At 72.8% G+C, this 45,912-nt stretch carries 46 protein-coding genes; 19 read left to right on the top strand and 27 right to left on the bottom strand.

The genetic code is table 11. The annotated features are described in order from the left end of the window. On the top strand, positions 1–1,181 hold a 1,181-nt coding region (locus AB0C76_RS34740), incomplete at its 5' end, for a cellulase family glycosylhydrolase (protein ID WP_359973358.1). Here the strand turns inward: AB0C76_RS34740 and AB0C76_RS34735 are convergent. Then, entirely contained in the window at positions 1,182–2,216 is a 1,035-nt protein-coding gene (locus AB0C76_RS34735) for a LacI family DNA-binding transcriptional regulator (RefSeq protein ID WP_359973355.1), read from the bottom strand. A 267-nt stretch (positions 2,217–2,483) separates the two neighbouring features. Between AB0C76_RS34735 and AB0C76_RS34730 the strand changes: the two genes are divergently transcribed. The 8 genes from AB0C76_RS34730 to AB0C76_RS34695 all read left to right on the top strand — a co-directional run bounded on the left by AB0C76_RS34730 (position 2,484) and on the right by AB0C76_RS34695 (position 10,954). Beyond that, positions 2,484–3,833, top strand: coding sequence for an ABC transporter substrate-binding protein (locus AB0C76_RS34730; RefSeq protein ID WP_359973352.1), 1,350 nt, complete (start codon positions 2,484–2,486; stop codon positions 3,831–3,833). 51 nt (positions 3,834–3,884) lie between these two features. Beyond that, complete coding sequence (locus AB0C76_RS34725; RefSeq protein WP_359973350.1) at positions 3,885–4,868, top strand: sugar ABC transporter permease; 984 nt, start codon at positions 3,885–3,887, stop codon at positions 4,866–4,868. 6 nt (positions 4,869–4,874) lie between these two features. Continuing rightward, complete coding sequence (locus tag AB0C76_RS34720; protein WP_359973348.1) at positions 4,875–5,732, top strand: carbohydrate ABC transporter permease; 858 nt, start codon at positions 4,875–4,877, stop codon at positions 5,730–5,732. Positions 5,733–5,773: 41 nt separating this feature from the next. After that, on the top strand, positions 5,774–7,237 hold the full coding sequence (locus AB0C76_RS34715; protein WP_359973346.1) for a beta-glucosidase: 1,464 nt from the start codon (positions 5,774–5,776) through the stop codon (positions 7,235–7,237). Positions 7,238–7,380: 143 nt separating this feature from the next. Continuing rightward, positions 7,381–8,388, top strand: coding sequence for a LacI family DNA-binding transcriptional regulator (locus AB0C76_RS34710; RefSeq protein ID WP_359973343.1), 1,008 nt, complete (start codon positions 7,381–7,383; stop codon positions 8,386–8,388). 102 nt (positions 8,389–8,490) lie between these two features. Continuing rightward, entirely contained in the window at positions 8,491–9,516 is a 1,026-nt protein-coding gene (locus tag AB0C76_RS34705; RefSeq protein ID WP_359973341.1) for an expansin EXLX1 family cellulose-binding protein, read from the top strand. 131 nt (positions 9,517–9,647) lie between these two features. After that, positions 9,648–10,178, top strand: a complete 531-nt coding sequence (locus AB0C76_RS34700) for a SigE family RNA polymerase sigma factor (RefSeq protein ID WP_359973338.1) — start codon at positions 9,648–9,650, stop codon at positions 10,176–10,178. Beyond that, a complete protein-coding gene (locus AB0C76_RS34695) occupies positions 10,175–10,954 on the top strand; it encodes a hypothetical protein (RefSeq protein ID WP_359973336.1) in 780 nt (259 codons plus the stop codon). The genes AB0C76_RS34700 and AB0C76_RS34695 overlap by 4 nt, the downstream gene beginning before the upstream one ends. Positions 10,955–11,194: 240 nt before the next feature. Here the strand turns inward: AB0C76_RS34695 and aspA are convergent, their stop codons facing one another. The 5 genes from aspA to AB0C76_RS34670 all read right to left on the bottom strand — a co-directional run bounded on the left by aspA (position 11,195) and on the right by AB0C76_RS34670 (position 16,757). Then, the gene (gene aspA, locus AB0C76_RS34690; RefSeq protein ID WP_359973334.1) at positions 11,195–12,604 is read right to left on the bottom strand and encodes an aspartate ammonia-lyase; all 1,410 of its coding nucleotides are present in this window, start codon (positions 12,602–12,604) and stop codon (positions 11,195–11,197) included. Positions 12,605–12,644: 40 nt separating this feature from the next. Beyond that, positions 12,645–13,661: an asparaginase gene (locus tag AB0C76_RS34685; protein WP_359973332.1), complete on the bottom strand. Its 1,017-nt coding sequence runs from the start codon at positions 13,659–13,661 to the stop codon at positions 12,645–12,647. A gap of 107 nt (positions 13,662–13,768) precedes the next feature. Continuing rightward, positions 13,769–15,208 (bottom strand): amino acid permease, encoded by a 1,440-nt coding sequence (locus AB0C76_RS34680; RefSeq protein ID WP_359973330.1) that lies wholly within the window; start codon positions 15,206–15,208, stop codon positions 13,769–13,771. Continuing rightward, entirely contained in the window at positions 15,205–15,882 is a 678-nt protein-coding gene (locus tag AB0C76_RS34675; RefSeq protein ID WP_359973360.1) for a FadR/GntR family transcriptional regulator, read from the bottom strand. The genes AB0C76_RS34680 and AB0C76_RS34675 overlap by 4 nt, the downstream gene beginning before the upstream one ends. Before the next feature lie 86 nt (positions 15,883–15,968). After that, complete coding sequence (locus tag AB0C76_RS34670) at positions 15,969–16,757, bottom strand: gamma-glutamyl-gamma-aminobutyrate hydrolase family protein (protein ID WP_359973327.1); 789 nt, start codon at positions 16,755–16,757, stop codon at positions 15,969–15,971. 265 nt (positions 16,758–17,022) lie between these two features. Here AB0C76_RS34670 and AB0C76_RS34665 point away from each other — a divergent pair, with 265 nt between their 5' ends. Then, the gene (locus AB0C76_RS34665; protein WP_359973325.1) at positions 17,023–17,946 is read left to right on the top strand and encodes a LysR substrate-binding domain-containing protein; all 924 of its coding nucleotides are present in this window, start codon (positions 17,023–17,025) and stop codon (positions 17,944–17,946) included. A gap of 52 nt (positions 17,947–17,998) precedes the next feature. Here the strand turns inward: AB0C76_RS34665 and AB0C76_RS34660 are convergent, their stop codons facing one another. The 6 genes from AB0C76_RS34660 to AB0C76_RS34635 form a co-directional block, all read right to left on the bottom strand. Beyond that, positions 17,999–19,261: a hypothetical protein gene (locus tag AB0C76_RS34660; protein ID WP_359973323.1), complete on the bottom strand. Its 1,263-nt coding sequence runs from the start codon at positions 19,259–19,261 to the stop codon at positions 17,999–18,001. A gap of 491 nt (positions 19,262–19,752) precedes the next feature. After that, complete coding sequence (locus AB0C76_RS34655) at positions 19,753–20,817, bottom strand: lactonase family protein (RefSeq protein WP_359973321.1); 1,065 nt, start codon at positions 20,815–20,817, stop codon at positions 19,753–19,755. A gap of 291 nt (positions 20,818–21,108) precedes the next feature. Next, a complete protein-coding gene (locus tag AB0C76_RS34650; RefSeq protein WP_359973319.1) occupies positions 21,109–21,939 on the bottom strand; it encodes a VWA domain-containing protein in 831 nt (276 codons plus the stop codon). Positions 21,940–22,159: 220 nt separating this feature from the next. After that, the gene (locus tag AB0C76_RS34645) at positions 22,160–22,564 is read right to left on the bottom strand and encodes a hypothetical protein (protein WP_359973317.1); all 405 of its coding nucleotides are present in this window, start codon (positions 22,562–22,564) and stop codon (positions 22,160–22,162) included. Between the two features lie 119 nt (positions 22,565–22,683). Beyond that, entirely contained in the window at positions 22,684–23,931 is a 1,248-nt protein-coding gene (locus AB0C76_RS34640; protein WP_359973315.1) for a DUF6596 domain-containing protein, read from the bottom strand. Positions 23,932–23,951: 20 nt separating this feature from the next. Beyond that, on the bottom strand, positions 23,952–24,323 hold the full coding sequence (locus AB0C76_RS34635) for a YciI family protein (protein WP_359973313.1): 372 nt from the start codon (positions 24,321–24,323) through the stop codon (positions 23,952–23,954). 216 nt (positions 24,324–24,539) lie between these two features. Here AB0C76_RS34635 and AB0C76_RS34630 point away from each other — a divergent pair, with 216 nt between their 5' ends. Beyond that, a complete protein-coding gene (locus tag AB0C76_RS34630; protein ID WP_359973311.1) occupies positions 24,540–26,033 on the top strand; it encodes an MFS transporter in 1,494 nt (497 codons plus the stop codon). Between the two features lie 64 nt (positions 26,034–26,097). Here AB0C76_RS34630 and AB0C76_RS34625 read toward each other — a convergent pair whose 3' ends face one another. From AB0C76_RS34625 to AB0C76_RS34600, 6 genes are all read right to left on the bottom strand, one after another. Continuing rightward, positions 26,098–28,122, bottom strand: coding sequence for a transglycosylase domain-containing protein (locus AB0C76_RS34625; RefSeq protein WP_359973308.1), 2,025 nt, complete (start codon positions 28,120–28,122; stop codon positions 26,098–26,100). A 197-nt stretch (positions 28,123–28,319) separates the two neighbouring features. Then, positions 28,320–28,988 carry a DUF4389 domain-containing protein gene (locus AB0C76_RS34620; RefSeq protein WP_359973306.1) on the bottom strand — a complete coding sequence of 223 codons (669 nt, stop codon included), beginning with the start codon at positions 28,986–28,988 and terminating at the stop codon, positions 28,320–28,322. Positions 28,989–29,089: 101 nt separating this feature from the next. Continuing rightward, positions 29,090–29,746 (bottom strand): hypothetical protein, encoded by a 657-nt coding sequence (locus tag AB0C76_RS34615; protein WP_359973304.1) that lies wholly within the window; start codon positions 29,744–29,746, stop codon positions 29,090–29,092. Beyond that, a complete protein-coding gene (locus AB0C76_RS34610; protein ID WP_359973302.1) occupies positions 29,746–30,441 on the bottom strand; it encodes a hypothetical protein in 696 nt (231 codons plus the stop codon). The genes AB0C76_RS34615 and AB0C76_RS34610 overlap by 1 nt, the downstream gene beginning before the upstream one ends. A gap of 124 nt (positions 30,442–30,565) precedes the next feature. Then, complete coding sequence (locus AB0C76_RS34605; RefSeq protein WP_359973300.1) at positions 30,566–31,594, bottom strand: glycosyltransferase; 1,029 nt, start codon at positions 31,592–31,594, stop codon at positions 30,566–30,568. A gap of 198 nt (positions 31,595–31,792) precedes the next feature. After that, on the bottom strand, positions 31,793–32,506 hold the full coding sequence (locus AB0C76_RS34600) for an SDR family oxidoreductase (RefSeq protein WP_359973297.1): 714 nt from the start codon (positions 32,504–32,506) through the stop codon (positions 31,793–31,795). A 102-nt stretch (positions 32,507–32,608) separates the two neighbouring features. Here AB0C76_RS34600 and AB0C76_RS34595 point away from each other — a divergent pair, with 102 nt between their 5' ends. Continuing rightward, the gene (locus AB0C76_RS34595; RefSeq protein WP_359973295.1) at positions 32,609–33,445 is read left to right on the top strand and encodes a LysR family transcriptional regulator; all 837 of its coding nucleotides are present in this window, start codon (positions 32,609–32,611) and stop codon (positions 33,443–33,445) included. A gap of 391 nt (positions 33,446–33,836) precedes the next feature. On the opposite strand, the gene AB0C76_RS34590 is transcribed toward AB0C76_RS34595, so the two are convergent. The 4 genes from AB0C76_RS34590 to AB0C76_RS34575 are packed head-to-tail and all read right to left on the bottom strand — an operon-like array spanning position 33,837 to position 37,032. Next, positions 33,837–34,721, bottom strand: coding sequence for a transporter substrate-binding domain-containing protein (locus AB0C76_RS34590; RefSeq protein WP_359973293.1), 885 nt, complete (start codon positions 34,719–34,721; stop codon positions 33,837–33,839). An 11-nt stretch (positions 34,722–34,732) separates the two neighbouring features. Further along, entirely contained in the window at positions 34,733–35,722 is a 990-nt protein-coding gene (locus AB0C76_RS34585) for a hypothetical protein (protein WP_359973290.1), read from the bottom strand. Continuing rightward, positions 35,709–36,638, bottom strand: coding sequence for a trypsin-like peptidase domain-containing protein (locus AB0C76_RS34580; RefSeq protein ID WP_359973288.1), 930 nt, complete (start codon positions 36,636–36,638; stop codon positions 35,709–35,711). Before AB0C76_RS34580 ends, AB0C76_RS34585 begins: the two co-directional genes overlap by 14 nt. Positions 36,639–36,648: 10 nt before the next feature. Beyond that, entirely contained in the window at positions 36,649–37,032 is a 384-nt protein-coding gene (locus tag AB0C76_RS34575; protein WP_359973286.1) for a CU044_2847 family protein, read from the bottom strand. Between the two features lie 692 nt (positions 37,033–37,724). Between AB0C76_RS34575 and AB0C76_RS34570 the strand changes: the two genes are divergently transcribed. Next, positions 37,725–38,249: a hypothetical protein gene (locus AB0C76_RS34570; protein ID WP_359973284.1), complete on the top strand. Its 525-nt coding sequence runs from the start codon at positions 37,725–37,727 to the stop codon at positions 38,247–38,249. Between the two features lie 73 nt (positions 38,250–38,322). Further along, positions 38,323–38,766: a hypothetical protein gene (locus AB0C76_RS34565; protein ID WP_359973282.1), complete on the top strand. Its 444-nt coding sequence runs from the start codon at positions 38,323–38,325 to the stop codon at positions 38,764–38,766. Between the two features lie 2 nt (positions 38,767–38,768). On the opposite strand, the gene AB0C76_RS34560 is transcribed toward AB0C76_RS34565, so the two are convergent. Next, complete coding sequence (locus AB0C76_RS34560) at positions 38,769–39,500, bottom strand: sulfite exporter TauE/SafE family protein (RefSeq protein ID WP_359973279.1); 732 nt, start codon at positions 39,498–39,500, stop codon at positions 38,769–38,771. Positions 39,501–39,715: 215 nt separating this feature from the next. Then, positions 39,716–40,165, bottom strand: coding sequence for a MerR family transcriptional regulator (locus AB0C76_RS34555; protein WP_359973276.1), 450 nt, complete (start codon positions 40,163–40,165; stop codon positions 39,716–39,718). Between the two features lie 81 nt (positions 40,166–40,246). Here AB0C76_RS34555 and AB0C76_RS34550 point away from each other — a divergent pair, with 81 nt between their 5' ends. Beyond that, positions 40,247–41,134 carry an NAD(P)-binding domain-containing protein gene (locus AB0C76_RS34550; protein WP_359973275.1) on the top strand — a complete coding sequence of 296 codons (888 nt, stop codon included), beginning with the start codon at positions 40,247–40,249 and terminating at the stop codon, positions 41,132–41,134. Between the two features lie 22 nt (positions 41,135–41,156). Here AB0C76_RS34550 and AB0C76_RS34545 read toward each other — a convergent pair whose 3' ends face one another. From AB0C76_RS34545 to AB0C76_RS34535, 3 genes are read right to left on the bottom strand one after another with little or no spacing between them, the layout of a single operon-like run. Next, complete coding sequence (locus tag AB0C76_RS34545) at positions 41,157–41,960, bottom strand: methyltransferase domain-containing protein (protein ID WP_359973272.1); 804 nt, start codon at positions 41,958–41,960, stop codon at positions 41,157–41,159. 23 nt (positions 41,961–41,983) lie between these two features. Then, a complete protein-coding gene (locus tag AB0C76_RS34540) occupies positions 41,984–42,280 on the bottom strand; it encodes a hypothetical protein (RefSeq protein ID WP_359973270.1) in 297 nt (98 codons plus the stop codon). A 23-nt stretch (positions 42,281–42,303) separates the two neighbouring features. Continuing rightward, the gene (locus AB0C76_RS34535; protein WP_359973267.1) at positions 42,304–43,023 is read right to left on the bottom strand and encodes a sigma 54 modulation/S30EA ribosomal C-terminal domain-containing protein; all 720 of its coding nucleotides are present in this window, start codon (positions 43,021–43,023) and stop codon (positions 42,304–42,306) included. 157 nt (positions 43,024–43,180) lie between these two features. Between AB0C76_RS34535 and AB0C76_RS34530 the strand changes: the two genes are divergently transcribed. The 4 genes from AB0C76_RS34530 to AB0C76_RS34515 all read left to right on the top strand — a co-directional run bounded on the left by AB0C76_RS34530 (position 43,181) and on the right by AB0C76_RS34515 (position 45,812). Next, positions 43,181–43,645 (top strand): hypothetical protein, encoded by a 465-nt coding sequence (locus AB0C76_RS34530; RefSeq protein ID WP_359973265.1) that lies wholly within the window; start codon positions 43,181–43,183, stop codon positions 43,643–43,645. 234 nt (positions 43,646–43,879) lie between these two features. Further along, the gene (locus tag AB0C76_RS34525) at positions 43,880–44,170 is read left to right on the top strand and encodes an alpha/beta hydrolase (protein ID WP_359973263.1); all 291 of its coding nucleotides are present in this window, start codon (positions 43,880–43,882) and stop codon (positions 44,168–44,170) included. Continuing rightward, positions 44,167–44,904, top strand: a complete 738-nt coding sequence (locus tag AB0C76_RS34520) for a helix-turn-helix domain-containing protein (RefSeq protein ID WP_359973261.1) — start codon at positions 44,167–44,169, stop codon at positions 44,902–44,904. The genes AB0C76_RS34525 and AB0C76_RS34520 overlap by 4 nt, the downstream gene beginning before the upstream one ends. After that, a complete protein-coding gene (locus tag AB0C76_RS34515; RefSeq protein ID WP_359973259.1) occupies positions 44,901–45,812 on the top strand; it encodes an SDR family oxidoreductase in 912 nt (303 codons plus the stop codon). The genes AB0C76_RS34520 and AB0C76_RS34515 overlap by 4 nt, the downstream gene beginning before the upstream one ends. Positions 45,813–45,912 lie beyond the last annotated feature (100 nt).

Genomic DNA, 45,912 nt, shown 5'->3' with positions numbered 1-45,912 from the left:
TCAACCCCGGCACCGCCTACACCACCAGCGCCAACTTCTCCTACAGCGGCACCAACACCGCCCCCACCACCTTCACCGTCAACGGCACCCCCTGCGGTCCGCAGTCGAGCCCGTCGCCGAGCCCAACCCCCGCACCGACCGGCACTCCGACCACCACTCCGCCACCGACCGGGCCGGCCCCGGCCGTCCACGTCTCGGGCAGCACGCTGGCCAAGGCCGACGGCACCCCGATCACCCTGCACGGGGTCAACCGCTCCGGGGCCGAGTTCATGTGCGTCCAGGGCCACGGCATCTTCGACGGCCCGGCCGACCAGGCGTCCGTCACCGCGATGAAGTCCTGGCGCGTCAACGCCGTCCGCGTTCCGCTCAACGAGGACTGCTGGCTGGGCCGCTCCAACGTCGACCCCGCCTACGCCGGCCCGGCCTACATCGGCGCGGTGCGAGGCTACGTCGACCTGCTGCACCGGAACGGCCTGGTGGCGATCCTGGACCTGCACTGGACCGACGGGGCGTACACCGGACCGTCCGCCGCCTGCCCCGACGCCAACGCCACCTGCCAGAAGCCCATGCCGGACGCCGCCGGTGCGCTCCCGTTCTGGACCTCGGTGGCACAGGCCTTCAAGGGCGACGACGCGACCGTCTTCGACCTGTTCAACGAGCCCTACCCGTCACGCGCCACCGGGAGCGAGGCCAGCGGCTGGGCCTGCTGGCGGGACGGCGGCAGCTGCCCGGGAATCGGCTTCCAGGTCGCCGGCATGCAGGCGATGGTCGACGCGGTGCGCTCGACCGGCGCGGACAACGTCCTGATGCTGGGCGGCCAGGAGTACGCCAACGACCTCACCCAGTGGGCCGCCCACCAGCCCACCGATCCCCTGCACAACCTGGCCGCGTCCTGGCACTCGTACAACTTCAACACCTGCAGCAGCGGTTCCTGCTGGGACGCGCAGATCGGCCCGCTGGCGGCCCGTGTACCCGTCGTGACCGGGGAGCTGGGCGAGAACGACTGCGCGCACGGATACCTGGACACCCTGCTGCCGTGGCTGGACCAGCACGGCGTCTCCTACCTCGCCTGGGCCTGGAACACCTGGGACTGCGGCAGCGGCCCGGCGCTGATCAGCTCCTACGACGGCACTCCGACGGCCTTCGGCGCCGGCTACCGCGCCCACCTGGCCGGCCCGTAGTCAGGCCGACTCCCGGACCACCAGTTCCGTCGGCAGGACCGTCTGCCGGCGGAACCGGCCCGGCTCGGCGATCTCCTTGAGCAGCAGCTGAACCATCAACCGTCCCATCTCCTCGGTCGGTTGACGAACGCTGGTGAGCGGCGGATCGGTGTGCCGGGCCACCACGGAGTCGTCGAACCCGACCACGGCGACGTCCTGCGGCACCCGCCGGCCCGCCTCGCGCAGCACCTGCAGGGCACCCGCCGCCATCAGGTCCGAGGCGCAGAACACCGCGTCCAGGCCGGGCCGACGGGCGAGCAGCTCCCGCATGCCCTCGCGTCCGCCGCGCTCGGTGAAGTCCCCGTGGGCGACGAGCCCCTCGTCGGCCGGCACGCCGGCCTCGGCGAGCGCCTGCCGGTAGCCGGCCAGGCGCGCCGCGGCGCCCTCCATGTCGAGCGGCCCCGTGACGGTCGCGATCGCCGTCCTGCCCCGGGACAGCAGGTGCCGGACGGCCGCTCGGGCGCCACCCGCGTTGTCGGCGTGCACGTAGCTCAGCGACTCCTCGGCCGAGCGGCGGCCGTTGAGCACGGCGGGCAGCTCCAGCCGCTCCAGCAACTCGGGGAGCGGATCGTCCTCGTGCACCGAGACCAGCAGGACGCCGTCCACCCGGCGGGCGGTGAGGTAGCGGGTCAGCCGTTCCCGCTCGTGTTCGTCGCGGACCAGCACCAGGAGCAACTGGAGGTCGGACTCGCCGAGTTCGGCGGAGACTCCGCTGATGATGTCGGAGAAGTAGGGTTCGGAGCTCAGTTTCGCCACGCTCTCGGGGATGACCAGCGCGACCGCGTCGGTCCGGGAGGTGACCAGCGAGCGCGCCGCCTGGTTGGGGACGTAGCCGAGTTCCGCGATGGCCTGCTCGACCGCCGCGCGGGCCTTGGCGCTCACCTTGGGCGAGCCGTTGACGACCCGGGACACCGTGCCCCGCCCCACGCCGGCCCGTGCTGCCACCGCTTCCAGGGTGGGGCGGGCAGCGGGTTGCTGCTGCGCGGCTCGGCTCATGATCGTTCTCCCCGACGGACGGCGGACGGCGGACGGCGGCGAGGGCCGTCGGACGACACGGTCCGGTAACGGAGCCGATGCACGCCCTTGACACGCCTCGCGCGGCGAAGCAATCTTCCCACATCGCAGTGGGAGCGCTCCCACCCAGCGTCCCACCCGGCGCTCGCACTCGGCGCCCGCACCCGGCGCTCGCACTCAGTTCCGAGCGCCTCCGGCCGCCACGTGCGCGGCGCAGCCATGGACCAGCCTGGACAAGGAGATTCGGCCATGCGGAACCCCAGCACCTTCCAAGGCGGCAGAGAAGTCGCCATCGCCCCCGTACGCAAGCCGCTGCCGATCGCCGCGACCGTGGCCCTGTGCGCCCTGCTGGTCGCCGGCTGCGACAGCGCGGGTTCCGGCTCGACCGGCACCGGGGCCTCCGGTGCCGAGATCACCCTGACCGTCGGCGACTACGGCACGTTCGGCTACAAGGAGGCCGGCCTGTTCGACGCGTACATGCGCGAGCATCCCGGCATCACCATCGTGGAGCACACCGTCGAGCAGGAGACCGACTACTACCCCGCCCTGCAGACCCACCTCGCCTCCGGCAGCGGCCTGGACGACATCCAGGCGGTGGAGGTCGGCCGGATCGCGCAGGTGGTGAAGAAGCAGGCGGACCGGTTCGTCGACCTCGGCAAGGCGGACGGCGTCGACAAGAACGCCTTCCTGCCCTGGAAGTCGCAGCAGGCCACCACGTCGGACGGCCGCACCATCGGTCTGGGCACCGACATCGGTCCGATGGCGATCTGCTACCGCAAGGACCTGTTCCAGCAGGCCGGGCTGCCCACCGACCGCGAACAGGTGGCCGGGCTCTGGCAGGGCGACTGGGCCAAGTTCGTCGAGACCGGCAAGCAGTACCAGGCCAAGGCACCCGCCGGCACCTTCTTCACCGACTCCGCCGGCGGTCTGTTCAACGCCGTGGTGTCCTCCAGCACCACGCAGTACGACGACGGCGGCGGCCGGCTCGACTACAAGAACAGTCCCGGCGTCAAGAGCGCCTGGGCCCTCGCCACCGGTGCGGTCCAGGCCGGGATCAGCGCCGGGCTCAAGCAGTTCGACACACCGTGGTACCAGGCCTTCGCCAACTCCAGGTTCGCCACGGTCGCCTGCCCTTCCTGGATGACGGCGATCGTCGCCGACAAGTCCGGGAGCGCCAACAAGGGCAAGTGGGACATCGCCGGCGCCCCGGCCCCCGGCAACTGGGGCGGCTCCTTCCTCACCGTGCCGAAGGCCGGGAAGCACCAGAAGGAGGCCGAGGCGCTCGCCGCCTGGCTCACCGCACCCGCGCAGCAGGCCAGGGTCTTCACGACGGTCGGCAACCTGCCCTCCACCTCCGGGGCGCTGAGCCGGCCGGAGGTGCAGAACGCCAGGCTCGACTTCTTCGGTGACACGCCCACCGGCCAGATCTACGCCGCCACCGCGCAGTCCATCCGGCCGACCGTGATCGGCGAATGGGACGGCCTGGTCAAGGACACCCTCACCAACGGCGCCCTGCTCAGCATCGAGCAGCACCAGAGCGACCCCGCCAAGGCGTGGAACAACGCGGTCAAGGAGATCGACGACAAGGTCGGCGACTGACGGCCGGCCTCCCGCCCTTCGCCCGGTCCGCTCCCCAGAGAGGTCACCACCATGCTCGACGAGGCCCTCCCCGCCACCTCCCGAGGCACGCCACGCCCCGCTCCCCCGCGGCCCCGCCCCTGGCGCGGCCGGCTCTACCGGTGGGACCTCAAGGCCTCGCCGTACCTGTACGTCGCGCCGTTCTTCGTCTGCTTCGTGGCGTTCGGCCTGTTCCCGCTGATCTACACGGGCTGGGTGTCGCTCCACAGCGTCGACCTCCAGACGCCCGACCAGATGCAGTGGCGCGGCTTCGGCAACTACACCCGGCTGCTCCACGACGACCTGTTCCGCAACGCCCTGCGCAACACCGTCACCATCGGCGTGCTCTCCACCGTGCCGCAGCTGCTGATGGCCCTCGGCCTGGCGCACCTCCTCAACTACCGCCTGCGCGGCCGGGGCTTCTTCCGGATCGCGATGCTCGCGCCCTACGCGACCTCGATCGCGGCGGCGACCCTGGTGTTCACGCTGCTGTTCGGGCGGGACTACGGGATGATCAACTGGCTGCTGGGCCACCTGGGCCTGGGGCACGTCGACTGGGAGGGCGGCACCTGGAGCTCCCAGGTCGCCGTGTCCACGATCGTCACCTGGCGCTGGACCGGCTACAACGCCCTGATCTACCTCGCGGCCATGCAGGCCGTCCCGCACGACCTGTACGAGGCGGCCGCGCTCGACGGCGCCGACCGGTGGCAGCAGTTCCGGCACGTCACGGTGCCGTCCATCCGGCCCACCATCCTGTTCACCGTGGTGGTCTCCGGCATCGGGGCCACCCAGCTCTTCGGCGAGCCGCTGCTGTTCGGCGGTGGGGCGACCGGCCACAGCGGCGGCTCGGCCCATCAGTACCAGACTCTCGGGCTGTACCTGTACGACCAGGGCTGGTACGCCTTCCACCTCGGCCGGGCCGCCGCCGTGGCCTGGACGATGCTGCTGATCCTGCTGGCCGTCGGCGCGCTCAACCTCGCCCTGGTCCGCATCCGCCGCGCCCGGAACGGGGGCTGAGCACCGATGGCCGTCAACCCGGGACGGCGTGCGGGAGCACGCGGCCTCACCGGAGCGGGACCGTTCACGTACGCGGCGCTGACCGTCGTCGCCGTCCTCTCCCTCTTCCCGCTGTACTGGACCCTGGTCGGTGCCTCGACCTCCGGCACCCGGATCGCGCAGACCCCGCCGCCGCTGCTGCCCGGCGGGAGCCTGTGGCACAACCTCGACATCGCGTGGAACCAGGTCCACATGGGTCGGGCACTGCTCAATTCGGTCGTGGTCGCGGGCTGCGTGAGCGCGAGCACGGTGCTGTTCGCGACGCTGGCCGGCTTCGCCTTCGCCAAGCTGCCGTTCCGGGGCCGCAGCGCCCTGCTGAGTCTGGTGGTGGCGACGATGACCGTGCCGGCCCAGCTGAGCGTCATCCCGCTGTACCAGATCATGGCGCGGCTGCACTGGACCGACCGGCTCCAGTCGGTGATCCTGCCCAATCTGGTGGCCGGGTTCGGTGTGTTCTTCATGCGGCAGTTCCTGGCGGAGGCGTTGCCGATCGATCTGGTCGAAGCCGCCCGGATGGACGGTGCGAGCAGCCTGCGCATCCTGTGGAGCGTGGTGCTGCCCATCGCCCGGCCCGGCATGGCCGTCCTCGGCATGCTGGTGTTCGTCCAGTCCTGGAACGACTTCTTCTGGCCGCTGATCGCGCTGAGCCAGAGCAATCCCACCGTCCAGGTCGCGCTGGCCGGGCTCGGCGGCGGCTCGTACGACTCCGACCAGGCCGTCATCCTCACCGGCTCGCTGCTCGGGACCGCACCGCTCCTGCTGGTGTTCGCCGTCCTGGGCAGGCAGGTCGTCGGCGGCATCACCGCCGGCGCGGTCAAGAACTGATGAACCGTCAATCCCGCTCACTGGCAATGGAGAAGACAACCATGACGCCCGTACGGACCGGATCGGCCCCGGCCGCGACCTCAGCTCCCGCCTTCCCCGCCGGTTTCCTCTGGGGAGCCGCGACGGCGGCGTACCAGATCGAGGGGGCCGTCGACGTGGACGGCCGGACACCCTCGATCTGGGACACCTTCAGCCGGACCCCGGGACGGACGGCCGGCGGTGACACCGGCGACCGCGCCACCGAGCACTACCACCGCTACCGGCAGGACGTCCGGCTGATGAGCGAACTGGGCCTGGGCGCCTACCGGTTCTCGGTGTCCTGGCCGCGGGTGCAGCCGACCGGGCGCGGTCCGGCCGTCGAACGGGGCCTGGACTTCTACCGGCGCCTGGTGGACGAGCTGCTGGAGCACGGCATCGAGCCGGCCGTCACGCTCTACCACTGGGACCTGCCGCAGGACCTGGAGGACGTCGGGGGCTGGCCCGCCCGCAGCACCGCCGGACGCTTCGCGGACTACGCCGCGCTGGTGGCGGACGCGCTCGGAGACCGGGTGAAGATCTGGACCACCCTCAACGAACCCTGGTGCTCGGCCTTCCTCGGTTACGGCTCCGGGGTGCACGCCCCGGGCCGCGCCGACTGGGCGGCCGCCCTGCGCGCGGCCCACCACCTCAACCTCGGCCACGGCCTCGCGGTCGAGGCGCTGCGCGCGGCGCTGCCCCGGGAGGCGCGGATCGCCGTGTCGCTCAACCTGCACGAGGTGCGGCCGCTCACGGAGTCCGCCGCGGACCGCGAGGCCGCCCGGCGGATCGACGCGGTGGGCAATCGCGTCTTCACCGGACCGATGCTGAAGGGCGGCTACCCCGAGGACCTGCTCGCCGACACGGGGCACCTGGTCGACTGGCCGGCGTTGGTCCACGACGGCGACCTGGCCACGATCGCCCGGCCGATCGATCTGCTGGGCGTCAACTACTACACCCCCACGGTGACTTCGGCCCTGTCCGACGGGAAGGCCCCGGGCTCCGAGGCGGCGAGCGACGCCGGCCACGGCGACGGCGCCCAGTCCCCCTTCGCCGGCTGTGCCGACGTGCTCTTCCACCGCGCGCCCGGCCGGCGCACCGCCATGGGCTGGCCGATCGACCCGACCGGCCTGTCCGACCTGCTGCTGCGCATCCACCGTGAACACCCCGGGCTGCCGTTGATGGTGACCGAGAACGGTGCGGCCTTCGACGACCGGCTGACACCGGAGGGCGCGGTGCACGACCCGCAGCGCATCGACTACCTGCGCGGCCACCTCGACGCCGTCCGGCGGGCGATCGCCGCCGGCGCGGACGTGCGGGGCTACTTCCTCTGGTCGCTGATGGACAACTTCGAGTGGGCGTACGGCTACGGCAAACGGTTCGGCCTGTACTACGTGGACTACGCCACCCAGGCCCGGATCGCCAAGGACAGTGCCCGGTGGTACGCGGAGGTGATCCGCCTGGGCGCGCTGCCCGACCCGCGCGCGTGAGGGTGTCGGATCCCTTGACGCTGGTCGTTCAACCGACCAAGCTGGCAGGGGTGGTGGCCCGGCGTGGGCGGCATGGCGGCCCGGCGTGGGCGGCAGGTCCGGGGGTGCAGTTCCCGTATCGAGGACCGAGCCAGGACGGCCCCATGCCCCAGCCCACTCACGACGACTCTCCCGCCCCGACGCTGGCCGAGGTCGCCCGTCGCGCCGGCGTCTCCACCGCCACCGCCTCCCGGGTGCTGAACCGTTCCGCCCGGGTCTCCACCGAGGTGGCGGCCCGGGTGGAACGCGCAGCGCGCGAGTTGGCGTACGTCCGCCGACGGGCGGCCAGGACCCGGGAGACCGGCGTGGTCGCCATCGTGGTGTTCGCGGATCCGTTGCAGTACCACGCGGACGCCTTCCCGGTTCGCCTGCTGGCCGGGTTGCGGCGCTGCGTGCCGGGCGCGGAGCGGGAGCTGGCCGTCTTCACCGTGCCCAGGCGCTCCCGGCGGCCGCCGCTGGTGCGCTACCTGTGCGGCGGCCACGTCGACGGCGTGTTGCTGGTCGGCCCCTGGGGGGACACCGGGCTCACCCGGCTGCTGCACGCGGCCAGGGTGCCCGTGGTGTCGCTGGGCAGGCCACCGGAGCCGGGCGCGGTGGCGTTCGTCGACGCGGACAACCTCGTCGGCGCGAGGAACGCGGTGCGGCGGTTGTGCGCGTCCGGTCGCCGCTCGGTGGCCACCATCGCCGGGCCACCGGACACCGCCGCCGGCGCGGACCGGCTGGCCGGCTACCACCAGGCGATGGCCGCGACGGCCGCCGCGGCACGGCCCGCCGTGGCGTACGGCGACTTCAGCAGCGCCTCCGGTGAGCACGCGATGCAGCGGCTGCTGGACCAGCGCCCCGAGCTGAACGCGGTGTTCGCCGCCTCCGACCAGATGGCCGCGGGAGCCCTCAGGACCTTGCGACGGCACGGCCTGCGGGTGCCCGAGGACGTGGCGCTGATCGGCTTCGACGACGCCCCCGTCGCGGCGCGGTGCCGGCCGGGGCTGACCACGGTCCGCCAGCCGGTGGAGGAACTCGGTTCCCGCGCCATGGAGTTGCTGCTACGGAACCCGGAACGCGGCGAGTCGGTGGTGCTCCCCACCCACCTGGTCGTCCGCGCATCGGGCTGAGCGTTCCCCGGGCCGAAAGAAATCACGCCCGCGCGGCAACCTTTCCGTCCCCGGCGCCCACTGGTGGGTGCGACACCGAGTCGATCTACCGAATGGACGGGAATGAAAGCGAAGAAGCACGCCGCCCTGCTGTCGAGCCGCAGTCGTGCGGTGGCCCTGGGCATACCGATGGCACTGATCGCGGTAGGTGCGCTGGTGTGCCTGGCCTTCGCACTCCTGCCGGACGGCGGGGGCGGCGTCGTCGACGCCGGGATGCCCGCCCCGGCGTCCGTCGCGGCCACCGAGCCGAGCGCCCCGCCCGGCACCCCGCCGGGCACCATCGTCCCGGCCGCCGCCACGCCCTCGACGACGCCGACGACCACCAGCCCCGCACCCTCGCCCTCGGCCACCGGCACCCCCTCGCCGTCGCCCACGGCCACCCCGCGGCCGTCGGCCACCGCGACCGCCCCCTCACCGTCCTCCGCGGCGGACACCAGCGGCACCCTCGCCGCGGCAGCCAGGGCGTCCCTGGCCGGACGGATCAAGCCCGGGGCGAGCTACCAGGGCGTCGCGACGTCCTACGACGCCGCCGACGGCAACGGCGCCTGCTCGTTCGGCCCGTCCGGCGACCTCATGATCGCGGCGATGAACCACACCGACTACGAGACGTCCAGCGCGTGCGGGGCGTACGTGCTCGTGCGCGCGGCCAACGGGACGAGCATCACGGTGCGGATCGTCAACGAGTGCCCCCTGCCCTGCGCACCCGGGCAGCTCGACCTGAGCCACGAGGCCTTCGCCAAGCTCGCGGACCTCTCGGTGGGCCGCCTCCCGATCACCTGGACGCTGCTGAGCCCCGGCACGGCCCCCGCCACGATGTCGATCCGGTACAAGACCGGATCCAGCCCGTGGTGGTGCGGGATGCAGGTGATCGGCCACCGGAACCCGGTGGCGGCCCTGGAGGTCCGGACCGGCGGCGGCTGGCGGCAGCTGTCCCGCACCGACTACAACTACTTCCTCTCCCCGGACGGCAGCGGGTGCGGCGGCCCGATCAGGATCACCGACATCTACGGGGAGCAGCTGACCGTGGACGGGATCGCGGTGAAACCGGACGTCGCCCAGCCGACCCGAGTCCAGTTCGCCCGGCATTGACCGCACTGCTCGCCCGTCGGCCGTCGGGGACATCCCTCCGGGGCGACCACCGCCGCACCCTGGAAACGGGCACTGCTACGCTCATGCTGATTGTTAACGCTCACATTGCAGGGAGAGGGCGACCGGGGGAAATGCTCCTCGATGACGCGTCCGCGGAGTTCCACGACTTCTTCGAACGCCACTACGCCGAACTCGCCCGTCTCGCCCACCTCCTGACCGGTGAGACGGACGCCGCCGACGACCTCGCCGCGGACGCCCTGATCGCGCTGTGGCAACGCTGGGACCGGCTCCGCGCCGCCGACCACCCGCTCGCCTACGCCCGCGGGGTGGTCGCCAACATGGCTCGCGCACGGATCCGCAGCGCGGTCCGCGAGCGGCGCCGGGTCCTGCTCTTCTGGACCCGCAGCCCGGAGAAGACCGAAGGACCGGACGTGGCAGCCGTGCTGGACGTCCGCGCGGCGCTCGCCCGGCTGCCGTTCCGCAAGCGGGCCTGCGTGGTGCTGCGCCACGCCTTCGACCTCTCGGAGAAGGACACCGCGGCGGCGCTCGGCATATCGGTCGGTACGGTGAAGAGCCAGAGCTCGAAGGGCATGGCCGAGCTGGAACAACTGCTCGGCGCGCGAGCGGTCGGCGCACTGGCGACAGGAAGGAGGAACCGGTGAACGAGCACATCGCCCGGCAGCTGCACGAGGCCGCCGAGGCCCACCAGCCCGACCGCGCGCGGATGCTGGCCCGCGTGCAGCGCGGCGCGGCCGGCCCCGCCGTCCGTCACCGCGCGCGGTCGGGCCTGCGGTCATGGCCCAAGGCCGCGCTCGCCGGCCTCGCCACCGCCGGCATCCTGGCCACCGGCGGTCTCGCCGTGGCGAGCATCGTCCGGACCCAGCCGCCGTCGGACACCACCACGACCGCGCCCTCGGCCCCCTCACCGGCGGTCACGCCCTCGCCGACACCGTCGGCCCCAGCCGCCAACACGGCCCCGGCCCCGGCTCCGGCCACCACCGCCCCGGCCGGTGCGCGCCCGACCCCGTCCGCGAGCATCCGGGCCCAGAACGGGCCGCTGTGGTCGGAGGGATCGATCGACGCGCACAGCAACGTCTACTGGGGCCAGGACAACCTGACCCTCAGGACCGCCCAACCGCTCACCTCGCTCACCGTCGAGCTGCGCATCGCCCAGACCGGCGACGTGCGCGACACCGGTAACTGGCGGACCCTGCCGAGCGACGACTTCACCGTCACCACCCAGGAGTCCGGCGGCGCACTGGTCTACCGCTGGGTCCTCAAACCCGGCCGTACCGTACCCGCCGGCCAGCACGAGTTCGCGGGCCAGTACAACCACGCCACCGGCGTCCGCAGTTCCGCGAACGACAGCTACCGGGTGGACGCCCAGTCGGCGGGCGGTTCCGCGTCCGTCGGGGGAGGCTTCACCCCGGCGCGGTGAGGGCCGGGCCCGGGAGGACATGGAACCGCCCTCGCAGCGACTCGCCGGCGCGTGCGGGTCCACGGTCCTCCCGGGCCCGGCCCCGGGGCGAACGAGCATCCGGAGGCCGCGGGCCGACCCTCACCGCGCCCGGGCACGACCACGGTGCCCGCTCGAACGATGAGCGCACGACGCGCCGCCGCACCGGAACCCCGGTGCGGCGGCGCATCGTTCGGACACCTGCCGCGTCTGCGCCTGCCGTCAGGCCACTGGCGCGCCGCTGCCCGCGATCACCTCGGGCCGCAGCAGCGCGCTGAGCCTCTCGGCCGGGAGCAGACCCTTCTCCAGGACGAGCTCGGCCACGCCCCGGCCGCTGGCGAGGGCCTCCTTGGCGATGTCGGTCGCCGCCGTGTACCCGATGTGCGGGTTGAGAGCGGTCACCAGGCCGATGGAGTTCTCGACGGCCGCGCGCAGCACCTCGGTGTTGGCGGTGATGCCGACGACGCAGCGCTCGGCGAGGGTGAGGCACGCCGCCCGCAGGTGGGTGATCGACTCGGACAACGAGTGCAGGATGATCGGCTCGAAGGCGTTGAGCTGGAGCTGCCCACCCTCGGCGGCCATGGTGACGGCGACGTCGTTGCCGATCACCTCGAAGGCGACCTGGTTGACCACCTCGGGGATCACCGGGTTCACCTTGCCGGGCATGATGCTCGAACCGGCCTGCACCGGCGGCAGGTTGATCTCGCCGAATCCCGCGCGCGGCCCCGAGGACAGCAGTCGCAGGTCGTTGCAGGTCTTCGACAGCTTGACGGCGATGCGCTTGAGCACGCCGGACATCTGGACGAACGCGCCGCAGTCCTGGGTGGCCTCGACCAGGTTGGCCGCCGTGACGAGGGGCAGCCCGGTGAGCTCGGCGAGGTGGCGGCGCGCGGACTCGGCGTATCCGGCGGGCGCGTTGAGGCCGGTGCCGATCGCGGTCGCGCCGAGGTTGATCTCGTGGATCAGCTCGACGGCCTCCGCGAGCCGGCTGCGGTCCTCGTCGAGCATGACCGCGAACGTCGAGAACTCCTGCCCGAGCGTCATCGGCACGGCGTCCTGCAGTTGCGTGCGGCCCATCTTCAGGACGTCGCGGAACTCGACGGCCTTGCGGGCGAAGGCGTCCTGGAGGACGGCCATCGCGTCGAGCAGGCCGCGGACGGCGAACACGGTCGCGATCCGGACGGCGGTCGGGTAGACGTCGTTGGTGGACTGGCCGAGGTTGACGTGCTCGTTGGGGTGCAGGTGGCGGTACTCGCCCTTGGCGTGCCCCAGCAGCTCCAGCGCCCGGTTGGCCACGACCTCGTTGGCGTTCATGTTGGTCGAGGTGCCGGCGCCGCCCTGGATGACGTCGACGACGAACTGGTCGTGCAGCCTGCCGCCCCGGATCTCTCGGCAGGCGGCGACGATCGCCCCGGCCTTCGCGGGCTCCAGCAGGCCGAGCTCCTCGTTGGCGAGGGCGGCGGCCTCCTTGACGGCGGCGAGGGCGTCGATGAGGTGCGGGTAGGCGGAGATGGACGTGCCCGTGATGGGGAAGTTCTCGGTGGCGCGCAGCGTGTGGACGCCCCAGTAGGCGTCGGCGGGGACGTCGCGGTTTCCGAGCAGGTCGTGTTCGCTGCGGGTGGCGGCGGTCATGGGTGTGCGGGTCCTCTTCTTCAGGGAACGGCGGGTCGGGTCACGCGGGGGCGAGCAGGGCCGACGGGTCCAGTGCGGCCACCGGCCGGACGCCGCCCACGGGCCGGCCACCGCCGGTCGCCGGCTCCCCCGCGAACCCGGTGAGCAGCCGCGGGTCGACTCCCGCCAGGGCCAGCCCGGCCGCTGCCACCGGGACGCGTGCCCGGTTCGCACCGTCGGCGATCTTCACGGCGACGGCACGGCCGTCCGGCAGCGCGGCGATCTGGACGCCCTCGAAGCCGTCCTTGGCCAGCAGTCCGGGCACCGCGTGCATCAGCGCGGCCACGTCCCGTCCGGCGCCGGAGGCCATCTCGGGATGCGCGCGCAGCGCGCCCGCCACCCGGGACTCGGGCGTGCCGCGCGCGCCGGTGGCGATGCGGGCGGCGGCGCGCGCGAGGCCGTGCAGGGAGACCGCGAACAGCGGGGTGCCGCAGCCGTCCACGGTGACGTGCGCGATGCGCTGGCCGGTGAGCTCTTCGACGGTCGCGGCGATCACCCGTTGCAGCGGGTGGGTGGGATCGTCGTAGTCCGCCGGCGGCCAGCCGTTGAGCTTGCAGAGGTAGAGCATCGCGGCGTGCTTGCCCGAGCAGTTCTGGGCGAGCCGGGAGGGCGGGCGGCCCTCCCGGACCCAGGTGTCGCGGACGGCCGGGTCGTACGGCAGGTCCGGCACGTTGCGCAGGTCGTCCTCGGCGAGGCCGGCGAGGTCCAGGATCCGCCGGGCTCCCGCGAGGTGGCGCTCCTCGCCGGAGTGGCTGCCCATGGCGAGGGAGAGCAGTTCGCCGTCGAGCGGCAGCCCTGCTCGGACCATGGCGACGGCCTGGACCGGCTTGAGCGCCGAGCGCGGGTAACAGGCGGCCTCGATGTCGCCCAGCTGGAACCGGACCCCGCCGTCGCGGCCGAGGACGACGACGGAGCCGTGGTGGGTGCCCTCGACCACTCCGCCCCGGGTGACGTGGGCGACGGGCACGTGGCGGGGCTCGCGGATCGCGGGCGCGTCCGCGAGGGGACTGCTGAACATGACTGCCTCGATCGGTGGTGGAGGTGCTGCTGACCGGTGTGCCGACGGGTGGCGGCCCGCGACGGGGAGTGTGGCGGACCGTCAGATCCGTTGAGGGGCAGCCTGGTTCAGCCGTCGGTGTCGGCGGCGGCGCGCGCGATCCGTCCGCGGATCGCGTACCAGCCGGCGACCAGCGCTCCGACGATCAGCGGCAGGCACAGCACGGTGGTGCGGCCGGCTCCGCCGTCGGCGTACATGAGGACCAGGACGGAGACGAGGAAGGCCAGCGTGACGAGCTCGGTCCACGGCGAGCCGGGCAGGCGGTAGCCGGGCCGGGTCAGTTCGCCCTGGCGGGTCTTGCGCCAGAAGAGGTAGTGGCAGACCATGATCATGCCCCAGGTGGCGAGGATGCCGATCGCCGCGAAGTTCAGCACGATCTCGAACGCGTCGGCGGGGACCACGAAGTTGAGGCCGACGCCGAGGACGCACATGCCGCTGGTCAGCAGGATGCCGCCGTAGGGCACCTGGGTGCGGCTCATCCGGGCGGTGAACCGGGGGGCCGAACCGCTCACGGCCATGGAGCGCAGGATGCGGCCGGTCGAGTAGAGGCCGGAGTTGAGCGAGGACATGGCCGCGGTGAGGACCACCAGGTTCATCACGCCGCCGGCCGCCGGGACGCCGATGTGGGAGAGCACGGTCACGAACGGGCTCTGGCCGGAGCTGTACCTGTTCCACGGGAGCAGCATCGACAGGAGGAGGACCGAACCGACGTAGAACAGGCCGACGCGCCACATGATCGAGTTGATCGCCTTCGGCATGATCTTCTCGGGGTTCTCGGTCTCCCCGGCCGTGACGCCGACGAGTTCCACCGAGGCGTAGGCGAAGACGACGCCCTGGATGATCAGCAGCATCGGCATCAGGCCGTTGGGGAAGATCCCGCCGTTGTCGGTGATCAGGGACGGACCGGGGACGGCGCCGTCGACCGGGTGCCCGGTGACCAGCAGGAAGATCGCGATGCCCATGAACACCAGCAGCGCGCCGACCTTGACGATGGCGAACCAGAACTCCAGCTCGCCGAAGATCCGCACCGAGATGAGGTTCACCGTGAGGACCACGGCCAGGGCTATGAGCGCGATCACCCACTGCGGGACGCTGGAGAACAGGTGCCAGTAGTGGGTGTACGTGGCGACGGCGGTGATGTCGGCGATGCCGGTGGTCGCCCAGTTGAGGAAGTACATCCAGCCCGCGGTGTACGCGCCCTTCTCCCCCAGGAACTCCCGGGCGTACGACACGAAGGCACCGGAGGACGGGCGGTACAGGACGAGCTCGCCGAGCGCGCGCACGACGAGGAAGGCGAAGACGCCGCAGACGGCGTACGCGACGAACAGGGACGGCCCGGCGTCGGCGAGCCGTCCGCCCGCGCCGAGGAAGAGGCCGGTGCCGATGGCACCGCCGATGGCGATCATGTTGACGTGACGGGGCTTCAGGGACTTGCTGTAGCCGGTGTCACCGGCGTCGACGTGACGGGTCGTGGGGCGCTTCTCGTCCTTGAGGAACTGCTCGCTCACGCCTCGGCTCTGCCTTCCGTGGGGGTGTGCGTGCGCCCGGGGCGCACGATGTCGGTCAGGGTCGCCTCGACGCGGTGGAGGTGGTGCGACATCGCCGCGACCGCGTCGGGCTCGGAACCGTCGACCAGCGCCTCGACGATCGCCCGGTGCTCGCAGTTCGACTGCTCGCGCCGGCCGCCGAGTTCGTTGAGGAAGGTCGACTGACGCGCCAGTGCGTCACGGATCTCCTCGATGACCCGGCGGAAGACCGGGTTGCGGGAGGCCTCGGCCACCGCCAGGTGGAAGACGGTGTCCAGCGCGACCCATGCGGTGGTGTCGGTCTCCCGCTCCATCCGGTCGAGCAGGTGGGACAGGTGGTCCAGGTCCTCCGGGGTGCGGCGCAGCGCCGCGTACCCGGCGACCGGGATCTCGACGTGCCGGCGCACCTCCAGGAGGTCGCTGGCCGCGTAGTCGCCGAACGTGGGGTCCTCGACCGTGTTCGCCACGACGAAGGTGCCCTTGCCGGTCTTCGAGACGGTCAGGCCCATGGCCTGGAGGGCCCGGAGTGCCTCCCGCAGCACGGGCCGGCTGACCTCCAGGGTGCGGCACAGCTCCGCTTCGGAGGGGAGCTTGTCCCCGACGACGTAGTCGCCGCGCTCGATGGCGCCGCGCAGGTGCCCGAACACGGCTTCCATCGCGCTCACGCGGCGGGGGGCCGACCCTGCTGTCTGGCTGTCTGACAGGTTCACGGGCTGATCCTGGGGGTTGCGACCGAGCGGTGTCAAGGGGTCGGCGCCGACGGGACGGCGAGCGCTGTCGCCCGGACGGCGTGGGCCCCCCGATCGCCCGCCCGGCCCGGACGGGCGTCGGCACTGGACCGCGCGGCGGCCACCAGGGCGTACACCACCGCCGAATCGAAGGCCATCTCCGGGTGCCACTGCACACCGACGGCGAAGCGGTGCCGGGTGCTCTCCACCGCCTCCACCGTGCCGTCCGCGGCGTGGGCGGCCACGACCAGACCTGCCCCGAGCCGCCCCACCGCCTGGTGGTGGTGCGTGGCGACCTGGCTCGTTCCCGGCAGGAGCGCCCCGACCCGGGTGCGCGGGACGGTGGTGACGGCGTGCGAGCCGAAGTGGCCCGGGTGCACGTTGTGCCCGTCGTGCCCCACCCTCTCGGGCAGGTGCTGGACCAATGTCCCGCCCGCGTGCACGTTCATCAACTGCATTCCCCTGCAGACCCCGAGCACCGGGATGTCCCGCGCGAGACCAGCGGCCAGGACGGCCAGTTCCCACCGGTCGCGTTCACGGACCGGGGCACCCGAGCACGGGTGCGGTTCCGCTCCGTAGAGCGCAGGATCGAGGTCCTCGCCGCCGGCGAGGACGAGTGCGTCCAGTCGCGCGACGACGTCGGCCGCGGCCTCGGGAGCATCCGGCGGCAACAGGACCGCGCGGCCGCCCGCGGCCTGCACGGCACTGGCGTACGCCGCGGGCAGGAGCACTGCGGGCAACTCCCACTCTCCCCACTGGGCGTCGGTGAGGTAGGTGGTGAGTCCGACAAGCGGCTTGGGCATACCACTTCCTTTCAGGGGCTGGGAGAAGATCGTCGACGGCCGTCTCCTCGGCAGACCGCCCGACCGGCGCGCGTACGGACGGACTGCGGAGGAGGGGGTGCACGGCACTACGGGCACACGGACGCGCCCGAGGACGGGGGAACGGTTCGCTGCGGGCCCGGGAACGGACACTCAGGCATCCGGCACTTGCGCATCCGGGCCGCGAGCAAGAATCCTGCTGCCATTCACCCTTAAGCACAAGAAAAGACGTCTTCGCTACAGATAAGTGAGTCTTAACCCCGTGCAGAGCCTCGACCCCCGCCTGCTCGCCACCCTCGAAGCCGTCGTCCGCCACGGCTCCTTCAACGCCGCCGCGCGCGAGCTCGGCTACAGCGCGCCCGCCGTCTCGCAACAGGTCGCCGAACTCGAACGCCGCACGGGCCTCAGAGTGCTGGAGCGCCGACCCGTGCGCGCCACCCCGGCCGGCGAGGTCCTCCTCGACGCCGAACAGCGCGTCCGGAGCGCGCTGGCGGCGGCGTCCGTGGAACTCGACGCCATGCGCGCGGGCACGGCCGGACGGATCCGGCTCGGCGCCTTCGCCTCCGCCGCCACCGGCATCGTCCCGCAAGCGCTCGCACAGCTCCACACGACGTACCCCGACGTGCAGGTCAGCCTCTCCCAACTGGAACCCGACGCGAGCTACAACCGCCTCAAGCGCGGGGACATGGACCTGGCCCTCAGCTACGACTACGACTTCATCCCCCTGCCGGCGCCACGGACACTGCGCCGGACACTGGTCGCAAGGGACCCGGTCGTGGCGGTGGTCCCGGCCGACCACCACCTCGCCGACCGGGACGTCATCGACCTGGCGACCCTCGCCTCCGAGACGTGGATAGCAGCCCCGGAGGCGGCGCTGCGCCTGGAACTGCTCGCCCAGATGGCCAAGACACCGGGCTTCCAGGCCCGCCTGGAGTACGAGGGCGACGACTTCAACACCGTGCTGGGCTTCGTGGCCGAGGGCCTTTGCGTCGCCGTCATGCCCCAGCTGGCCCTCCCCCGCGGTAGCACCCGGGTCGTGGCGCGCCCCCTGGCCGACCCGGAGCTGACGCGCTTCATCTACGCCGTCCGCATCGACACCCGACACACCCCGCACGCCCTGTTGGCCCTTGAGCAGATGCTCGCCGCGCAGGCGCTGGCCGCCCTGTCGTGAGGCGCGTCCCACGTCCCACCCCTGCAAGCGGACCCGCGCCCTGCGGGTCCGCTCACCGCTCCGGCTGGACGCTCTGGTCGGCCGTGAGCCGCTCCCGCCACTCGGCCACGGCGCCGGGGGACATCGCCGCCAGCAGGGCGATCGCCTCGTCGTCCCGTCCGTCGGTCCAGCTGAGGACCCGGGTCAGGATGGTGTTCCGGACCAGTCGGATCTCCTTGAGCAACTCCTCCAGGCGCTTCAGCTCCTCCCCGGTGGCGGCGAGCGTCTCGTCCACCGCCGCCCGCTCCTCGGCCCGCTGCTGCCGCAGGTAGGCCGGCAGGCCGGTGAGGACCACGCCCTCGTCCGCCGCAGCGCTGCGGAACGTTTCGGCGAGGTGGTCCAACACGCAGTCGGGGGCGTCGGCGAGACTCGCCCCCGCGACCTTGGCGGCCTCCCAGCTGCTCCGCCCGGCGTCGCTGCTCCGGAGCCAGAGCCGGGCCTCGACCGGGGTGCGGTCCCCGCAAGCGGCCGCCCGATAGGCGTACAGGGCCGCGCGGTGGCCGTAGAAGGTGTATCCCTCCTCGATCCCGACGTCCGCCGGGGCACACATCCGTCCCGGCACGCCGGCGTAGCCGGAATCGGGCGCGTAGGCGGCGTAAGCGTCCAGTTCGGCGTCGGTGGCCGTCGCCCAGGCCGGGTCGCACAGCTCCGGGTTCCGGGCGAGGAAGTCCGCCACCTCGACCCGCCATCCGGGGACCCGGCTCATGCGGGGTCCGGCCCAGGTCACCGCTCCCGTCTCGTCCAGCGCGTAACGGCAGCCCTGTTCGAGATCGGTCCAGGCCGTGGCAGCCTCGGCGGACCACTCCAGGTCCGCGGTCGGGCCCACGCGGTGCAGCGAGCCGATCACCCGCTGGACCACGGGCAGGATCCGCTGGGCCAGTGCGTAGAGCTCCTGCGCGGTGAAGAAGCGCCAGGTGCAAGCGCCCTGCTCGTCGACGGCTCGGTGGGCGAGCAGCAGCGAGAAGACCGCCGGGGACGGCAGGGCGCCGTCGCCCAGGTCGGATCGGCGGTGGCCCGGGAGTCGGGGGACGGCATCCCCGTCCTGCGTTCGCCAGTCGGTGTCCCCGAACCACACGGCGCCGGTGCCGGCGTCGACGGCCAGCCACTGCTGGTACCCGTTGCCCGGCCCGAACCGCTCCTGGTAGTGCTCGGCCTGCCGGTCGTGCCACACGTATTCCGCCGGGGGCGGGCTGAGTTGGACGGCGACGAAGCCTTCCTGAGGGGTGTAGCCGACCACGACGTGCGCGGTCGGTTTGCTGTGCTCGGTCCCGGACATGCGGCTCCCTCCCGTGCCGGACCGTGACTGATCCGCCACTTTACGACACTGAGCCTGCCCTGCGAGGGCCACCCCGATCAAATCCGATCACATGCGGTCTTGTCGCCCAGACAAGTCCGCACACGACCGGACCCGACGAGACTGCGGCGGTCACAGAAACCGGATCCCCCTCGCCAACGAGCAGGAGGCGGAGCGGGCTTGACACCACGTCGCCGCACCCCGCAGGATCGCCCCATCAACCTGTCAGACAGTAGGACAGGAAGCCCGGGTCACGGCTCGTCAGCACGACGGAGGCGATGCATGTCCTGCACCTGCGCAGTGCCGTCGAGCACGGTCGGTTCATGACGCCGACCGGCTCTCGGCCGCCCGCTTCGCGTCCCGCCGGGCCGTGGGTCCCCTCTCTCGGCACCCCTCCGGCGCGGGCATGGAGAACGCTCACACGTCCGTCGACTCCCGACACCCTCGTGGCGGGCACCTCCCGTCTCCTCCGCTCAGCCGCCGATCGGCAGGACGGACGTGGGCTCGGTGACCGCCAGGGGCTCCCCGGCCGGGCTCAGACGGCCGGTGGACGGGTCGCGACGGAAGGCCGTGACCGTGTCGGAGCGCTGGTTGGCGCAGAAGAGGAGAAGGCCGTCGGCGGTGAGTGCGATGTCGCGCGGCCACGTCCCGCCGCAGGGAACGGCGGTGAGCAGTTCCACGGACGCGCCGTCATCGTGGACGGCGTGGACCGCGATCGCGTCGTCGCCGCGGTTGGTCGTGTAGAGGAAGCGGCCGTCCCCGGACAGCCGGACCGCGGCGGCGGAGTTGGGGTTCGGCGCGCCCGGGTCCTGTCGGGTCTCGACCTCGGCGGCCGGTTCGAGGCGGCCGGAGAGCCCGTCCCAGGTGCAGACGGTGAGGGTCGAGGAGAGTTCGTTCAGAACATAGGCGTACCGGCCCGACGGATGGATCACGAGGTGCCGGGGGCCTCTGCCCGCCGGCAGGTGCACCGTCCGGTGGGCGGTGAGCAGGCCGCTGTCCGGATCGAAGGCGTAGACGTAGACCCGGTCGGTACCGAGATCGGTGCACAGCAGGAACCGCCCGTCCGGTGAGGGAGCCGCCATGTGGGCATGCGGGGACGTGAGCAGTTCCCCGGACGCCTCCCGGCCTGGATGCCGGAGGATCTGCACCGGCTCGGCAGCGGCGACCGTGCCGTCGGTGCCGACCGGGACGACCGAGAGGGCGCCGTCTCCGTAGTGCGCCGCGAAGACGTGCGAACCACTGGGGTGGACCGCGACGTGACAGGGGCCCGCACCACCACTGGCAGCGGCAGCCGGCGGCCCACGGAACCCGGTGTCGGGATCCACCCGGAGGGACACGACCCCTCCGACCGCCCGTTCCAGGACGGCGTGGACGACCCCGCGCGTCGGATCAACAGCCGCATAGGAGGGGTGGTCCAGCGGCACTGTCCGGACGAGGCTCATGGCGCCGGCGCCGTCGTAGCGGACGACGCACAGACCCGCTCCGGGAGCGTCGGCAGGGGCGGCGCTGCCGACGACCAGGAGTCCGCCGGACGACACGGTCGGAGGGTGATTCACGAATGCCTGCTCTCTGCTCGTCGGTGCGAGGGGCGCCGTCGTTCTGCAAACAGCCCAATCCAGCCCACGAACCGCCTGTCTGAGGGCTTGTGACATCGAGCGATCCGCTTCACGGGACTTGGGATCAGCACACGTATGCTCGCCGGTGTGGCCGGCGACGAGGAGGCGGTCCAGGGGTTCGCCGAAGCCTGCGGCGGCGCTGAACCCCAGGTCGGCGAGATCGACGGCTGCGGGGGCAGGGCCATCGGGCTCACGCCACAGGCCGGTGCGGTGTCACCTTCCCAGCCATGCGGTCACACCGGCCCAGAGGCCCCGGCGCTCCCGGCTTTCGGGCAGGGGCACGGGGTGCTCGGTGCGGGGAGCAACCGTTGTCCGCGGCTGCGGACCTTCCGGCGCGATGCCCTGGGCCCGGGCAGCCGAAAGCCAGCTGGGGAACTCGGCGAGCATCAGGTCGTACAGCTTCGCGTCGGAGATCTTCTGAGGATCACGCCCCAGATGGAAGAAGCCGGCGTTGTCGACGGGCCTCTTCTCCGGAACCGCCAACTGGTCGAGCTTGCGCAGGAAGTCGAACTGCCTGCTGTCCGGGTCGCCGAAGCCGATGAACTGCCAGAAGATCGGCAGCTTCGCCGCCTCGCACAGGCGTGCTTCCGCCGCGCCCTTGTTGATCGGCCCGCCGTCCGTCTGGAACAGGACGAGGGCCGGGGCCGTGGAACCGCTCTCGCGGTAGTGCCGGACCACCGCGTCCATCGCCACGTGGTAGCTGGTCTTGCCCATGTGGCCGAGACCGGCCACGATCCGGTCGATCCGGCCCTCGTGATCCTCCAAGGTGATCTCGGTCTGGGCGTCGACCTCGGTGGAGAAGAAGAGGACCGGCACGCTCCCGTCGTCGTCCAGATTGGCCGACAGTCCCAGGACCCGGTCGGCCAGCGCCTGGACGCTACCGTCCCTGTAGAAGGGCCGCATCGAACCGGAGTAGTCGATCACCAGGTACACCGCGACGCGCTCACCGCTCAGCCCACGCCGCTCCACCGAGGCGTCGGCCGTCTTGTAGAGACTCACCAGCGCAGGCGCACTCCGCTCGACCTTGTCGAGACTGACGGCCATGTGTCACTCCCCCAAAAAACACGCAGGTCAAGCGGCCCTGAAACCCAGCCGGCAACACGACCGGAACCGGCACCCACACTACCGCGAAACCGGTCCCGGGCCGCGGCTCGCGCAGCATGCCAGATCGAGGTGGAGGTCATCGGGAGGTTCCCGGCGATATCGGGGAAGGACGGGCGGTTCGGGCCCTGTCCTCCGCCGGGTCCTGCCGTAGAGGAGGGCCCTACACACTCACCAGCACACCCGCGGTCCCGTCCCCGTCGTCCTGCGCCCCGAGCGAGATGACCTTGGCCGACCGCGAAACCCGAAGCGCTCCCGTGGAGTCCTGTTCGATCTCGTACCCCCAGGCGGACAGGAACGCGTAGATCATCTGGTGCACGTAGTCGCGCGCGGTCTGATGAAGCATCACGGCCTTCCCGTTCACCAGTCCCTCCGAATGCTCGGCCGCCGCGGCCTTGCGGGTCTTCAGGGGTGCGAACCACTCCACGGTGGCGCTGCCGCCGTTCGCCGTGACGACGACCCCCTCGGCTGTCCGCCGGTCCCCGGTGGAGCTGACGGGCAGCCCGACCCCGCTCAACAGCTTCGTCAGATCCGCCTCCAGCGGTGCCGACCGTCGCGCCTCACTCATGCCGAACTCCTCATCCGGGAAAGGAGATCCAGTCTCCCTGACCGATCCCGACCAACCGCCCGAGAAGCCCGGATTGCACTCAAACGGGCGATACCGCCCGCAGAGCTACGGCCGCAGAGCTACGACCGCAACCTCGCCGCACGCGACTCCAGGTAGCGCTGTTCGGCGGTGCTCGCCGTGGCCCTGGCCGCGCGGCGGAAGTGGTCGTGGGCGGCGGCCCGGTCGCCGGTGCGTTCCAGGAGGTGGGCGCGGACGGAGAGGAGGCGGTGGTGGGTGGCCATCCTCGGGTCCGCGTCGAGGCTGGCGAGGAGGGCCAGGCCCGCCTCGGGGCCCTCGGTTTCGGCGAGGGCGATCGCACGGTTGAGGGTGACCATCGGGTTGGGGGCGATGCGTTCGAGGATCAGGTAGAGCGCGTGCACCTGGTGCCAGTCGGTCTGCTCTGCCGTCGCCGCGGCCGCGTGCGTCGCCGCGATCGCGGACTGGAGCTGGTACGGGCCGAGGGCGGGGCCGGCCAGGGACGCCTTGGCGAGGGCCAGGCCCTCGTCGATCAGGGTGCGGTCCCAGTCCGTCCGGTCCTGGTCGGCGAGGGGGACCAGGTCGCCGGCGGACGTCGTCCGGGCCTCGCGGCGGGCGTGGGTGAGGAGCATCAGGGCGAGCAGCCCGGTGACCTCGGGGTCGTCGGGCAGCTGGGCATGCACCGTGCGGGTCAGGCGGATCGCCTCGCGGGCGAGGTCGGGGCGGTCGAGGTCGGCGCCCGAGGTGGCGGTGTAGCCCTCGTTGAAGATCAGGTAGAGGACGTGCAGGACCACCCGCAGCCGATCCTCGCGCTCCGCGCCCTCGGGGAGGGTGAAGGAACCGCCGGCGGCCCTGATGCGCTGCTTGGCCCGGCTGATCCTGGCTGCGAGCGTGGCCTCCGGGACCAGGAACGCGCGGGCGATCTCGGCGGTGGTCAGGCCGCCGACCGCCCGCAGGGTCAGGGCGGTCTGGGAGGCCGCGGTCAGCGTCGGGTGGCAGCACAGGAACAGCAGGACGAGCGTGTCGTCGGTGTCCGGCACGTCCTCGGGCCGCACCTCGAACGCCGTCGCCGCCTCGCGTTCGCGGCGCGCGTGGTCGCTGCGCATCCGGTCGACGAGGCGGCGGGAGGCGACCGTCACCAGCCAGCCGCGCGGATTGTCCGGCACGCCCTCGTCCGGCCACTGCACGGCGGCCGCGAGGACGGCCTCCTGCACGGCGTCCTCGCAGCCCTCGAACCGTCCGTGCCGCCGCACCAGCGTGCCGAGGACCTGCGGCGCGAGTTCACGCAGCAGGTCCTCGAAGTCGTGCGCCGCCGTGCCGTGCGGACTGCCGGGGGTCGTTCCGGGGGTCATGCCATGCGCCTTGCCGTACGTCATGCCTCCAAGTGTCCGTCGGAGAACATGACCTGGCGCACCTCGACCCCCAGTCCCGGGATCGCGGCGTCGGGGATCTGCGCCGCGAGTTCGATCGCGCGCTCCTTGTCCTCGCAGTCGACGAGGTAGAAGCCGCCGAGGAACTCCTTGGCTTCCAGGAACGGGCCGTCGGTCACCACCGGCTGCCCGTCCCGGACGGTCACCACGGCCGCCTGGGACGGGTCGACCAGCGCCTGGGTGACGATCAGCTCGCCGGACTCCTTCAGTGCGTCGATGAACCGGCCGTGGCCGGCGCCGATCGCCGCCTTCTCCTCGTCGGTCAGCGCGTCCAGCACGGCCGGGTTGATGTGCAGGCCGATCACGAACTTCATCGCGTGCTCCTCGCGGTGCGCGGGCCCCGGCGGGGCCCTCTCGACCGGTTGGTCGGAGCCGCCGGCGCCGTCTTGACATCCCTCGGGACGTTCCCCGGAGAAATTTCCCACGACTCTCTTCCCGCCGCACGGCCCTCGCGCGTCCTGCGGATGTCAAGAACGCTCCCCCGGCTCCGACCAGCCCGCGCAACGTACGGAGATCCGGAGGTCACGAAGATGCGAGTCGAACGGGCATGGCCGGCCCTGGCCGTCCTGATGCTGCCCACCCTGCTGGTCGCGATGGACGTGACGGCGCTGCTGCTCGCGCTCCCGCGGCTGAGCGCGGACCTGGGCGCCACCAACGTCCAGCAGCTGTGGATCAGCGACGGCTACGGGCTCACGGTGGCCGCGCTGGTCATCACGATGGGCACCCTCGGTGACCGGATCGGACGCCGGCGGCTGCTGCTCACCGGCGCCGCGGCGTTCGCGGTGCTGTCGGTCGCGGCGGCCTTCGCCACCGACCCACTGGTGCTGATCCTCGTCCGGGCGCTGCTCGGCGTCGCCGGGGCGACGCTGGCGCCGTCCACGCTCGCGCTGATCACCGACCTGTTCCGGGACGGGCGGCAGCGCGGGCGGGCCATCGCGGTGTGGGCGACCTGCCAGTTCGCCGGGGGCGCGCTCGGGCCGGTGCTCGCCGGGTTCCTGCTCCAGCACTTCTGGTGGGGGTCGGTGTTCCTGGCCGCCGTGCCGGCGATGGCGGTGCTGCTCCTGACCGGGCCGTTCCTGCTGCCGGAGTCCCGCGGCGACCGGTCGGGGCGGCTGGACCTCACCAGCGTGGGGCTGTCGCTGGGGGCGGTGCTCCCGGCGGTCTACGGGCTCAAGCAGCTGGCGGTCGGGAGCGCGCCCGCCGTGCCTTCTGCGGCCCTGGCCGTGGGCGCGGCGGTCGGCACGCTGTTCGTACGGCGCCAACTGCGCCTGGAAGCACCCCTGTTGGACCTCCGCCTGCTGCGCAGCCGCCCGTTCACGGCCGTCCTCCTCGCGCTGGTGTTCGCCGGCGTCGCGATGGCCGGGACGGGCCTGTCGGTGACGCAGTACCTGCAGAGCGTCCTCGGGCACTCGCCGCTCGCGTCCGCCGTGCTGTTCGCGCCGATGGGCCTGGCCGTGGCGGCCGGCACGATGGGCTCGCCGCTCCTGGCCCGGCGGGTGGGCCGGCCGACCGCGATCACCGGCGGGCTGGCGTTCTCCGCGCTCGGCGGCCTGCTGCTGACCGCCGTGGACGGTCCCGGCAGCCTGCCGCTGGTCATCACCGGCGTCGCCGTCCTGGCGCTCGGCACCGGCCCGCTGTTCGCGCTCGGCACCGGGCTCGTCATGGGTTCCGTCCCGCCGGAGCGCGCCGGATCGGCCGCGGCGATGTCGGAGACCGGCAACTACTTCGGCGGCTCGCTGGGCTTCGCGCTCCTCGGCGCGCTGGCCGCAGCGGTCTACCGCGCCCGCACGCACGGCACATCCGACTCGCTCGCGGGCGCGGTCGCCGCCGCCGGGCACCTCCCGGCCGACCGGGCCGCGGACCTCCTGCACACCGCGCGGGAGGCGTTCACCTCCGCGCTGCACGTCACCGGTGCGGTCGCGGCAGTGATCTTCGCCGCCCTGGCCGTCCTGACGTACGCGATGCGCCCGAAGGCCCCGGACGCCCCGGCCGCGGCCCCCGGCTACGAGGCCGCTCACGCATAGGGGACGGGACGGCCTCGCCGCTCCCCCGGGTACGGGCGAGCGGCGGGGCCTCAGCACTTCGTCGCTACGGCAGCGGCACCGTCGTCAGCGTGCCCGCCGGCACACCGCTCAGCGCGCCGTCCATGGCACCGCTCCAGATCGGCCCGGCCAGCGTGCCGCCGAAGGCCTGGTCGACGACGTGGCCGCCGATCCGCTGCCCGTCCAGCGGCTTCTGCACGGCCGTGTCGCTGACGACCGTCGCGCCCGCCATCTCGGGGGTGTAGCCGACGAACCACACCTGGCGGCTGCCGTTGGTGGTGCCGGTCTTGCCCGCGCTGTCGCGGCCGGAGAGACCGGCCGGCTTGCCGGTGCCGTCCTCGACCACGCCCTTGAGCATCGTGGTGACGGTGTCGGCCGTGTCCGAGGACATCACGGAGGTGCAGTTCGCCTCCGGCACCGCCAGCTGCCTCCCGTCCGGGCCGGTCACCCCGGTGATCGCGGTCGGCTTGCAGTAGGTGCCGTGCGCGGCGAACGTCGCGTAGACGTTCGCCATCTCCAGCGGGGTCAGCGAGTTGCTGCCCAGCGTCATCGACGGAACGACCTGGAGCTTCTCGCCGCCGGCCTGCGCCGTGATGCCCAGCTTGTTGGTCATCTGGGCGACGGAGCACAGCCCGGCGTCGGCCTCCAGCTTGGCGAAGTAGGTGTTGACCGACTGCGCCATCGCCGTCTTCATGTCGAACTGGCCCTTGAGGGTCGGGCTGTCGTTGTGCAGCGTCTCGGTCGACGGGAACTTGCCGCCGTTGCAGTCCTTCATCGCCGGCCACGGGATGCTGTAGTCCGTCGTGTAGCTCTGGTTCGGCGCGATGCCCGCCTCCAGGGCCGCCGCCGCGACGATCGGCTTGAACGTCGACCCGGTCTGGAAGCCGGACCCGCCGCCCATCGACTTCTCGACGTTGTAGTTGATCTGGGTCTCGTGCTTGGTGTCGTCGACGCCGTACGGGCGGCTCTGGCCCATGGCGAGGATCTTGCCGGTGCCCGGCTGGACGATGCTCATCGCCGTCGCCGCCAGGTCGCCCGGGTACACGCCCTTGGTCACCGAGTCGTTGAGCGCCGCCTGCGCCTTGGGGTCGAGCGTCGTGTGGATCTGCAGGCCGCCGCGGTTCCACAACGCCTTCCGCTCGGCCGCGCTCTTCCCGAACGCCGGATCGGTCAGCACCACCTGGCGCGCGTAGTCGCAGAAGAAGCCCTCGCCCTGCTTGGCCGTGATGCACCCCTGCGGCGACGACTGGATGTTCAGCCCCAGCGGGCTCGCGATCGCCTGCTGCTCCTGCTCCTTGGTGATGTGCCCGAACTCGGCCATCTTCTTCAGCACGGTGTCCCGCCGGGCCTTGGCGTCGTCCGGGTGCGCCACCGGGTCGTAGCCGCTCGGCGACTGCTCCAGGCCCGCCAGCAGCGCGGCCTGCGGCAGGGTGAGGTCCTTCGCGTGGACGCCGAAGTAGCGGTGGGCCGCCGCCTCGACGCCGTAGGCATGCTGCCCGAAGTACGTGATGTTCAGGTAGTTGGTGAGGATCTGGTCCTTGGTGAGGGTCTCCTCGACCTTGATCGCGTACTTCAGCTCCTGGATCTTGCGGCCGACCGTCTGCCGCTGCGCCTCCTGGACCTTCGCCGGGTCGTCGCCCGCCTCCTCGACGAAGACGTTCTTCACGTACTGCTGCGTGAGCGTCGAGGCGCCCTGGCTGCTGCCCGTGGCGGCGTTCTTGTTCAGGGCCCGGAGGACGCCCTTGAGGTCGATCGCGCCGTGCTCGAAGTAGCGGTTGTCCTCGATGTCCACGAGGGCCGTCTTCACCAGCGGGGAGATCTGGTCCCCGGGGACGATCGTGCGGTCGCGGTCGTAGACGGTGGCGATCACGCCGCCCTGCGCGTCGTAGATCGTCGATGCCTGGGACAGCGGCGGGGTCTTGAAGTCGTCCGGGAGGTTCTGGAAGTCGTCGGCGGCGGACTGCGCCCCGAGGCCGACCGCCCCCACCGCCGGCAGGGCTATGCCCGCCACGACCACCCCGGCTATGCCGCTCACACCGAGCAGCCGCACACCGGCCCCGAGCTTGTTCACACCTGTTCCCCGCCTCTTCTCTCGCATGCCGCGACCATACGTGCACGACATGAGAGAACCGGACGGAAGTCCGCGCAGCACTGTCACTGCTTTGTCACAGCCTTGCAACGAGGCGGAATGCGGGCCTCACCAGGGGCGGAACCGGCCCGGGGCGCGAGGCTGCGCTCACACCCGGTGACCACACACCTTCGGTGCGGTCAACCAACCTCCCCTTCGGCACCGACCCCGGAGGGTGCGGGCTCCGTGGCACCCTGGTCGAGCCGGAACGGCGGATACACGTCCGTCATCAACGCCGCGTACGCGACGACACGCAGCACCCAGCGGTTCAGTCCCACCAGGAGGTCGAAGATGCCCGCGGGGTAGCGGGCCGTCGCGGCCAGCGCCACACCCGCGTACAGCGCCAGCAGTCCGATCAGACCGCCGCCCCAGACGTCGCGGGAGCCGCCGAGGAAGATCCCGGCCACCAGGTAGTGCGGCAGCGCCAGCAGCCACCACTTCACCAGCACCAGTCCGCGGGAGAGCTCGCCGGGGTAGGCGATGGACAACCGCGCCGGATAGTCCGGTTCCTCCCGGAGGCTGAAGGGCGGGTAGCGATCCGTGCCCAGGCCGCCGTACGCGTAGTACGAGACGCGCCAGGACCACCGCAGCACACCGACGTTGAAGTCGAAGATCCCCCGCGGATAGCGGCCGGTGAACAGGACCGCGAAGAACACGACCACGGTCAGCAGCAGGAACACCACCCACAGGACGCACAGCACGATCCAGTGCGGGATCACCAGGATCCACTTGACCAGCCACAACCACCGCGACAGCGGCAGGTCCAGCCTGGCCTCGACCCGGACGGGAGAGGGCTCGGGAACAGCCATGACGGTCACCTCCTCGCCACCTCCCATACTGCGCCCGTCCTGCTCCGCGAGCAGCCGCCCGTCCCACCGACGGGGCGGGGCCCGGGCCCGGGAGGATCGGGTCACCCGTCCGACAGCACGTCCGGCCGAGCAGCCAGGGCCCGCTGTTCGGCCGCCGCCCTGACCGCCCGGAGCGTTCCGCGCAGGACGACGCCGACTCCCGGGGAGACGAGCGTCCAGTAGCGGGCGAAGCGGGCCGTGGATCCGGGGTCGGTGCACGCGGTCCGCGCCTCGTAGGTGAGCAGGCACCGCCGGGTGCCGTACGGGTGGACCACGAAGGCTGCCGCCATCTTCGCCCAGCCGGCCTCGCCGAACGACGCGAAGTGCTCCGGTTCGACCCTCCGCCACTCGATCGAGGCCTGCCAGGGCTTGCCGACCGCACCGAAGGCGAGCTCGCGCCCCGGGTTCTCGCCCAGCGGGACCCAGGGCTGTTCCGCCCAGGCGTCCCCGGCGCCGTCGAACAGGTCGGCGACGCGCATCGACGGCGGGGTCGGAACGGGCCGGCCGCGGAGCCGGTCGGGCAGCCCGCGGGCCCACATGGCCGCGGTGAGGAGTGGGTGGTCGAGGGTGAGCAGGTCCAGCTCGCGCGCCGCCCGGTAGGCGACGCGAGGCGCTGCGGCGAGGGCCACGCATTCGAGGCGGGAGAATCCGAACCCGGGCAGCACACCGTCGAGCAACAGCGTGCCGCCGGCTGGATCGAAGGTGGCTCCGGCGCTCATCACGGCCTCCCCGGTTCCCCGGTCACGACCCGCCCGAGCCGCACGCGCAGGTTGTGGAACTGGCGGGTCTGCATGACGAAGTGGGCGGGTTCCCAGAACAGCAGGTCCATCGGTTTCGTGAACGCGCGCGGGCGGCCCCGGCCGTGCGCGCGGACGACCAGGCGGGTGTTCTCGCCGGCCGGTTCGAGGTGGAAGCCCCAGACCGAGCTGACGAACGCCCGAGGCGCGCCTCCGGCGGCCGGGTCGAACGGCCGACCCGACGGCATCCTCGAATCGGCCCGCAGCACCAGGGTCCGTTCCGGCACGAGGACCGCGACGGTGAACCAGGCCCGGCCGCTGGGCACCGAGGAAAGCCGCTGCCCCACCACCAGGCTCTGCCACTCCGGGACGAGACGGTCGGCGCTCGGCCGCCCGCCGTTGTCCAGCCGGTCCCAGCTGTACCAGCCTGCGCGGTCGTAGCCCATCTGCAGCAGCCACGGCCACACCGCCGAAGGCGGCCCCGGCAGGGTGGCGGCCATGGTCGAACCGCCGTCGGCACCGGGCACGAGGCCGTCCCCGGGACGGGACCGCAGGGTCTCCTCGCTCGTCGCGCCCCAGTCCAGCATCCTCGGCCGCAGAACCAGGCCGTACAGCGACAAGACGACGGCGGCGGCGGAGACCACGGCCACCCGGACCGCTCCGCGGGGTTCGCCCACTCCCCCAGCCTCGCCCGTCGGACCGGGCGACGCCACCGGGCGACGGGCCGTCGCCGCGCCCGTGCTCCTGCCCGCGCCCGCCGCCGGGGCGGCCCGCCCACGACCCCGCGGGCTGCGCCCGGCCTCAGCGGCGGGCGGCCTGGCGGGTGCGGCGGACGATGCGGTGCAGGCGCTGGAGGGCCACGAAGCGGCGCATCCGGTCGGCCAGCGTCAGGCTGTACTTGAGGCGCAGCTGGGCGTTCAGGCCGGCCAGCTGCTCCGAGCCGATGGCCAGGAGCAGCCGGCTGACGTGCCGCTGGTAGACCTCCCAGTACGGGCGGTCGCCGTCCGGGAGGGACCAGAAGAACATCGGGATCTCCTCGACCAGGCAGTTCCGGTCGTAGGCGCGCAGGTGCTCGGCGAACTGCGGCTCGGGGCGGGCCATCAGCCACTCGCGGACCAGTTCCATGGAGCGGACCCGGTCGATCAGGCCGCGCGGGTCGGTCTTGCGCTGGGTGATGGACAGCGCGCCGTCCTCGCGCACCCGCCAGTGGTACATGGGTTCGGAGATGACGTCGACGCGCTCGGCGAGGAAGTGGTGCGGCACGCTGACCGGGGCGTCCTCGTACAGGAGGCCCTCGGGGTAGAGGATGCCCGCGCCGTCGAAGAACGAGCGCCGGTAGACCTTGTTCCAGGCGGTGCGGTCGGTGACGAGCGCGGGCAGTTCGCTGACGTGGGTGCGCAGCCGGGTCTCGCGGAACGCACGGCGGTGGCCGTGCGAGGGGGTGAGTCCGCTCGTGCGCAGGCGCATGGCGTTGCCGGTGGCGAAGTCGGATCCGGTGTCGTCGAGCGTGCGGATCATGAGCTGGTAGGCGTGCGGCGGCAGGGTGTCGTCGCTGTCGACGAAGGTCAGGTACTCGGTGCCGGGGGTGAGGTGGCGCCAGCCGGTGTTGCGGGCGGCGCCGAGGCCCTTGTTCGTCTGCTGGACCAGCCGGAAGCGCGGGTCCTGCTCGGCGTAGGCCTTGGCGAGGAGGGCGCTGTCGTCGGTCGAGCCGTCGTCGACCATGACGCACTCGAAATCCTCGAAGGACTGACCCGCGATCGAGTCGAGGCACTCTTCGAGGTAGCGCTCGACGTTGTAGATCGGGACGACGACGGACAGACGCGGGGCCATCGGACGGCCTTTCGCTCAGAGGCGGACGGGCCGGGCAGGGCCGGCGATTCCATCACCTACAGTGATCTGCGGTGGCCCCAGTGTAGAGAACACGCGCGACCGTTGGACCAACAGCGGACGGATTCCGGTTTGCGTTCCGGTGCTGCCGTTGTGTCCGTGGTCGACCGGGGTCGAGCCGCGGGGCCACTCCGCCGGCGGTCACCAGGGCACGACCTGCCCCTGGTGGTCGACGAAGTGCAGACCGGGCTCGCCCCGGTGCTGCTCGATCGTCCCGGCCACGCCGGGAACGCTCTCCTCCACGCTGAGATCGGCTTCGGGGCCGCCGAGTTCGGTCCGCACCCAGCCCGGGTCCATGAGGATCAGGGTCCGGCCGTCGGCGGTGTGGCGGGCAGCATAGCAGCGCATGAGCTGGTTCAGCGCGGACTTGCTGGCCCGGTACAGGTCCTGGCCCCCGTCGGTGTTGAGGGTGAGGCTGCCCTGGTCGGAAGACATGACGCCGATGGTCCCGGCCGGTGCGACCAGCGGGCCGAGCACCTCCACGACGCGCATCGGGCCGAGCGCGTTGGTCACCATGACCTCGGTGAACATGTCCGTCGGGACGTCCCCGATCGGGAGGTCGCCACGGGTGATGGCGGCGTTGACGAAGAGCAGGTCGAGGGTGCGCCCGGCCGTGGTCAGCCGGTCACGCAGCGCTGCGATCTGGTCGGGTTCGGTCATTTCCAGGGATTCGACGGTCAGCCGGCCTCCGGACGCGTCGGCCAGGTCGTGGAGGCCGGTGCGGCGCTCGCCGCGGACGGTTCCGATGACGTCCCAGCCGCGGCAGAGGAGTTCGGCGGCGAGCCCGAGGCCGAGGGTGCGGGAGGCGCCGATGACGAGGGCGGTGCTTCGGACGTCGGTGCGGGTGTCGGTCATGATCCGAGTCTCGGGGGCGCCCCGGCGGCCGTCCAATGCCCTTCCGTGCACATTGATGCCGTGCGGACATCGGTGCAGGGTGTGCATTGATAGCGTGCAGAGATGGATCTGGATCTGCGCAAGCTCCGCTACTTCACCGCGGTCGCCGAGCACGGGAGGTTCGGCCGGGCGGCCCGGGAGCTGTTCATCACCCAGCCGGTCCTCAGCCGGCAGATCCGGGCGTTCGAGCAGGAGTTGGGCTGCGAACTGTTCGTCCGTACCACGCGCAGCGTCGAGCTGACGGCGGCCGGGCGGCAGCTGTACGAGGAGGCTCGGCGGATCACGACGGTGGTGGACGGCGCCGTCCGGCGCGTCCAGGAGGCCGCGCGGGGCGAGCGGCGGCTCGTCGTCGCGTTCTCCCCCGGCCTGCACGTGTCCGAGGCGATACGGGAGTTCAGCGCGCGCCACCCGGACGTGGCGGTCGACGTCCTCCCGCTGCGCTGGTGGGAACAGGACGCGCCCCTGCGCGACGGCCGCGCGCACGTCGGCCACCTGCGTCACCCCTTCGACGCCGCTGGCCTGCGAACCGTCCCGATCGGCCGGGAGACCAAGGTCGCCTGCCTGCCCGCGACCCACCCGCTCGCCGGCCGTCCCAGCCTGACCACCGCCGACCTCGCCGGCGAACCGGTCCTCGACGCCCGGACGCGGCGAACCTCCTCCCTGGACGAGAAGTTCGAACTCATCGCCTCCGGACAGGGCATCGCGCTCGTCCCCCTGAGCATCACCGGCTCCTACTCGCGGCCCGACCTGCGCTACCTGCCCGTCACCGACTCCTCGCCGGTCGAAACCTGCCTGGCGGTCCTGGAGGGCCCGTGCGCGGAACCGGTACCGGAGTTCCTGTCCATCGCCACGACGGCGCTGCGCCGCGCTGCCGCTGCGGCCGACCGGGGAGCGGTCTGATCCGCGCGAACGCGAAATCATCCGATCGAGGGGCCGGTCGACCGGAACGCCCATCGTCCTGTGCGCGGACAGTACGGTTCGTGCCCACCGAAGACGAGTTGAGGTGGTCCGATCGGTGCGACCCGCAGACGGGTGTCGAGGTTTCCCTGGCGGCGGGGGCGTCTCGGCCGCGTCCACGTTCGCGACCCGGGGCGCGGCCGGGGTCGCGACGGCCCCGGCCGCCGGCAGCGGCGCCCCCGAAAGCCCGGACCGAGCACCGTTCCCCCACAGGGGGAGGTTCTCCAGCAGGTCCGCCATGCCGCCGCACCCTCCTCGCTCCGTTCCGCCACCATCCCTTCACTGTGCGTGAATCGGGGGATCACTCGTGGGCGAACCGGCGGACCCTCCCCGGTCATTTCGCGCAGAGGTTGTCCGAGGCGCTGATCAGCGGCTGGAAGTCCTGGCGCAGGTTGTCGTCCGACACGTCGGCGCCGAAGTTGAAGTTGCTGCGCAGCTCCGTCACCCACGCCTGGCTCTTGACGTACGCGTCGAGCCGGCCCCGCAGCCACTGGCAGGCCGAGGTGTGCCCCGGGGGCAGCGCGGCCACCAGCGTCTGCACCCTGCCGAACCGGCCCTCCGCCATGACGTACGGGGCCTGGCCGTTCACCTTGACGTTGACGGCCATGCCGCGCAGGACGAGGTAGTCGGAGACGAAGACGTCCGCGGTGCCGTCGTCCAGCGCCTTCAGGCAGTCGTCGGGGACGAGGGCGTCGACCGACACCTTGGGCTTGACCTCGTTGTCGATCAGCGCGCGGGCGGTGGTCTTCGCGATCGTGCAGACCCGCAGCGGGGTCAGGTCCTCCTGGCGCTGCACCGCGACCGGGCGCGCGGCCGGGGCGAGGGCGCCGAGCGGCGTCTTCAGGTACGGCCCGGCGAGGTCGAACTTCTGCTCGCGGTCGGAGGTGTCGGAGATGTCCGCCACGACGACGTCGACCCCGTTGTGGTTGGTGTTGCCGTCCAGCAGGGCGTCCTGCCACGTCTGCGCGGAGAGCGGGACGGAGGAGTAGTTCACGCCCGCGTCACCCAACACCTTGGCGACCAGCCTGGGTTCGAAGCCCCGGAAGATGCCGTTCGGGTCCTGGACGGACATGCCGGGGGCCGCCGTCTTGAACCCGACCCGGACCGTCCCGTCGAAGGGCGCCGGCCGTACCGGACCGGACGAGCAGGCGACGAGCACCAACGGCAGGATGACGGCGGCGGTGACGGCGAGCATGCGCGAACGGCGACTGGTGATCACGGCGGAACCCCTCAGCCCTCGAATTCGACGGTGCCGGTGTTGATCAGAAACCTGCAGTTGTCGGTCGTGCGCAGGGTGAGCGTCAGACTCAGGCTCGTCCGGCCCTTCGGCACGCTCGCGTGGACGACGCCGTCCAACGGCGTTCCGGGAAACTCCTGACCTTCGATCGACACGTCCACCGTCGTCCCCGGGCACGCTCCGCCGCCCGGGTTCGGGTCGCTCAGGTTCAGCGGAAGCACCAGGTGAGTGCGCCCGGCGGGCACGTCGAACACGGTGCCCGCCGCAACCTTCTGGCCGTCGTGCGGGTCCAACGAGAGCACCGCCGTGTCCCAGGTGACCGGCTTCGACACCGTCGGCAGGTCGCCGCCCGCCGAGGCGACCGCCCAGATCACGACCGCGAGGACGACCACGGCGGCGCCGGCGAGCAGCCACCCTCTGCGGCGGTTCGGGGGGACCTCCTCTACGGGTGCCGGCGGCTTCGGCTGAGGCACGACCGGGCCCACGACCGTGTTGTCCGGAAGTCCGTCGATTTCGGCGCAGTACGCCTGGATCTGCGCCTGCGATCCGCCGACCACGAGCCACGTGAACTCGCTCAACGGGTCGGGGACGCCGGGGGCCGTGGCGCTCCCCCAGCCCTGCGCGAGCAACAGCCCGCCTCGGTCCAGCAGCCACATCTTGAAGGCGTCCGGGTGCCGCGAATCGAGCACGGCGTTGAAGAACCCCAGCCAGGAGACCGCTCGTTGACCGCCGGCGAGGCGCCGGGCCTCCTCGTGGAGGGCGCGCCGGGCCGCAGGGGCGTTGCGATGCTCGATGCATGCACGGGTGATCCGTGTGAGGTGCGTGTGTGTCCCGTTGTCCGACGCGACCTCGAACTCCAGCACCCCGGGGGCCTGTCGGATGCTGTGCACGAGGTCAACGCGTCGATCGACGCTCTCCAGCAGCGGGATCTCCTTCAACGCCGCCGCCAGGACGTGCACCGCACGGTCGTCAAGCTGCCGCATGTGTGTCCCCTCCGCAGCTCGCCGCGAGCAGGACCTCCAGGTCGCCGACCGCCCGGTGCCCGCCGGCCAGCCGTCGGACCGCGGCGACCAGGGCGCGGAGCGCGTCGCAGGGGGCGAGGTTGTCCAGGCAGGCGCCGGCGATCAGTTCGAGGTGGGGCAGGGCGAGCGAGTCGCCGCGCGGGCGGATGCCCTGGTCCGCGGGGAGCGTGTCGTTGATCCGGCGGACGAGGTCGTGGCGCACCCGCTCGTCGTCCAGCGCGGGTATTCGGAACAGCGTGTCGGCCCACTCCTGGCGGCCGGCCGCCGGGCGTGCGGCACCCGGGCGCGCGGCCGCCGCCGGCAGGTCCAGCAACACTCGCAGCTGCCCGACCGGGGTCATCCACCCTCCCACCGGGTCACCGTCGTCCTCGGTCCCCTTGACCACACCGACCACCTGCCCGCTGCCCGGGGCGACCACCATGCTGCCGCTGAGCCCCTTGCGGATCCATCCGTTCACGAGCCGGACGAAGCCGCCCGACAGCCCGGCCACCGTCAGCCGCGCCGTGTCCGGCTGCACGCCGTCCGCGGGGGTGGCCGTGGTGAAGCCGTGCGCGGAGAGCTCCGTGCCGGCCGGCGCCTCCTCCGCGGAGAGGACGGCGACCGGCCGCCCCTCGCGGACGGGTGTGCGCAGCACGGCGAGGTCGGGCGCGGGGTAGTAGGCGCTGCCGGCGGGCCGGACGGGCGGCCACAGGTCGACGGAGAGGACCTCCTCCGCGCCGAGCGTCCCGTGGACCGTGACCGGCCCGCGCCCGTGGACGACGTGGGCACAGGTCACGACGAGTCCGGGGGCGACGAAGAAGCCGCTGCCCAGGAAGGTCGTGGCGGCGTCGGCGAGCCAGACGGCGGGGTCGTGCGGACCGCCGGCTCTCAGGACCACGCGGGCCGCCCTACGCGGCGGCGGCGGTGCCGGAGGTGGCGCGGTCCCAGGTGAGCCGGACGTTCAGGCTCGCCTCGCCACCCGCTTCGGCCAGCACGCCGATCAGCCGCCCGGCCTGGACGGAGAGCGTCACCCCGAACTCCACCTCGAACGAGGACGGGTCGCCGCACTTCACCGCGGTGTCCTTGGCCCACTGGCCGACGGCCTGGACGGTCTCGCGCACCTGGTCGAAGGTGTGCCGCGCGGCGGCGGAGACGGCCCCGGCGTCACCGGAGTCGCGTCCCGTCCGGGCGTCGCGGACGGCGGCGTAGACGGTCGTGCCGTCGCCGAGGTGGACCTCGATCGTCTCGGGGGTGGAACCGGTGGAGCCCGCGGAGCCGGTGGGGTCAGCCATGCGCGTCACGTCCCTAGGAGGTCGAATTGCGGGTGCACATGCGCCGGGTCGGGTCTCGTCCGACCAGAAATGTGACTGATGAGACGTCAGATCCATTGGCGGCTAGTCAGATTAGCGCATCCAACCATCCCCCCCTGCACGCACCGTGCACACCTGTCACCGGATCGTTACCGCAGACGAACGAAGCGGCCCGTGGGCGGCGATCAGCAGGCCGAGGACGCCGGCCCGGCGGAGGTCCGAGCGGTCGGAGTACCGGGTGCGGGAGCGGGCGGCCTCCCGCTCGACCAGGTGGCCGTGCGCGGTGACGGTGGCCCACGAGGGCGCCGCCGGCTTCCTCGCCCAGCAGCTCAGGCTCGGCCTGGAGCGCGGCGAACTCCCCGCCGGCCTGGACGCCGGCCACGCCGCGCACGCCCTCCACACCCTCGTCGAGGGCCTGCGCCGGCCCGTCCTCCTCGGCGTCCACCGCGAGGCCGACGCGCTCGCCGTCCTGGACGGGCACCTGGACCGGCCTCGGCCGGAACGTGCCTTCCGGATCAGGCCGGATCACCCGTGCGACGGGCCCCGCAGGACAGCGGGACGCCCGCCGACCGAGCATGGGTGCGTGCGGCGAGCGCGTCCGGACCCGCACGCCCGACTGCGGGCCCGCCGCGTCCCGCCGGCGGCCGCCCCGGCCAGACCCCCAGGAGTCCCCGATGACCCCGCTGCCCACCGTCGCCGACGGCATGAGCGCGCCGGAAACCATCACCGCCCTGCGCACGCTGCTCGACGAGCACGCCGCGACCATCGCCCACCACCCCGCGACCGTCGGCCGGATCCGGGTGCTCGTCGCGGAGATCTCCGCCTTCCCGTCCCGCCACGGGTCCGGGCGCGGCACCGGCCTCGAGACGGGCGCTGGTACCGGTACCGGCACCGGCTCCAGCCACCGGAGGGCTCCCGGCGGGCCCTCGCAGATCGACGCCGTGCTCGACCGGCTGATGGCCCGGACCGGCCCGCTCAGCCGCGACACCGAGGTGACGGAGCGGATCCGCCGCCTCCACCGCGCCGTCACCGACGCCGCCAACGCGGCCCCCGGCACCGACACGCTCTCCCAGCGCGAACGCGCCTCGGCACTCGCGCTCCTGGACCTCCTGATCGCGCGGGCCCCGGAGATCGGCGCCGACCCCGGGGCCACCGAACGCGTGCACACCCTCAACGAGGCCGTCAGCCCGGAGAACTGACCGCGGACGGGCCGACCGCTCAGGCGGTGCCGAGCGGGTTGACGACGCGGAGCCGACCAAGTACCTGCACCTGATGGAGGAGATCCTCGACCAGTACCCGGACGACAAGATCGTGTGGGCCCACATGGGGCTCTCGAAGGAGCTCGCCACCCTCGACCCCGACGAGCACGTCCGCATCCTCGACCGGCTGCTCGACGCCCACCCGAACCTGACGCTCGACCTCAGCTGGCGCGTCCTGGAGGACCTCTACTTCAGCCGCCCGGGCGTCCGGGGGACGTACGCGGCCTTCCTCGACCGCCACCCCCGCCGGGCGATCACCGGGACGGACTTCGTGGCCGCCCGGAGCAAGGACTACGCGGCCTACGAGCAGGAACTGGAGGTCACGAGCCGGATCAACCGCGCGCTCGGCAACGAGGCCTTCCGGGACATCGCCCTCGGCCAGAACTCCTTCGCGCTGCTGGGGCTCAAGGACGAGGCCCCGCGCATCTGCCACGCCCGCCCGCACTCCCAGGCCTGACGTCAGAGCCCCCACAGGCCCTTCGCGAGCGTGCCGACCCCGCCGGCCAGGGCCAGGCCCAGCACCACCAACCGGGCCCGGCCCTCCGGCACCCGCTCCGCCAGCACCTTGCCCGCGACGGCGCCGCCGGCGATCCCGGCGGCCGACAACGACCAGGCGGGCGCCGTCAGTTGCGGAACGCCCTTGGCCGCGATCGACACGGCGTTCACGACGACGCCGTACAGTTGCGCGTTCGGGACGAACTGCCGGGCGCTCCAGCCGGTGTTGAGAGCGTAGAGCGAGATCGCCGGACCGCCCACCCCGGCCGCCGCGTTCATGAACCCGCTCGCCGCACCCGCGGCCACCGCACCGCGCACACCCCGCAGCGACGACGCCCGGACACCGCCGAGCACCAGCAGCGCCGCCGCGCTGACGAGGGCGCCGATCCCGATGAGCAGCACCGTCGGCGACACCCGCCCGGCGACCCAGGACCCGGCCGGCACGGTGCAGGCGGCTGCGGCGATCAGCGGCAGCATCTCGGCGCACCGCACCTGCCGCCAGCTCCCGGCCAGCCCGACGGCGCTGATCGCGGCCGAGGCGCAGTTGGCCAGCGCCACGCCGCCGACCGGCCCCAGCATCAGGACCAGCACCGGCGCCGTCACGAGCGCGAACCCGATCCCCGCCAGCCGCTGCACGGACGATCCCGCCAGCACGACCAGGCCCAGCAGCAGCGCAGGGCCCCAGCCACCTGCCATGTCCCCTCCTCTCACCTCCCGAAGTACATCAGGTCCGTGGAGGGGACCACCGGGCCCAACGCGCCGTCTCAAGCCGACCTTCGTCATGGAGCTCCTGCGGCTGCAACTCCCACGGGCCGATGACCATCACCGAGCTGGCCGACTCGGTCGGGCGGACAAACTCGGCGCCGGGAGCCGCAGCTTCCACGACCGGATCGCGATCGCCCTGTGCGCGCTCAGGCTCGGGGCGGCCTCACGAGCCGCCGGTCGGACGACTGTGGCGACGGCGACGTGGGCGCACCCGATGCTCCGCGCCGACGGATCGCCTCGCTCGGCGCCTCCGCGCCCGTGATCTCGTCCAGCAGGGCGCGGGCGGCGGCGAGTTCGTCCATCTGCCGGGTGATCCGGGCGCGTTCGCGGGCCAGGCCGTTCAGCAGTTCCGGGCAGGTCGGACCAGGACGGCGGCGGCCCGGGAGCGGCAGGCCGGGGAGGATCTCGGCGATCGTGGCGCTGTTGAGGCCCGCGGCGAGGAGGGTTCGGATGCCGTGGACGGCGTCCACGTCCCGCTCGCCGTACTCGCGGTAGCCGCTGGGGCGGCGCTCGGGGGTGAGCAGCCCCTGCTCCTCGTAGTAGCGCAGGGCGCGCGGCGTGACGCCGGTCCGCCGCGCGAGCTCTCCGATCCGCATCGCGGGCACCTCCTGAGGACGGGACGGCCGCCGCGTCCCGGCTTGACCCTGACGTCGGCGTGAAGGTCTAGCGTAACCGGCATGCCGAACGAACGATCTTCCTCAACCACCCGCTCCCGCACCGCCGTTGCCGTGCTCGGCCTGGGCCCGATGGGCCGGGCCCTCGCCGGGGCGCTGCTCGCCGCCGGGCATCCGACCACCGTGTGGAACCGCACGCCGGGCCGGGACGCCGACCTGCTCGCCCTCGGCGCGCGGTCGGCCGCGAGCCCGGCCGACGCGGCGGCCGTTGCCCCGCTCGTCCTGCTCTGCGTCCGCGACCAGCCGGCCGCCCGGGCCGTCCTGGACGCCGCCGCGGCGGCGCTGCGCGGCCGGACCGTCGTCAACGCCACCTCGATCGCGCCCGACGACGCCCGCGCCAACGCCACCGAGGCCCGTGATCACCGTCTGCTCGACGCCGCGGTCCTCACGCCCACCGCGACGATCGGCAGCCCCCGGGGCACGATCCTGTTCAGCGGCGACACCGAGGCCTTCGCCGAGCACCGGGAGACGCTGCGATCCCTCGGCACCGTGCGCCACGTCGGCACGGACCCCGGACGGGCGGCGGCCTTCGACGCGGCCCTGCTGGACCTGTTCTGGACCACCGTGCACGGGTACGTCCACGCCCTCGCGCTCGCCCGCGCCGAGGGCATCAGCGGCGCCGAACTCGCACCGTACGCCCAGGGGCTGCCGCTCCTGCTGCCTCCACTGATCGACGACTTCGCCCGGCGCGCCGACGACCGCCGGCACCCGGGCGACCGCAGCAGCGTGGCCTCCGCCGCGGCCGGCCTGGCACACGTCGCCCACACGGCCCGCACCCGGGGCCTGGACACCGCCGTCCTGGACGCCGCGCTCGCCCTCACCCGCAGGGCGGCGGAGGCGGGCCACGGGCCGGACGGGGTGTCCAGTCTCGTGGAACTGCTCACTGCCTGACCGGAACGCGCCTGACGAAACGTCAGACGCGGCGGCCCCAGGCCGAGATCAGCGGGGCGGTGGCCAGGTCGAGCTTCCCGGTCTCGACGGCCGCGAGGTGGCGGTCGATCTCCTCGTCCGTCGCAAGGCCCTTCTCGACCAGGAGGGCCCGGACGTGCCGCACCGTGGAGGCCTCCAGCACGGAGCACGCGGGCGAGGTGATCGGGAAGTACGCGTCCGCCTGCACGTCGGCGAGCCCGGCCTCGCGCAGCACGCGCGGCAGGGTGCGCCCGTAGGCGAGGTCCGCGCCGCGCGAGACCATCAGCTCGCGGAAGCCGTTGCGCAGCCGGTTGGCGAGCCGCTGCTCGGGGCCTGACTCGTCGGGGCAGATCAGCGGCATGAGCGCGGGGTCGGCGTCCTCCAGGAGGAGCCAGCCGCCGGGGCGCAGCGCCCCGACCATGCGGCGCAGCGCCTCGGCGCGGTCGGGGACGTGGACGAGGACGAGGCGGGCGTGCACGAGGTCGAACCCGCCGGGCGGCGGCGGGTCGGCGACGACGTCGTGGGTGAGCACCTCGATCGTGCCGCCGGCGATGCCGCTCGTCCACGAGGCGTCGATGTCGGTGGCGACCACCGTCCCGGTCGGGCCGACGCGCTCCGCCAGCCCGAGCGGGACGGACGGGCCGCCGGCGCCGACCTCCCAGACCCGCATGCCGGCGCGGAGGCCGATCCGGTCGACGTGCCGGAACGTCACCGGGTCGAAGATCTCGGCGAGGGCTCCGAAGCGGACGCCGGCCTCCTTCCTCCGGTTGTCGAGGAGGTAGCCGCGGTCTTCGTCGTGGTCAGCCATGCGCCGATTCTCGCAGAGGCGGTTCACAGGCCGCGGATGGCCTCCCCCAGGTCGGGGCCGTAGGAGGACCAGCAGGAGATGGAGCCGTCGGAGGCCAGGTCCCCCATGTGCCAGTCGTCGCCGGCCTTCACGAGGCAGAGGCCGTGGAAGGAGATGATGACGCTCGGCCGGAGGGTCTCGGGGTCGGCGCGGCCGTGCACCTCGACGACGACGAGCCGGGCGAGGGAGAGCAGTTCGGCTTCGCGGTCCCCCGAGGCGGTGCGGATGCGCTCGATCGTCCAGCCCTCGGGCAGTCCTTCGTCGGAGCCGTCGTTCGCCACCGCGCGATCGGAGCGAGGTCTGCTCACGGCCGGCCGCCCGCGATGAGGCCGACGTGGCCGTCGAAGCGGCGGTAGAGGACGCGGCCGCGGCCGGTGACCGGGTCGGCGTAGAACAGGAAGGGCAGTTCGGCGGCCTCCAGGCTCGCGAGGGCCTCGTCGTCGGTGAGGCGGCGGGCGCCGCGCGGGTGGAGCGTCAGCGGCACGGCGGAGCGGTGCGGCGGAGCGGCGGCGGTCGTGCGGGCCAGGCGGTAGCCGGTCGGGCCGGTGCGGTAGACGACGGCGTCGGTCTCGGTGGCCGGGTCGGTGAACAGGTGGATGTCGTAGTCCATCGCGTCCAGGGTGCGCACCGCGGCGTCCGGCGAACACCACACCAGCGACGGGGACTTGACCCGGACGATCCGCCGGGAGCCGTCCGGGACGGACACCTCGTCGGATCCTCCCGGCGTCCACGCCCGCGGCTTCCACGCCCCGCCGACCGCCGCGATCCGCCGCCGCAGCCGCTCGCCGATCCCGTCCACCGCCTCGGCGAAGCCGGACGCCGCCGTCTGCACCCGCACCCGGCGGCCGTCCACCTCGGCGTTCACCTGCGCGAGCACGCCCGCTCCGGTGGCCGACAGTCTGACCTTCAGCGCCTCGACGAGCGCGTTGGCCCCCTGCACCGCCGCCGCGACCCGGGCCCGGCCCTCGGCCCGCACCTCGCGCGACACCCCTCCGAAGGCCACCACCGCGATGTCCGTGCTCATCTCCGCCATCCTCCTGCCACTCCGTAGGCCCCGCCCAACATCACCCCCTACGCTGCGCGCCCGCCACTCCCACCACAAGAGGCCAACGGCCCCATCGCGGCGGAAAGGGCCGATTTCCGTTGCACGACGGCGCCTTCCGTCCCCATACTCGGGCGCGATGGAGGGGACGACGGACATCGAAGGGCTGCGGGCCGTGGCCGCGCGCCTGGTCGGCGGCGCGGTGGAGCAGGTGCAGGTGCCGCTCGACGGGGGCGGCCGGTTCGGGCTGCAGCTGCGGCTGACGCGGCTGCGGGACGACGGGACGAGGCAGGTCCGCCGCCGGCGGCTGGCGGTCCACGCGCCGGCCTGGCGGCTGGACCGGCCGGACGGCGTCGTGGCCGCGTCGGGGGACCGTGAGCGGCGGCTGACCGAGGACCTCGCCGTGCTGACGGGCCGCACGATCACCGGCGTGCGCGTTCGACCACTGGCTGCTGTGGCTGGACCCCGGCGAAGTACTGGTGGCCGGATCGGCGTTGACGGTCGAGCCGGCCAGGGGCTGAGCGGTCCCGACCGGTCCGCACCGGCCAGGTCATCGCCACTGCCGACGACCCTGCGGATCTGTCACCGGCCTCCAGCAGGATGACGCGGGCGGGGAGGTCGAGGTCGCCGGGTTCGAGGTGGGCGTCGACCGCGTGGAGGAACCAGGCGCCGGTGTGCGGCGCCTGCGTCAGTGGCAGGGCGAGGGAGTCCCCGTGCGCAGCCGGGCGATCGCGACCCGCCAGTCCCGCCACCCCGCTGTACCTGCTGCACCGCTACCCCGCGACGTCGCGGCACGCGTCGAGGCCCCGCGAGCGGTCCGGCCGTCGCCGACCGGACGGTGCGCCAGCTCCTCGACTCGGGAGTCTTCATCGACGCACTGTTCACCGAGGCCCTGACCGACGACCCGCGCCCGGCCCTCTCCGGGCTCGCCGTGCCCGCCGCGTTCGTCCACGGGCGTCTCGACACCGAGATCCCGGTCGAGGTGTCACGGTCCCTCGCCGACCTAGCCCCGCACGGCGAACTCCCCGTCGTCGAGGACGCCGCCCTCATGCCGCACCAGGAACGCCCCGGCGCCTTCAACGCGCTCCTGCGCGGCATCGTCGCCCGGATGGCACCCGTCCCGGCGTGACGGGAACGTTGGCCTCGGGCGGGTCGCGCGACGGCCCCGCGGGCCACCGCTTGCTCCACTCCGGTCGGCGCGCTTTAATAAATGAACAAGCATTTATTAAAGACGAGGAGCGCACGATGGCCGGCCGCCCCCGGGGAGTCGACGACGCCGTGATCCTGCGTGCCGCCGCCGACGTGATGGGGCGGGTGGGGCCCCCGGGGCTGACGCTGGCGGCCGTGGCGAGGGAGGTGGGCCTGGTGCCCGGCACCCTCGTCCAGCGGTTCGGCTCCAAGCGGGGGCTCCTGGCGGCGCTCGCGCGGCAGTCGGCGAACGACGTCGCGGAACTGCCCGCGCGGGTGCGGGAGCGACACGGGTCGGCGCTCGCCGCGCTGACGGCCCTGCTGGTGGAGTCGACGGCGCCGATGGCCGCTCCCGAGACCTTCGCCAACCACTTGGCGTTCCTGTGTCTGGACCTGACCGACCCGGAACTCCACGAGCACGCCCTCACCGTGCACCTGGCGCAGCGCCGGGCGATCGAGGCCCTGCTGACGGAGGCGGCCGGGGCCGGCGAACTCGCCACAGGGACGGACGTGTCCGCCCTCGCCGGATCGGTACAGGCGATCGCCGCCGGCGCGGGCCTGAACTGGGCACTCGACCGCGAGGGCACGCTCCCCGAGCGACTGCGGCAGGAGATCGACGCCCTCCTGCTCCCGCACACGGCGGCCCGCCGCACCCGAGACCCGGAGGAATCATGACGATCGACGGCCGGCCGCTGGCCGGACGCGTGGCCCTGGTCGCCGGCGGCACCCGGGGCGGGGGCCGGGGCATCGCCGTCGAGCTCGGCGCCGCCGGTGCGACGGTGTACGTCACCGGCCGCAGCACGACCGGCACCCGCTCGGACCTGGACCGCCCGGAGACCATCGAGGAGACCGCCGAACGCGTCACCGCGGCGGGCGGCCTGGGCATCGCCGTCCGCACCGACCACAGCCGCCCGGACGAGGTCGCGGCCCTGGTCGAGCGGATCTCCGCGGAGCAGGGCGGCCGACTCGACGTCCTGGTCAACTCCGTCTGGGGCGGCGATCCGCTCGTCGACTGGGAACACCCGCTCTGGGAGCAGGACGTGGAGACCGGCCTGCGGCTGCTGCGCCAGGCGGTGGAGACCCACGTGATCACCAGCCGGTTCGCGCTCCCGCTGATGGTCGCGCGGAAGCGCGGCCTGGTCGTCGAGGTCACCGACGGCAACACCGCCCGCTACCGGGGCTCGTTCTTCTACGACCTCGCCAAGTCCGCGGTGGTCCGGCTCGCCGTCGCCCAGGCCGCCGAGCTCGAGCCGCACGGCGTCGCGGCCGTGGCCCTCACCCCGGGGTTCCTGCGCTCGGAGGCCGTCCTGGAGCACTTCGGCGTCACCGAGGAGACCTGGCGCGACGGCGTGGCTGCGGACCCGCACTTCGCCCGCTCCGAGACCCCGGCCTACCTCGGCCGGGCGGTGGCGGCCCTGGCCGCGGACCCGGACGTCATGGCCAAGTCCGGCCGGGCGCTGGCGACGTGGGGGCTGTACCGGGAGTACGGGTTCACCGACGCCGACGGCACGCAGCCGGACTGGGCGGCGCACTGGGCCGCGAACCTGGAGGCCGAGCACGGGCCGCTCGGCGAGCCGCTGTAGCGCCCCTGCGCTTCGCCCGCGCAGTGACGGCGGCGGGCGGCCGGTCCGACGGGCGCGTGACCGCCGTCCACGGAAGGCGGCGGCGGGTGCCCCGGGCACC

Source organism: Kitasatospora sp. NPDC048722 (genome assembly GCF_040650235.1).
Classification (GTDB): Bacteria; Actinomycetota; Actinomycetes; order Streptomycetales; family Streptomycetaceae; genus Kitasatospora.
This window is presented reverse-complemented; position numbering and strand designations above follow the sequence as displayed.

Coding starts and splice junctions, on each gene's coding strand:
- AB0C76_RS34635 (WP_359973313.1), bottom strand. CDS start 24,323: ATGAAGTTCGTGATCGGCCTGCACATCAACCCGGCCGTGCTGGACGCG.
- AB0C76_RS34735 (WP_359973355.1), bottom strand. CDS start 2,216: ATGAGCCGAGCCGCGCAGCAGCAACCCGCTGCCCGCCCCACCCTGGAA.
- AB0C76_RS34705 (WP_359973341.1), top strand. CDS start 8,491: ATGAAAGCGAAGAAGCACGCCGCCCTGCTGTCGAGCCGCAGTCGTGCG.
- AB0C76_RS34530 (WP_359973265.1), top strand. CDS start 43,181: ATGGAGGGGACGACGGACATCGAAGGGCTGCGGGCCGTGGCCGCGCGC.
- AB0C76_RS34595 (WP_359973295.1), top strand. CDS start 32,609: ATGGATCTGGATCTGCGCAAGCTCCGCTACTTCACCGCGGTCGCCGAG.
- AB0C76_RS34560 (WP_359973279.1), bottom strand. CDS start 39,500: ATGGCAGGTGGCTGGGGCCCTGCGCTGCTGCTGGGCCTGGTCGTGCTG.
- AB0C76_RS34715 (WP_359973346.1), top strand. CDS start 5,774: ATGACGCCCGTACGGACCGGATCGGCCCCGGCCGCGACCTCAGCTCCC.
- AB0C76_RS34605 (WP_359973300.1), bottom strand. CDS start 31,594: ATGGCCCCGCGTCTGTCCGTCGTCGTCCCGATCTACAACGTCGAGCGC.
- AB0C76_RS34600 (WP_359973297.1), bottom strand. CDS start 32,506: ATGACCGACACCCGCACCGACGTCCGAAGCACCGCCCTCGTCATCGGC.
- AB0C76_RS34675 (WP_359973360.1), bottom strand. CDS start 15,882: ATGGAAGCCGTGTTCGGGCACCTGCGCGGCGCCATCGAGCGCGGCGAC.
- AB0C76_RS34650 (WP_359973319.1), bottom strand. CDS start 21,939: ATGGCCGTCAGTCTCGACAAGGTCGAGCGGAGTGCGCCTGCGCTGGTG.
- AB0C76_RS34640 (WP_359973315.1), bottom strand. CDS start 23,931: ATGACCCCCGGAACGACCCCCGGCAGTCCGCACGGCACGGCGGCGCAC.
- aspA (WP_359973334.1), bottom strand. CDS start 12,604: ATGACCGCCGCCACCCGCAGCGAACACGACCTGCTCGGAAACCGCGAC.
- AB0C76_RS34630 (WP_359973311.1), top strand. CDS start 24,540: ATGCGAGTCGAACGGGCATGGCCGGCCCTGGCCGTCCTGATGCTGCCC.
- AB0C76_RS34515 (WP_359973259.1), top strand. CDS start 44,901: ATGACGATCGACGGCCGGCCGCTGGCCGGACGCGTGGCCCTGGTCGCC.
- AB0C76_RS34565 (WP_359973282.1), top strand. CDS start 38,323: ATGGAGGAGATCCTCGACCAGTACCCGGACGACAAGATCGTGTGGGCC.
- AB0C76_RS34730 (WP_359973352.1), top strand. CDS start 2,484: ATGCGGAACCCCAGCACCTTCCAAGGCGGCAGAGAAGTCGCCATCGCC.
- AB0C76_RS34545 (WP_359973272.1), bottom strand. CDS start 41,960: ATGGCTGACCACGACGAAGACCGCGGCTACCTCCTCGACAACCGGAGG.
- AB0C76_RS34615 (WP_359973304.1), bottom strand. CDS start 29,746: ATGAGCGCCGGAGCCACCTTCGATCCAGCCGGCGGCACGCTGTTGCTC.
- AB0C76_RS34720 (WP_359973348.1), top strand. CDS start 4,875: ATGGCCGTCAACCCGGGACGGCGTGCGGGAGCACGCGGCCTCACCGGA.
- AB0C76_RS34645 (WP_359973317.1), bottom strand. CDS start 22,564: ATGAGTGAGGCGCGACGGTCGGCACCGCTGGAGGCGGATCTGACGAAG.
- AB0C76_RS34685 (WP_359973332.1), bottom strand. CDS start 13,661: ATGTTCAGCAGTCCCCTCGCGGACGCGCCCGCGATCCGCGAGCCCCGC.
- AB0C76_RS34725 (WP_359973350.1), top strand. CDS start 3,885: ATGCTCGACGAGGCCCTCCCCGCCACCTCCCGAGGCACGCCACGCCCC.
- AB0C76_RS34550 (WP_359973275.1), top strand. CDS start 40,247: ATGCCGAACGAACGATCTTCCTCAACCACCCGCTCCCGCACCGCCGTT.
- AB0C76_RS34620 (WP_359973306.1), bottom strand. CDS start 28,988: ATGGCTGTTCCCGAGCCCTCTCCCGTCCGGGTCGAGGCCAGGCTGGAC.
- AB0C76_RS34660 (WP_359973323.1), bottom strand. CDS start 19,261: ATGTCCGGGACCGAGCACAGCAAACCGACCGCGCACGTCGTGGTCGGC.
- AB0C76_RS34585 (WP_359973290.1), bottom strand. CDS start 35,722: ATGCGGCAGCTTGACGACCGTGCGGTGCACGTCCTGGCGGCGGCGTTG.
- AB0C76_RS34700 (WP_359973338.1), top strand. CDS start 9,648: ATGCTCCTCGATGACGCGTCCGCGGAGTTCCACGACTTCTTCGAACGC.
- AB0C76_RS34670 (WP_359973327.1), bottom strand. CDS start 16,757: ATGCCCAAGCCGCTTGTCGGACTCACCACCTACCTCACCGACGCCCAG.
- AB0C76_RS34555 (WP_359973276.1), bottom strand. CDS start 40,165: ATGCGGATCGGAGAGCTCGCGCGGCGGACCGGCGTCACGCCGCGCGCC.
- AB0C76_RS34535 (WP_359973267.1), bottom strand. CDS start 43,023: ATGAGCACGGACATCGCGGTGGTGGCCTTCGGAGGGGTGTCGCGCGAG.
- AB0C76_RS34575 (WP_359973286.1), bottom strand. CDS start 37,032: ATGGCTGACCCCACCGGCTCCGCGGGCTCCACCGGTTCCACCCCCGAG.
- AB0C76_RS34570 (WP_359973284.1), top strand. CDS start 37,725: ATGACCCCGCTGCCCACCGTCGCCGACGGCATGAGCGCGCCGGAAACC.
- AB0C76_RS34710 (WP_359973343.1), top strand. CDS start 7,381: ATGCCCCAGCCCACTCACGACGACTCTCCCGCCCCGACGCTGGCCGAG.